This window comes from Oceaniglobus trochenteri (genome assembly GCF_020529025.1).
GTDB lineage: Bacteria > Pseudomonadota > Alphaproteobacteria > Rhodobacterales > Rhodobacteraceae > Oceaniglobus > Oceaniglobus trochenteri.
Window position 1 is genome coordinate 1 of the sequence record NZ_JACNMM010000006.1, and the last position, 57,671, is coordinate 57,671.

Here is a 57,671-nt window from a genome sequence, read left to right on the forward strand (position 1 = left end):
GCTGTCCGTCCCCTCGGTGCTGTCCGTCCCATCGGTGCTGTCCGTTCCGTCGGTGCTGTCCGTACCATCGGTGCCGTCCGTACCATCGGTGCCGTCCGTCCCATCGGTGCTGTCCGTACCATCGGTGCCGTCCGTTCCGTCGGTGCCGTCCGTCCCGTCGGTGCTGTCCGTCCCGTCGGTACTGTCCGTCCCGTCGGTGCCGTCCGTCCCATCGGTGCTGTCCGTCCCGTCGGTGCCGTCCGTCCCATCGGTGCTGTCCGTCCCGTCGGTGCTGTCCGTCCCGTCGGTGCTGTCCGTACCGTCGGTGCTGTCCGTTCCGTCGGTGCTGTCCGTACCATCGGTGCCGTCCGTTCCGTCGGTGCTGTCCGTTCCGTCGGTGCTGTCCGTACCCTCGGTGCCGTCCGTCCCATCGGTGCCGTCCGTACCGTCGGTGCTGTCCGTACCATCGGTGCCGTCCGTTCCATCGGTGCCGTCCGTACCATCGGTACCGTCCGTCCCGTCGGTGCTGTCCGTTCCGTCGGTGCCGTCCGTCCCGTCGGTGCTGTCCGTCCCATCGGTGCTGTCCGTACCATCGGTGCCGTCAGTGCCGTCGGTGCTGTCCGTACCGTCGGTACCGTCCGTCCCGTCGGTGCTGTCCGTCCCGTCGGTGCCGTCCGTACCATCGGTGCTGTCCGTCCCGTCGGTACCGTCCGTCCCGTCGGTGCTGTCCGTCCCGTCGGTGCCGTCCGTACCATCGGTGCTGTCCGTCCCGTCGGTACCGTCCGTCCCGTCGGTGCTGTCCGTCCCATCGGTGCCGTCCGTACCATCGGTGCTGTCGGGATCACCACTGCTGCCACCGCTCATTGCCAGGCCAAGACCCCCGGCCCCGACAAGAGCAGCCATTGCGGCTTGTTGATCCTCCATCGACAGGCCAAGGCCGCCTTCGCCGTCAAGTTCGCCGCGAATGCCGCTGTCCGTCGAATCGCCAAGGATCAGGCTGTGAAGCGAGCCGTTCTCGGCCGGTGTATAGAAATCATTGATCAGGATACGGTCGCCATTCTTCAACTCGACGATCAACGTATCCCCTTGGCGGGAATAGCGGGCAATATCGCTCGAAACCGCATTAATTCTGATGCCGATTGCGGGTCCAGCCTGGATCACCTTTTCTGACATGGATTCTGTCCTCTCATGGCCTAGGAGCGCTCTGTGTGAAATATCGAAAGTCTGGTAGACAAACTTAAGTATGTACTAACCAGACGAAAGGCTGCGAAGTCAACAAACTTTTGCAGTGAACGCCAATGAATGCCCAATCTGCTTTGCGACCTGGGATCGTGCACAAAATGGAAGCAATCTCATTGCGCGCGGGGATATCGGGATAACCTCAGGCACCGAAACTGGCGGCATATGCCAAAGCCCTGTTGCCTCTGCGCATCATAGAAATGGGCGCTGGCTTTCGACTGTCCGGAAAGACACAGGGCGCAGGGCGGCAGGGAATCAGGCGGAAAACAAAAAATGCCCCGGTTTCCCGGGGCATTCTTCATTCTTTTCACGTTTGCCCTTAAAGCGCGGCAATCAGGTCAGATGTCGTCAGCAACAGCGTCAAGCCCGGCCAGAAGATTGCCAGTGCTCAGAGTGTCGAGAGCACTGTCGACCAGCCCACCTTCGCCCAGGATGGGATCCAGCAGGTCGTTCAGCGCACCGCCGGACCCGTCGCCGTCACCCAGCAGACCAGTGCCCAGCAGATCGCCGACAAGGCCGTCCTCACCCGTCACCTCGCCAAGGGCGCCGTCATTGCCTACGAGATCGCCAAGTGAGCCCTCGGAACCGGTCACGTCACCCAGAAGGCCGTCATTGCCGGTCACCGACCCGAGCAGCCCTTCATCGGCGATCACCGGATCAAGCACTCCGGCCCCTTCGCCAATCAGATTGTCCAGCACCGCGTTTTCGCCCAGCAACGTATCGGTCACATTGCCCAGAGCACCGCCGGACCCGTCGCCGTCACCCAGCAGACCGGTGCCCAGCAGATCGCCGACAAGGCCGTCCTCACCCGTCACCTCGCCAAGGGCGCCGTCATTGCCGATGAGATCGCCAAGTGAGCCCTCGGAACCGGTCACGTCACCCAGAAGGCCGTCATTGCCGGTCACCGACCCGAGCAACCCTTCATCGGCGATCACCGGATCAAGCACTCCGGCCCCTTCGCCAATCAGATTGTCCAGCACCGCGTTTTCGCCCAGCAACGTGTCGGTCACATTGCCCAGAGCGCCGCCGGACCCGTCGCCGTCACCCAGCAAACCGGTGCCGAGCAGGCCTCCGAGAAGGCCGTCTTCACCTGTCAATTGCCCCAGAACGCCGTCGTTTCCAACAAGATCGCCCAGCAGTCCTTCGGAACCGGTAACAGCACCAAGCAGACCATTGTTGCCGGTGAGGTCACCAAGGAGTCCACCATCGCCGATGACCGGATCCAGTACGCCCGCGCCTTCCCCGATAAGCCCGTCCAGAACGGGGATTCCGCCGATCAGCCCGCCGTCTTCGCCGCCATCGCCCAGCAGGCCAGACCCGAGAAGATCACCGACAAGGCCGTCTTCGCCTGTCAATTGACCGAGGGCGCCTTCGTTGCCGATCAACTCGCCCAGCAAGCCGTCGGAACCGGTGATGTCACCCAGCAGCCCATCGTTGCCAGTAATGTCCCCAAGCAAGCCACCATCTGCAAGGATCGGATCGAGCAAGCCCTGGTCGCTCATGTCCGTATCGTCGGTGCTGTCTGTGCCGTCGGTGCCATCCGTACCGTCGGTCCCATCCGTTCCATCGGTGCCGTCCGTCCCGTCGGTGCCATCCGTGCCATCGGTCCCGTCCGTGCCGTCGGTGCCGTCCGTCCCATCGGTGCCATCCGTGCCATCGGTGCCATCCGTGCCATCGGTGCCGTCCGTCCCATCGGTGCCGTCCGTACCGTCGGTGCCGTCCGTCCCATCGGTGCCGTCCGTGCCATCGGTGCCGTCCGTCCCATCGGTGCCATCCGTCCCGTCGGTGCTGTCCGTGCCATCCGTCCCATCGGTGCCATCCGTACCGTCAGTGCCATCCGTACCGTCGGTGCTGTCCGTCCCGTCAGTGCCATCGGTTCCATCGGTGCCGTCCGTTCCGTCAGAACCTTCGCCATCAGATCCCCCAGAGGCAGCGAGGGCTCCACCGAGAAGGGTAGCGGCACCGGCGGCAAGGGCCTCATCCGGTATGGCAAGGCCCAGCCCCGCTGCTTCCTCGTCGGTGTCCGTCCCTTCGACGCCGCTGAAGCTGCCGTCTGCGAACATCAGGCGATGGGCTGACCCATCGGCCGCCGGCGCGTAGAAATCGCTGATTGTAATCTTGCTGCCATCATTCAACTGCACCACCAGATCCTGACCGGATTTCTGGTAGCGGGCGATGTCGCCGCGGTTGAAGGCAATGCTCACGTCGGCCGTCGGGCCTGCCTGAAGTCGAATATCAGCCATTGGTCAAATCCTTGCGTTTTGCCGGTCGAAGGCATGTTGGATACTAAAGTACTTTACAGCATCCTTTAGTTTGTATCCAATACATACGAAAGTAAATAACCATGCAAGGTCAGGAAATTCGGCAGTTTGCAGTGAACCTGTACTTCATTCACGCCTTTTGCTAGGACATCCTGCCAGACCAACTTCCGTCGGTTTTGGACCGGCAACAAGGAAACCAGGGGTTTGCGCCGCACTCGCGCGGTGAGTCCCACGTATTTCAGCGGGGAGACATCGGTTGGAAAGAACGCGGCCCGAATCGCCTTTGACTGAGCATGTTTCTCAAACCGACATCCCATCCGAACGGGCCAGAACCGCGATTCGCGGCGACGACGCGGCGACCGTCCGGCCGGTTCTCCAGGCCATTGCCCGGATGATCGCCACGGATCGGCGCGCGGTCGTCCTGGCCACGGAAACGGCCGAGGTACTTTTGGCCAACACCCCGGCCAACCGGCTGGGCCTCACGGCGGACCGGCTGCGCGCCATGCTTGACTGGCCCTCGATCTGCGCGCGGGCAAGGCGCGCGGGAAGCGCGATCGTTTCGCTGGACGTGGATGACCTGGCGCTTGAGGGTGAGCTTGTCCAACTTCCCCTCGGTCGTTCGGCGGGCTATCTCCTGCGGCTGTCGGAAACCGATCAGGAGGCAACCTGGCTGCGCAACCGCGCCCGCGCCTCGACACTCATGCGTGTCTCCCACGATCTCAGAACACCGATCCAATCCCTTCTGGCCAGCGCCGAAGCCCTGCTTGACCCCGAGCGGCGCGACGACGTGGACCTGGGTCAGCTGCGCCGCGCCGCCGATCTCGCGCTCGACCATGTCAGCAATGTTCTCGCTGTGATTCGCGGAGAGCAGGCGGTGGGCGGATTGCAACCGGACGAGACATTTTCACTGGCCGAGGAACTGGACGGGCTGTTGGAAATCATGCGCCCGATTGCGCGGGCCCGTGACGCCAAGCTGCGGTCCACGATACACGCCGATGGGGACAGTCAGGTGACAGGCCCCGTTCGTTTCGTGCGCGCCCTGTTTCAGAACATGATCGACAACTCGGTGAAATATGGCGGGCCGGCTATCGATATCGAACTGACCACCTCGCTTCTGCCCCCAACTCTTGATGTCCAACGCGGCGAGACACAGAAGCTGAGCGTCGTGCTTGAGGTGCGCGATCTGGGCGGCGGCCTGCCGGAGGCACAGAAGCAGCGGTTGCGCCAGGCCCTTGGCCATGCCGGAGCAAACGGCCAGACGGGCGAGAGAACCCGGCCAGCGGGCGGGCTGAATGTTCTCGCCCATGCCCTGATGCAACTTGGCGGGCGGCTTGACGTGCTTGACCGGGGCGAAATGGACAGCCCGACCCAGAAGCCCGGTGAGACCGTCACCGGTACCATTCTGCGCGCCGCCTTCAGCCTTGACCTGGCAAAGGCGCAAACGCCGCTTGACCCGTCAAGCGGCGCAACCGACGGACCCGACGCAAGGACCGACCTGGCGGGTCGGTTGATCCTCCTGGTTGAAGACAGCCCGTCGAGCCGAGATTGGCTAACCCACGTTCTGCGCGAAACCGGTGCGCAGGTGCAGCCCGCGAAAAGCGGCGCCGAGGCCCTGGCACTACTGGCCCGCGCCAGACCGGGCGCCATGTTCGACCTGATCATGACCGATGTGACCCTTCCCAACATGAGCGGGATAGAATTGGCACGGCGCGTGCGAGAGGCAGCACAAACAGGCAAACTGGCCTGGCAGGGGCGGATCGTCGGGTTGACAGCCCATGTGGATGAAAAGATCCGCCGGGCCTGTCTTGAGGCAGGCATGCTCCGGATCCTGGAGAAACCGATCAGGCCTGCAAAACTCTGCGCGGTGCTGCAAGACGTCCTTTCGGCACAGCCCGTTGCCGAAGCGCCCACCGCCCCTGCCCCGACCCGCGCCGAGAACCTCGCAAGGCTCAGCTCCCTGCTGGAGCAGTCCGTGGTCGGCGACCTGATGTCCGAACTGGGGCGCGACGGCGCGGGAAGTTTTCTCAATCGCGCCCTGGCCGAAGCGGAAGGCGCGGCCAGGACCCTTCGCAGTTCGGGAATTGGCGACGACACGTCCCGAATGCTTCATGCCGCCACCGGCGCCTGTGGCCTGACGGGGCTGTCGCAACTGGAAAAATGCCTGCGCCAGCTGGAGGTTGCCGTCGAAAGGGACAAGGGCCGGCTGCCAGAACTTCTGGACCAGACAGATCGGACCGTGACCCAGACAGCCGAAGCCATCCGGGCGTTGCTTTCGTGAGGCCAGAGCCCAAAACCGCCCTACCCTTGCGTCACCCCACGGTGGTGTTACCTGAATTATGTTCAGATCGTGACGAAGAAGATGTATCAAAAACAATCGTGACCTGCGCAAAAGGCTTGTCACACGGGCCGATCCCCCGGCCGGAACCGAAGCGGGCAACGACATTCCCAAAAGTGGAAGCAATCAAATGACGACCAAGGCTGCTGCATCCATACGTATTCTCATTGCGGACGATCACGCGATGGTTCTTGAAATGTTTGCGCATTTCATCAGCAATCTTCCGGACGTGAGCGCGCAAACCGCCCCCGACCTTTCATCCGCACTGGAAGTCATCAAGGAAAGCGGGCCGTTCGACCTGGTCCTCGTGGATCTGAACATGCCCGGCATGAATGGAGTCGAGGGGCTGAGAAAGGCGATCGAGCAGAACGCCGGCAAACCCGTGGCGCTGCTGACCAGCCATCCCTCGCCGCAGGTGGTTGCCGAGGTGCTGCAATCGGGGGGATGCGGTATCGTCCTGAAAACCACGTCGTTGCTCAACTTTGCGAACGAAATCCGGTTCATGGCCGCAGGCGGGCGCTATATCCCCGTCGAGCTGATCGAGAAGCAGCGCATCATCACCAATGAGCCGCAGAAAATTCCCCTGTCTGAGCGCGAGATGGATGTGCTCAGCCATCTTGCCGAGGGCAAGGCGAACCGCCAGATCGGCGAGGCTCTGGGCCTTGCGGAACCGACGATCAAGATGCATGTGAAATCGATCTGCTCGAAACTCGAAGCCAGCAACCGCACACAGGCGGTGATCGTGGCCCGGGACATGAACCTGATCTGATCCCCGACCGTCCACGACCCCGGTTGCATGCCAAAGTCCATTTGAGCCCCGCCCTTTCTTCCTATACCAAAGGAGGTATCCTTGGTCGGGCGCCCTGAACGGCGGCGCCTGACGGGTTGCAACGGGGTAAGGTAAGGGACGAAATGCAAAAGCCAGTAATTGTCTTCACGGGGGCGGTCTATCCGGGGCAGTTCGGTCGTTTGTGCGACTATCTGAGGGAAACCGGGCTTGCCGAAAGCTATTTTCTGACCACGCCCGGGCATCAGGAGCGCAATGCCCATCGCGGCAAGCACATCCTTGGCTTCAAACCCGATGGCGCCGTGATCGGACCGCAAAGTTACTATTACTCGGCCAAGGTAGAACGGTCGGCGCGGATCGGTCGTGGCATTCTCAAGGCTTTGCAGGCTTTCGAGAAGAAAAAGAAGATCGATGTGGTGGTCAGCCACTCGCTCTGGGGGGCACCGCATTTCCTGTATGATGAAATCGACGCCGCCATCGTCAGCTATATCGAGTTTCCAAGCTATTTCGCCCATGGCTGGGATCCCGCCTATCCGCCGGATCAGGCGCAACGCATGGCCGACAAGAACACCGAGATGCTGAACCTGCATCAGGCGATCCGCAGCGACCTGGTGATCTGCCCCAGCCATCACGCCAAACAGATGTTTCCGAAAGCGCTTCGGTCAAACATCGAGGTGCAGCTTGAAGGGTTCGAGTTCGAGGCCGACAAGGATCAGCCGGTCGACGACGCACCGCCCCGGCCCTTCACCATCGGGTTTTCGGCGCGGGATCTTTCCAGTTCCAAGGGCTTTGAAACTTATGTCCGGCTTGTGGACAAGCTGGTTGAAAAAGGTGTCGAGGCCGAGTTCGTGGCGCTGGGTGGTGCCGACGGAACGACCTATGGCTACGAGCAGCAATGGGTCAAACGCAAGTACGACGGAGCAGTCGAAACCTTTCGCGACCATCTGATGAAGGTCTATCCCCGGGCGGCCGAGGTTATCAGGTTTCCCGGCAAACTTCCCTACGATCAATTCGCCCGGCAGATCGCCGGGATCGATCTGTTTCTCTATCCCTTGAAGTTCGGGGTGGCCAATTGGGGGCTTGTCGAAATCCTGGGGCGGGGGGCCTGTGTCCTGGCGCCTGACCGTGGCTACGCGTCCGAGCTTATCCAGAACGACATCAACGGCATGCTGCTGCCGGACGACGACACCGCCTGGATCGATGCCATCCTGGCGCTCAAGGATGATCCGGCCCGTCGCCTTCGCTATGCGACGAAAGCAAAGTTCCTGGCTCGGCTGCAATACAGCCTGCCTTCGGTCGCGCCGCGCTATATGCGATTGTTCCGCCAGGCCGTCGATAACCGGGCAAGGCGGATGTCCGGCGGCGAAACCTATTAGAAACGTGCAGTAAAACCCAGGCCGAAGACCTGGACTTCGTCGCCGGGCTGTTTGCGCAGCGGCTCGGCGACATAAAGGGCCACGGGCGTTTCCCCCACCTCGAAAGTGAGCGAAAGGCCGATGCTGCTGCGATTTTGCCAGCCATCATTGATCTGCCCGTTCAACGTATCGTCCAATCCCCAGGCAGCGCCGGTTTCGAAAAAGATGCCCCCGCGCATACCGCTTCCGAAAATCTCGCCGAAATCCCGCTGCAATTCGACGTAGCTCACAAGAAACTTGTTCCCGCCCAGGGCGTCGCCGCTGTCACGCGGGCCGACCCCGCGTGGCGCGAAGCCGCGAAAGGTATCGGCACCGGGAAAGAAGCGGTCGATGCTGCGCGTGGCATTGCCCGACAACCCGCTGACCATGCCCCCCCGGACGCCGGATTGCAGGCGCAGGGTTTCGCTGATCGGCAGTTGCGCCTGCAACTCGAACCGCGTGTCAGACAGCGGGTCCGAGCCGCCGAGGTTCCAGAAGAACTGATCGAGGGCGATCGAATATCCGGGACGTGCCCAGTCGGCACGCTCGCCCTCCAACCCGGTGCTGCTGGTGAAATCAAGCGAGAACCGCAGGTAGGGCGCGGTGTTCTGGCTGTCCTTCGCCTCTTGCCGGACAAGAGCGCTGGCATTCGCATCGACATTTCCCATCCGTTGCTGGCGCAGGCCAAGACCGGCCTCAAGCCGCAGATCATCGTCCGGCATCCATGCAAGGTAGGGTTCAAACCTGATGCTGCGGTGGGAATAGCTCTGGTCATCGTAATCGGATTCGCGTGCGATCAGGTCCAGCCCAAGGTCAAGACCTTCGCCCCGTATGTCGGTACGATAGAGGTTGGCGTCAAAGCTCCTGACCTCGGTATTGTACATCAGGTGCAACGCGCCATAGGTCGATGGAAAGAGATTGTACTGTTCAAACGACAGCTCTGCCGTCAGCCCGTCCTGGGCCACATATGAGATTGTCCCCTCCACACGTCCGGGGCGCGAATCCGTTTCCGCCACCTCGATGATCAGAAGATCACCCTCGGGGTAAAGCCTGACCGAATCGAATACACCGGTGGACATCAGGCAATCCTCGATCGCCCGCAAATCGATGGAGGAATAATCGACACCCGCCATGGCACCGCAGGTCATGCGGACATCATCCTCGGGGATGAATTCGGCGCCCCTCACCTCGACCGCGCGGAATTCGCGCGCCGCGGCCGCTTGCAGGCCAGCCAGCAGAAGACCGCAGGCCAATGTCGCCGTTCCGGCAAGGGCCGCATAACTTCTAATACCGCAATTCGTCACTACCGGCACGGGTCTTCCTTTTCAGATCTTTCGTGTGTCACAGAGCTATATCGTGTCAGCGCAGCCGTGCATTCAGCAATGGGCGCGTCAGATAGCTGAGGATCGAACGTTTGCCGCTTTCGATATCGACCTGGGCAACCATCCCCGGGCGTATCGGGTATTGCTCTCCGAAACGTTCGAGATAATTGAGCTCCGTGCTGACCATGACGCGATAGAAATCCTGGGTGCCGGTGCGGGTTTCCTCTTCGACCGTATCTTCGGAAATCTGCACCACGGTGCCTTCAAGATCGCCATAGATCGAGAAATCATAGGCGGTGATCTTTACGCTGGTCGGCATGCCGGGGGCAATGAAGGCCACATCGCGCGGCAGAACCTTTGTTTCGATGATCAGTTTGTCATCGATCGGCGTGATCTCCATGATCGACTCGCCAGGTTGAACAACGCCGCCCAGAGTAGTGATGGCGATATTGTTCACCCTGCCCGCCACCGGCGAGCGGATGTTTGTGCGCTGCAATTCGTCCTTCTTCTGCACCAGTTCCTGCTGCAGCGTGCCAAGCTTGGCGCGGCGCTGCGCAAGATCCTTGTAGGCGTCCTGGACATAGGCATTGCGGGTTTCACCGATCTTGCCGTCCAGTTCTGCCTTCTTCTGCTGAAGCTGCAACAGGTCGATCCGGCTGACCGAACCGCGTTCGGCCAGCGGTTCGGTGATGTCGATCTGCTCCTGGATGGTGTCGCGTTCCCCAACCAGCGCCAGAAGCGATGCTTCGAGTTTCGTTCGCCGTGCGTTGAACAGGCGCAGTTCGGCGCGTTCGGTTTCCGAAGGCGTGGGGCCGAAATCAAGCTTCGGATGTTCCAGCACTTCCGCCTCGAGCCGGGCCAATTCTGCCACAAGGGTTTCGATCTGCGCTTCGGTGGCCTTGAAGGCCGATTCTGTGCGCGTCGGGTCAAGCTGGGCCAGAACCTCGCCCTTCTGGACGGTATCGCCTTCCCGCACCATGAGTGCCGAAAGGATGCCGCCCTCAAGGCTCTGGATGGTCTGCATGCGTTGCGCCGGAACGACCCGGCCATCGCCACGCGTAACTTCGTTCACCTCGGCAACCGCGGCCCAGGCGATGGCCGCGACAAGCGAAAGAACCACCGTCTGGATCGTCAGCCGCGCCCGGGCAAGGGTCTGGCGGCGATAGCTGCCGTCGACATGGCTTGGGTCGAAGATGTCGGCATTGCTCATGTCACGACCTTGACCTGGGGTTTGGCCGCGGCACTGTTGGCCCGCGCGGCGTTGAGGATCTTCATCAGGTCGCCGTCACGGGCGATCTTGCCTTCCTTCAGGACCAGCGTGCGCTCCGTCAGGCTCAGCAATTCGCGCTTGTGGGTCGAAATGATGGTGGTCCGGTCCTGCAGCCAGGTCTTCAGGTGGGCGATGACCTTGCTTTCGGTGATGTGATCGAAGGCGGCGGTCGGTTCGTCCAGCAGCACGATCTTCGGGTCCTGAAGCAGTATCCGGGCAAGACCGATGGATTGCCGCTGTCCGCCCGAAACATTGCCGTTGCCCTGGATCTGAAGATCAAGCCCCCGGACATGGCGACGCACGAAATTCCCCAAACCGACGTGATCCAGCGCTTCGAGAAGTTCGTCGTCGGAATGCAGGCTGTGATCCAGCAGCAGATTGTCGCGCAAAGACCCCTGGAACAGGGCAACCGACTGCGGAAGGTATCCGATCTGGCGGCGACGATCCAGCGGATCGATCTGGCCGAGGGCCAGATTGTCGACAAGCACGCTGCCGCTTTCGGGGTCGGTCAGCCCGGCCAGCAGGCGCAGCAGGGTCGATTTTCCCGCGCCATTCCCCCCCAGCAGCGCGATACGCTCGCCCGGCGCAATGCTCAGATCGCGGATATTCACCACCGGCGGCGCCTGAGGATCATGGCGATAGACCATGTTCTCGATCTCGTACTTGCCCGTCAGCGACGAGGCCCGGACGAAATGTCGGTCTGCCGGGCGTTCGACCGGCAGGCCCATGATCTTGTCCAGCCCGTCCATTGCGGCGCGCACCTGTTGCCAGCGCGTCAGCAAACCGGCCACCTGGCCCATGGGCGACATCGCCCGGCTGGTCAGGATCGTGCAGGCAATCAGGCTGCCCACGGTCAGATCGCCGCGGCTGATCAGGTAGACGCCGGCGATGATCACGCCAGCATAGGCGAATTTCTGCACGCTGCTGACCGTCTGGCCCAGAAGGTTGGTCAGGTGGCGCGTCTGCACGGCGGTATTGGCCATGGTGGCCGAAAGCTGTGCATGGGTGCGTTGCAGCCGCATTTCCGCGCGCGAGGCCTTGACGGTTTCAAGGTTCGAGATGGTTTCGAGCAGCAGACCGTTCAACGCCGCGGATTCGCGGACATTCTCGCGCGATGCACGGGCAAGCCTTTTTTGCATCAGAAGACCCGGCAATATGGTCAGGATCACCCCGACCACGGCCACCAGCGCGACCAGCCCGCCGATCCACCAGATCACCGCGATGAAGATCAAGACGAAGGGGATGTCGCAAAGGGCCGTCACCGTTCCGGAGGTGAAGAATTCACGCACCATGGCGAAATCGCGCACCTGGTTGGCAAAAACTCCGGTCGACTTCGGCTGATGCGCAAGGCGCATGTTCGCCACCTTGTCGAACAGCTGTGCGGAAAGTTTCAGGTCAAGGTCGCGCCCCGAAATGTCGATGAGAGAGGCACGCATGACCCGCAGCAGCACCTCAAGCAGAATGGCAAGACCGACACCGCTGGCCAGAATCCAAAGCGTATCGAAGGCGTTGCTGGGCACCACGCGGTCATAGACCTGCATCGAGAAAAGCGCGGTCGCGACGGCAAGGATATTGGCGGCGAACGAGGCCAGCACCACATCGCGGTAGATCCACCAGTTTTTCAGAACCGGCCCGAGAATCCAGTGCCGCCCGTGGGGGTTCGGTTCATCCAGGCGATCGGAAACGATATCGACGGGCTTGGACACCAGGACGCGGCCGTCGCACTGCCTGTGGAGTTCGTCGAGCGACCATTTCACCCGGCCGCCGCCCGATTCGGGCAGTATGACCGTGGCGTAGACCTTGTTGTACTGCTCAAGAACGACGGTGCGCCCGTCTTTCAGGAACAGCAGGACCGGCAGACTGTGCGACGGGAATGAGGTGATCGGATCCCGGCAGACACGGCAGCTCATGTTGATGCGGCGCAGGGCCATGGGTGCCAGGTCGATCGGCATCCTCTTACCGGGCTCGATGGGCAGTCCGTTGGTCAGGCGCGCGGGCGAGGTCGCGACGCCCTGGGCGCGGCAAAGTTCGATAAGCCCAACGACGATGGGATCGGAATGGACCTGGTCAAACATTCATCGAACTCCTTCGAAACCGCGGGCCAGGGTCACTGCGTTCTGGCAAACGGTAGAATCAGTGTCCCGAGCACTCCGAGATCGTGCGCCGCGATGTATTCGGTACGTTTTCGTTCATCATAGGTATCGACCTGGTCGATCTGCGCGTCGTAAAGATCACGACCGGTCGTCAGCACGTCGATCAACTCGCGTTTGCCGGCGGTGAACTGCTCTTCGTAGTTGTCCAGCACCCGCCGCGCCTGAACCAGCTGGGCCTCGCGCGACGTTTCGTTGGCGCGCAGGGTCTGGAGATGTTGCAGCGCCGTCTGGGCCACGTTGCTGAGCTGCCGTTCGACCGCCCGCACCGAGGATTGCGCCGCCTTCAGATCCTGTTGCGCGACCTGGATTCCCCGGCCCCCGAAGCTGCCTGCGTTCAGGTCAACACCGGCAGAGAGGCCGATCGCGGTGCGGCTGCGTCCGCCATTCAGATCCTTGCGCCCCTGCGCCTGAAGCTTGATGGTGGGCAGGCGCGACGCACGCGCCGTATCCACCTTGGCAGCGGCCTCATCCGCCATCGAACGGGCAGAGATGTAATCCGGGGCAATGCGCACCGCAGCAAGAATCCTGTCGCCCTTGGAGTAATGCTGGGCAAAGCCGATTTCGGGCGGGCGCCCCACGCTCGAAACCGGTCTGCCGGTCAGGAACTCGATCTGCATCAGGCTCATGTCGCGGTCCGACTGCAACCGCGAAAGCTGATCGCGGGCGCGCGCGATCTCAAGGCGGGCACGCGCGACTTCACCGTTATCTCCAAGCCCGGCCCGGCCCCGCGCCTCGGATTGTTCGGCCAGCCGGCCGGCATATGTCATGTAATCCTGGGTAAGCCGGATCTTGCGCTCGGCGATCTCGACATCCAGGAAGGTTTCGGCAACCTGCAGCGTCAGCCCCTCGACCGCCATCTTCAGCTCGGACACGGATTGCACTCGTGCTTGCGAGGCCACCTGGATCTTGCTGCGGATCAGCCCCCAGTCATAGAGAACCTGCGAAACGGTCAGTGTGATCCCCGGCCCGCTCGAGTCGGTCGTGCCGCTGTCTGCCGCCACGCTGAGGCTGGGATAATAGGCATCACGCTCTTCCTGAACGCCGATGGTCTTGCTTGCGACCTGCTGGCGCAGGGCCGTGATGTTTGGGTCAAGTTCCGTTGCCAGCCGCACCGCGTCCGGCAGGGAAACCTGCGCCATCGCCGCACCGCCGTACACGGCACCAAAAGCAACACCAATGCAAACCGCCCAATGCTTCAGTCGTGTCCTGGCCAGGACGGTCGGAGCACTTCTCATACTTCAGCCTCGGTCATGAATTCCGTCATCAATTGTCCGACCGGGGCGAAATCGGCGTGGCCGCTATCCTGCCACCCTCCCATCAGCCCGCCCAGTGGATCGTCTTCCTCTGGCGCCGCTGACACCGCATCCGCGTCGCTTTCCGGCGCCATCTCGGCGGGCGCGGTCGCGTCGGCGCCGTTGCCGAACAGGGTTTCGATCTCACTGGCGAGGGTCGTCCCCTCGGCATCGGCACCCACAAGCCCTTCGATCTCACGCGCCAGTTCGGCCTGCGCCGCCCCCGCATCCTGAACGGACGGCTCATTCGGGCTGTCGCCTTCGAGATCTTCACCAACCATCAGGTTCGTGCCACCAAATCCGGTGGCCAACCCCAGACCGCCAAGCAAGAGGGGGTTTGACCAGCCAGACCCGTCGTCCCCGTCGACCACACCTTCATTGTCGGCCTGAGGCTGCACCATTCCATCAGGGGCCTGCGGACCGCCGACACCAGAAGGCAACGACTGGGGGGTCACGATGGACTCACCCGTCCCGGCATCGGAAACTTCGATATCCTCGGGGTTTGGTTCGGGGGCCACCAGGCCGGTAATCACTTCGTTTCCATCGACGGTATTCAGGCGGCTGAAATCGCCCTGGGCATCAATGACGAAAAAATCCTGCAGGCTCAGCTGCTGTCCATCCCGGAACCGAATTTCAAGATCCGGGCCGATCTTTGCGTATTCGACAATCCCTGGCGCACCCATGCCAAGCGTAACGTCCGTTGCACCATCCAGATCAAACCTGGAGCCGACCTGACGCATAGGCGCGCTGTCGGCGTTTGTCAGGCGCGTAAAGAATTCGATCGCCATATGCGCACCTCCAAATGGTAGCTGCACACTCCCGTCAAGAACCGGCAATCGACAGAGGAGGCCTGCATTCAACCAGTCCTACCAAAGTATGTCTATCGATTGCCGCGGGCCAGAGTTGTGCATTTTCCGTCCGTTAGAGTCATCTCTACCTATCCGGGCACCATCTTTCAATTGTATTGTCCAATTTTTCGTCGCCCTCAGGTGGAGTTCTCAATCTGCCCGAAAATGCCGCTTTAATGGAAGATTGGTAAGATCTCCCAATCCGTCCGAAGGTCGTTCAATTGGCCGATCAATCGGCCTGATCATCGGGCGTCGTTCTGAACAAGCCGCTCAAAAGCGAATTCCCTGCATCCGAAATGTCGTCGAACAGGGTACCAAGCGCACCCTCCACCGCGTCTTCGCCTGCCAGGTCGCCCTCTTCGCGAGGCGCAATATCCTCGTCGCTTGACGCCGCCGGCTCAAGGAGCAGGCCAAGCGAGCTTGCAGCACCACTGAGAATATCGCCATCCGCGCCTGTCCCGAGAATATGGTTGAGCAAATCATCAACCTCGGCATCCGGCATCTGGTTCGTGGCATCCGCCCCGATAATTCCCTCTTCGACAAGCGTGCCGCTCAGCAGGTCGCCACCTTCGAGGCCGGCAAAAAGATCGTCCGCGTCATCATGCACTGGCATCTCGACATCGACACCAAAGGTATCGGCGTCGCCAAGCAGACCGTCAAAAACGGGGCTGCCGCTGTCGGTGGCTAGGAAATCCTCGAGATAACCATCATCTTCGCCCTCTTGGGCTTCGGGCTGCTCATCGACGACGACATCATCGGCTTCCGCCGGCGGCGGTGCATTATCGCCGCTCCCGGCTGTCTCCGAAGGCTCATCGTCGGATTCCGTCACGACGGGATCAACTACCGATGCCGCTGCATCAACAGCTGCCGCAACGCCCACGTTCTGCCGGTTCCCCAACACGCCGCCTTCGCCGATCAGCGAGTCCAGTAGGCCGTCTTCGCCCGTCACCGTGTCCAGAACACTGTCCACGAGGCCGTCTTCGCCCACGACGCCGTCTTCGCCCGCAACCGCTTCAACGACGCCGTCTACAAGACCGTCATCGTCCGCGACGGTGTCGAGAGCGCTGTCCACAACGCCACCCTCGCCGAGCACCTCGTCGGTGATGTCGTCCACAAGGCCATCGTCACCGAGCGTCGCGTCAAGCACGCCGTCCTCACCGACAAGGGCGTCTGCCGCGCCATTCTCATCGGCCACCACTTCGACAGGTTCCTCGGGCGTATCAAGATCGTCGTCGGCGCCGCCACCCAGAAGGCCGCCGAGCAAGCCGTCTTCGCCCGCCACCGTGTCCAGAACGCCGCCAACGAGGCCGTCGTCGCCGACCACCGCGTCAAGCAGGCCATCTTCGCCTGTCACCGTGTCAAGGGCGTTGCCCACGACGCCGTCTTCGCCCGCAACCGCTTCAACGACGCCGTCTACAAGACCGTCATCGCCCGCGACGGTGTCGAGAGCGCTGTCCACAACGCCACCCTCGCCAAGCACCTCGTCGGTGATGTCGTCCACAAGACCATCGTCACCAAGCGTCGCGTCAAGCACGCCGTCTTCACCGACAAGGGCGTCTGCCGCGCCATTCTCATCGGCCACCACTTCGACAGGTTCCTCGGGCGTATCAAGATCGTCGTCGGCGCCGCCACCCAGAAGGCCGCCGAGCAAGCCGTCTTCGCCCGCCACCGTGTCCAGAACGCCGCCAACGAGGCCGTCGTCGCCGACCACCGCGTCAAGCAGGCCATCTTCGCCTGTCACCGTGTCAAGGGCGTTGCCCACGACGCCGTCTTCGCCCGCAACCGCTTCAACGACGCCGTCTACAAGACCGTCATCGCCCGCGACGGTGTCGAGAGCGCTGTCCACAACGCCATCCTCGCCAAGCACCTCGTCGGTGATGTCGTCAACAAGACCATCGTCACCGAGCGTCGCGTCAAGCACGCCGTCCTCACCGACAAAGGCGTCTGCCGCGCCATTCTCATCGGTCACCGCTTCGACAAGTTCCTCGGGTGTATCGACATCGTCGTCGGCGCCGCCACCCAGAAGGCCGCCGAGCAGTCCCCCAAGCAGACCGTCCTCGCCCGCCACCGTGTCCAGAACGCTGTCCACGAGGCCATCCTCGCCAAGGACACCGTCGGTGATGTCGTCAACTAGGCCATCGTCACCAAGCGTCGCGTCAAGCACGCCGTCCTCACCGACAAGGGCGTCTGCCGCGCCATTCTCATCGGCCACCGCTTCGACAGGTTCCTCGGGCGTATCAAGATCGTCGTCGGCGCCCCCACCCAGAAGGCCGCCAAGCAAGCCGTCCTCGCCCGTCACCGTGTCCAGAACGTCGCCAACGAGGCCGTCGTCGCCGACCACCGCGTCAAGCAGGCCATCTTCGCCTGTCACCGTGTCAAGGGCGTTGTCCACGAGGCCGTCTTCCCCGGCGACCGTTTCAACGACGCCGTCAACAAGACCACCCTCACCCGCGACGGCGTCGAGAGCGTTGTCCACAACGCCACCCTCGCCGAGCACTTCGTCGGTGATGTCGTCAACAAGACCATCGTCACCAAGCGTCGCGTCAAGCAAGCCGTCCTCGCCGACCACCGTGTCCAGCAGGCCGTCTTCACCCGTCACCGTGCCAAGGGCGTTGCCCACGAGGCCGTCTTCGCCCACGAGTCCGTCTTCCCCGGCAACCGCTTCAACGACGCTGTCAACAAGACCGTCCTCACCCGCGACGGTGTCGAGAGCGCTGTCCACAACGCCACCCTCGCCAAGCACCTCGTCGGTGATGTCGTCCACAAGGCCATCGTCACCAAGCGTCGCGTCAAGCACGCCGTCCTCACCGACAAGGGCGTCTGTCGCGCCATTTTCATCGGCCACCGCTTCGACAGGCTCATCGGGTGTATCAAGATCGTCGTCGGCGCCGCCACCCAGAAGGCCGCCGAGCAAGCCGTCCTCGCCCGCCACCGTGTCCAGAACGCCGCCAACGAGGCCATCTTCGCCAAGGACACCGTCCAGAACGCCATCCTCGCCGATCACCGAGTCCAGCAGACCGTCTTCGCCCGTCACCGTGTCCAGAACGCTGTCTACGAGGCCATCCTCGCCCAGGACACCGTCCAGAACGCCATCCTCGCCGATCACCGAGTCCAGCAGGCCGTCCTCGCCCGCCACCGTGTCCAGAACGCCGCCAACGAGGCCATCTTCGCCAAGGACACCGTCAAGAACGCCATCCTCGCCGATCACCGAGTCCAGCAGGCCGTCCTCGCCCGCCACCGTGTCCAGAACGCCGCCAACGAGGCCATCTTCGCCCAGGACACCGTCCAGAACGCCATCCTCGCCGACCACCGAGTCCAGCAGACCGTCTTCGCCTGTCACCGTATCCAGAACGCTGCTAACGAGGCCATCTTCGCCAAGGACACCGTCCAGAACGCCATCCTCGCCGACCACCGAGTCCAGCAGACCGTCTTCGCCTGTCACCGTATCCAGAACGCTGTCCACGAGGCCGCCTTCGCCAGTCGGCTGCGCCGCCTGGCTTTCGACCCGCACCGCGAGATCATCGGCGGGCGGCGTGGTTTCTGTCGGATCCTCCGGGAGAAGTTCTACAGGAGCCGTAACCCTAGGGGGAGCCGGCCTTGCGACGGGGGCCGCGTCGATGGAAGTGATCACCGGAGCGCGGGCAATTTCCACCGGTGAGAGGTCCGCCGGCTCATTGTCCGGGCCAGAGGGAAACAGACCCTCGTCCGCCATGAGCAGCAAGTCGGGATCGGCCTCATTCGCATCGGCCGGCGCTGTTTCCGACACATCTGGTTCGGCGACAAGATCGGTGACCGGAGCCGCAACCTCCGGCCCGGTTTCTTCTTCGGCGCCCGCAACCTTGCCCGGGCTATCCGCAGCCGATGCGGGCTGATCCGATTTCGCACTTTCCCGCGTATTCCCGGCGCCCTTCTGGGCGGTCACTTTCTCGGGACCCTCGGAAGAGGCCACGAGCGAGGCCTGACCTTCCGCCGTGGCTTTCTGCGTGGCAAGGCCCAAACCGATCGCACCCGCAGCGACCGAAAGGCCGGACTGGCCGAATTCTGATCTGGCGGACGACAATTCCGCCCGCTCGCGCAGGGCAAAAGACAGCACAGAGGCGGAATCGGCATTTATCCGATCAGCCGATGCAACGTGCTTATCCTTGCTGTTGGCCAATAAAGGCACTCCCCTGCACTTTCGTATAAAGAACTGAACCCGACCATCGCCGCTTCATCGCCATCGGGAATTGCGTGTGCAGTAAAGTTACACACGTCAATGCAGGCGGCGCGATCGCGGATTCGCCTCTATCACATCCATTAGTATGTAACCGACACCCCGGTTGGCAAGGGGGATTTTGTATCGACACGTCGGGCTGGCCGGATTGACACGCAATCGCAACGTTCCCACTCCGCGAATCGCCTTGGCGTTCGAGGCCCGCAGAGGCGCGGGCAGGCCCCATTATCTTTTGTATGTCCCGCGTCAAGGCAGGCCCGAGGAAAGCCCGCTTCTTTTGATCGGCCGGCAAACTTGGCCCCGGGCAACGGCACATTGGCCAACCCCGCAGAGGAAAGCATGGGTCGCAATATGGCACCCCGCGGAATGCCCCGCGGGCAACATGGAACATGTCAGAATTGCATGTAAATTATTGGAAAGTAATTACTTTACCCGATACTCTCACAGTATCCGCAGCATCTAATTGCGTTCAATTCAAACGGCTTGCGCAACGGCCTGGCGGCTTCTCCCTGCCTGCGGGTTAGAGCGCCACGGGGGGCAATTCGCGCCCTCAGATTGGATTTCTTTCCGCAACGTCAAAATACATACCAAAGTTTGGACAATACTATGCTAAGGTGATTCCTACATACCATTGATAGCGGGCTGGGGGCCCTGCGGAGAACTCAGACATAAATTCTACGGGAGGTCCTTTTCATGGCAGCAATCGATCATTTCGAAACCGGCGGTTACATGCACCGCAATCTTCCGGACGCCGAGGGCGATCGGAGCGCCGCCCCCCTGATCGCCCTTGTCCTGATCGGCGCGCTTTCGTCATCCGTGGCCGTCATCATCGCGTTGCTGATGGGGGCAGGCCTTGGAACCATCTTACTGGCCTACCTCCTGTCCGGGGCATTCGCCCCTGCCTGTTTTGGCATCCTCCTGGCTCTGCGTTTCCTGGAAAGGGCTATTGCCCGCTGCCTCGGGAACTTCGCGTCGAACTGAGCGGTGAGTCACCGCACCATTGTTCGAGGCCCTGCCCGCATTCGATAGGCGTCGCGGCCCTTCCTGCAAGATCTTCGTGCCAAGGCATTACGGGTTCGATCGTGCCGCGCGGTCGAGATCACCAACTGAAGGCCCGGGGGCGCCGCGTCATGTTGTGGGCAGCGCCATCAGCTCCAGCCGCGTGCCTTCGCCCAGCATGATCCCGTTAAGCGCAATCCGCATTGCCCGCCCGGTGCCTTCGGGGGCGCCGGTGTTTGGGTTTACGTCGAACTTGGGGAAGTTGGACGACGAGATATCCAGCCTTATGCGATGGCCCTTGCAGAACCGGTTCGCGGTGTCGAAGGGAGTGACGGTGATATCGAAGGGCCCTTCACCCGGCTCCACCAGCCGTGGCGCATCATAGCCGTCGCGATACCGCAGGCGGAAGATGCCATCACACAGGATCATGCCATAGCCGCGCGGATAGTCCGGCGACGGCGGATGCACATCCACCAGTTTCGCGGTGAAATCGGTGTCGGGCGCATCGGTGGTGACGCGCAGGTGCACCGTCACCGGCCCGGCGATGACCATGTCATGTTCCAGGGGTTCGGTTTCAAAGGACACCACATCGCGCCGCGCCTTCAGGGGCAGACCGGGCGTGGTGCAGCCGAAGAACCCTTCGGCCTCGACCTGATCCACCGGGCCGCCGGTAAAGATCGGCTCGCCCGAGGTGAGGGCACCGCCCAGCGTCGGCACCGGATCGGCCGGATCGAAGGACCATTCGATATGCGCCCCCTGCCCGGGTGCATCACCCAAGGTCATGTCGGGGCGGGGATGAAGTGTCAGCTTTCGTGCATTTTCCGGCGGCCAGGTGGTGGCGCTGGCCCAGGCACCGCCGTGATCCAGGTGCCCCTCGGCCGTGCGCCGCCCGCTGCCCCCGCCCATGACGAAGTACCAGACCTTGCCGCTTTGCCTGTCTGCGCCACCGCGCAGGGCCGCGTCGAACCACTTCAGCCGCCAGTCAAGCCAGGTGTCGTCCACCTGTCCGTCGAAGGTGGCGGCGGGGCCGAAATCGACGTCGCCGAAGACGCGCGACGACCGGTTGCCATGGGTCCATGGCCCCAGGATCAGCGCCACGGGGCGTTCGGCCCGTAGGGCACGGTAGTTTTCCAGCGTGGTCGGCACGTAGGTGTCGTACCAACTGCTCATCAACGCCACGGGCACCTTGGGGATGGCATCGTAATACCCGGCGGCCCAGATGCCGGTGCGCTGCCAGAAGGCATCGAAGGTGCCGTGCTGCCATTGGTCCAGCAGGTAGGCCTCGTAATCGGGTGCCCAGCGGATAGGCGAACGGTCGCGCGTCCATGGCATATGGGCAAACCAGTCGTGCAGGTTTTCGGCCCTTATCGCCCCGGCGACCAGAGGATCACGCGCCTCGGGGGATTCCAAGGCGTGGTTGTAGGCCCATGTCGCCTGCTTCAGCTCGAACGCGCCGCCCTGCCGGATGCCGCAGGTGAAGGCGTTGGAAAAGCCGCCGGAATCCAGCACCATGCAGGCCAGCGCGGGCGGCGCAAGGCAGGCCGCCGCCATCTGGGTATGGGCATCATAGCTTAACCCCATCATCCCAACCTGCCCGTCGCACCAATCCTGCGCGGCGATCCAGGCGATGGTGTCGAAACCGTCCTCGGCCTCGTTCACGTATTTGGTGAAGCTGCCACCGGATTTGTGGCGGCCCCGGCAATCCTGCCAGACCATGACGTAACCTTCGCGCACCATGCGCATGGCCAGCGCCTCTCGGCTGAGCGGATCGGGTGCCGCGACCGAGCGTTCGGAGCGTGACGTGCCCGTCTTGTCATAGGGCGTGCGTTCCAGGATCGCCGGACGCGCCTCGCCCTTTGTGGGCAGGTACACATCGGTGGCCAGCATCACGCCGTCGCGCATGGGGATCATGATGTCGCGCAACACCACGACATCCGGGGCCAGCGCGATGGCCGGCCCCGTTTCGATTGTATCGCTCACTTGGCGGAACTCACGGCCTGGGGCAGCGTGTCCTCGGACAGGCCACCGTCGATGGTCAGGCCGGTCTTGGCGGCCCAATGCGCCTTCTGCCAGTAAAGCGGCACGACGGGCGTATCGGCGAAGACCATGCGCGTGACATCCTCCAGCATGGCGCGCTGCTTTTCGGGGTCGAACTCCTCCATCGCCTCGGCAAGGGCGGCGTCGAACTCGGGGTTGGAATAGCGTACGCGGTTGAACGCGCCCTTGCCCGCCTCCTTGTCATAGCTGTGCAGAAGCGATTGCAGCAGCGTGGCCGAGGTGGGTGTCGAGGCCCCCAGCGAGAAGACGAAAGCGCCGTAATCGCCCGCCGTCGCCGCCTTGGAATAGACGTTGTAGGGCAGCGCCTCGACCCCGGTCACGGTCAGCCCGCCACGCGCCAGCATCTGGCCGATGGCCTGGGCCAGGTCGCCGTCGCCCGGGAAACGGTCGTTCGACGACGACACGGTGATGCCGAAGCCTTCGGGATAGCCCGCCTCGGCCAGCAGCGCCTTGGCCTGTTCCACGTCGGGGGCGTCGGGGGTCACGTCTTCGGCATGGCCGCCCAGGCCCGGCGCGGCGATCTGGCCTGCCGGAATGCCCGAACCGCCCAGGATGCGGTCAACGATCAGCTGACGGTCGATCATCAGCGAAATCGCCTTGCGCACGCGGGGATCGCGGAAGGGGTTTTCCGACAGGAGGTTGCCGGCCGTGTCGGTGACGCCCGGCGCGGTATCGCCGCGCATGGACAGGCCCAGATAGATCACCCGCCCCGAGGGGGTGGAGATGACGGTATAGTTGTCGTCGGCCTCAAGGCGGGGCACGTCTGCCGGCGGCACACCGTCGATCAGATCGACCGAGCCCGACAGAAGGGCGGCAACCCGTGCCGCATCGTTGCTGATGAAGCGGATCTGCACGTCCTTGAACTCGGGCATTTCGCCCCAGAAGCCGTCATAGGCCTCAAGCTCCATGGTTTCGCCCGGGGTCCAGGCGACATAGCGGTAAGGCCCGGTGCCGATGGCTGCACCGGTCGCGGCATCGGCGAAATCATCGCTGGACTTGCCCTCGGTCGCGGCCTTGGAAATGATGAAGACCCGGCCGATGGATTCCATGAAGGACGGCGCGGGGGTGTTGGTGGTGATGCGCAGGGTGGTGTCGTCGACCTTTTCCAGCGAGGCCACATTCGACACCATGTCGGTGAAGGGCGCGGGGCTGTTGGGCACCTCGTCGGTACGCTCGATGGAATAGATCACGTCCTCGACCGTGAGGGGCGATCCGTCATGGAAGGTCACGCCCTCGCGCAGCTTGATCTCCCATGTCAGCGGGTCGATGTTTGTCCAGCTTTCGGCAAGGTTCGGCTTCATCTGAAGGTTCTGGTCGAACTCGGCCAGGCGGCCGAAGATCATGTCGCCGGTCATCTGGTTGTTGCCGGTGCGGCTGAACTGCGGGTCGATGGAACTGGGTTCGTTCGAACGCCCGATGGTCAGGTCAGCGGCCAGGGCCGGAAGGGCCGTGGTGGCCAGCAGCCCGGCCAGCAGTACGGATTTCATATGCAGCATGTTTCAGTCTCCCTTTGGTTCTTGTTGTTCCGGCGACAGGCCGCGCCCGTCGTTCAGATGGCAGGCCACGTCCAGCCCCGGCGCGAGCGTGGTCAGCGCGGGGCGTTCCACGCGGCAGCGGTCGAAGGCATGGGGGCAGCGCGGGTGAAAATGACACCCCGGCGGCGGGTTGAGCGGCGAGGGAATTTCGCCCTTGATCGCCGAGAACCGCCGCGCACGACGGTCGATGCGCGGAATTTCATCCAGCAGCGCCACGGTATAGGGGTGGCGGGGGGCCTCGAACACGGTGTCGGCTTCGGCCACCTCGACCACGCGGCCCAGGTACATGATCACCACCCGGTCGGCGATATGGCGCACCACGCCCAGGTCGTGACTGATGAACATCAGCGTCAGGCCGAAGTCGCGGCGCAGGTCCATGAACAGATTGATCACCTGCGCCTGGATCGACACGTCCAGCGCGGCGATGCTTTCGTCGCAGATCAGGAAATCGGGCTTCACGGCCAAGGCGCGGGCAATGCCGATGCGCTGGCGCTGCCCGCCGGAAAACTGGTGCGGGAACCGGTCGGCCATGGCCGGGTCAAGGCCCACGGTCTTCAGCAACTCGGCCACCAGCGCGGGCACCTCCGTGCGGGGGGTCAGCCCGTGAACGCGGGGCGCCTCGCCGATGATTTCGCCCACCCTCTTGCGCGGGTTCAGCGACGACATTGGATCCTGAAAGATGATCTGGGTCGCCAACCGCGCCCGTTTCGCGGCGGCACCGCGCAGCGTGGCGATGTCTTCGCCATTGCGGCGCACTGTGCCATCGCTGGCGGGCAGCATCCCGGCCATGATCCGCCCCAGGGTGGATTTGCCACAGCCGGATTCACCGACGACGCCCAGAACCTCGCCCCGGCGGACCTGCACGCTGACACCATCCAGCGCCCGCACCGTGGGCGGGGGCGATGCCGCCCCCAGGCGGATGGCCAGCTTTTCGGCAAAGTCCGGCGCGGTGCGGAAGTTCTTCGAAACCTTCTCGGCGCTGGCGACGATATCGTTCATGCCTGCCCTCCCAGGGGATGGAAACAGCGCCAGCGCCGGTCGCCCTGCGCGGTTTCGCCGGGTTCCTGACCGCAGACTTCGGTGGCGTGATCGCAGCGCGGCGCAAATGCGCATCCGGCGGGTCGGTTCAGCGGTGACGGCGCCGTGCCCCGGATCTGGCGCAGGGGCTGTCCGCGGTCGTTGGCCAGCGGCGTGCTTGCGACCAGACCGGCGGTATATGGGTGGCGGGGGCGGTCGAGCACGTCGTCTGTCGCGCCCTCTTCCACGATCCGCCCCGCGTACATCACCGCGATCCGGTCGGCCAGGCCCGCCACCACGCCCAGGTCGTGGGAAATCCAGATCAGCGCCATGCCCATGTCGGCCACCAGCCCCTGCACCACCGACAGGATCTGCGCCTGGATTGTCACGTCCAGCGCCGTGGTGGGTTCGTCGGCGATGATAAGGTCGGGTTCGTGCAGCAGCGCCATGGCGATGGCCACCCGTTGGCGCATTCCGCCGGAAAATTCGTGGGGATAGGCGGCAAGCCGTTCCTCGGGGCGGGGAATGCCCACGCGGCCCAGGGCATCGCGGGCCCGTGCCCGTGCCTCGGCCTTCGACACCTTGCGATGGGCCTGCACGGTTTCCACCATCTGCGTGCCGATGGAGAGGACCGGATTGAGGGTCATCATCGGGTCCTGGAAGATCATGGCGATCCTGTCACCCCGCAGGGCGCGGAATTCGCGCGGCGAAAGGCTGGCCAGGTCGCGCCCCTTGAACAGGATGCGCCCCTCGGCCACCCGGCCCGGCGGATCGAGAAGGCCCAGCACCGAAAACCCGGTGATCGACTTGCCCGAGCCGGATTCCCCCACCAGCCCCACGATCTGCCCCGGCTCCAGCGTCAGGCTTACGCCATCCACGGCGCGGATCGTTCCGGCGGCGGTGTCGAACACGGTATGCAGGTTGTCGATGTGCAGCAGGCTCATTGGCTCAGCCTCGGGTTCAGGACGATGCGCAGACGGTCGCCCACGATGTTGATGGCAAAGACAAGAACCAGCAGCAGAAGGCCGGGATAGACGCTCATCCAGTAGGTGCCGGCCAGAAGCACCTGGTAACCGTTGGCAATCAGCAGCCCCAGCGAGGGTTCGGTGATCGGCAGGCCGATGCCAAGGAACGACAGCGTCGCCTCGGCGGCGATGGCATTGGCCACCTGGATCGTGCCGATCACGATCAGCGGCGGCAGGCAGTTGGGCAGCAGATGCCCGAACAGGATGCGCGGCGACGACAGGCCCAGGCAGCGCGCCGCCTCGACATAATCCTTGGCGGCCTCGACCATGGCGGTGGCCCTTACGGCGCGGGCGAAATAGGCCCATTGCACGAAGACCAGCGCCAGGATCACCTTGCCCGTGCCCTGCCCGAAAACGACAAGGATCATCAGCGCCACAAGGATCGTGGGAAAGCCCAGCATCAGGTCGACAAAGCGCATGATCGTCGCATCGACCCGCCCGCCCGCATAGGCCGCCAGCAGGCCCAGCGAGGTGCCCACCGCCAACGCCAGAACTCCCGCCGTGACCCCGACCGCAAGCGAGGTGCGCAGGCCATATAGCATGGCCGACAGCATGTCGCGCCCCTGGGTGTCGGTGCCAAGAAGGTAAAGCTGGCCGTTATAACCGCGCGACAGCGGCGGCAGCTTGCCGTCGAACAGGTCGATCTGCATCAGATCATAGGGGTTCTGGGGCGCAAGGATGGGGGCGAAGATCGCCGCCAGCACCAGCAAAAGGCAGATGGCCAAGGCCAGCGCGGCCTTGGGGCTGGCCACCACACCGCGAATGGAGCGTGCCAGAAGGCCCTGGGGCGCCAGCGCGATCATGCGGCACGCGCCCGCACGCGCGGGTCCAGCAGGGAATAAAGGACATCGACGATCAGGTTGATGACGATGAACATTGCCACGATCACCAGGATGTAGGCCACGACGATGGGCCGATCCAGCGCGCCGATGCTGTCGATGATCAGCTTGCCGACCCCCGGCCAGGCAAAGATCGTTTCCGTCACCACGGCAAAGGCAATCAGCGATCCGAACTCGACCCCGATCACCGTGACGATGGGGATCAGGATGTTCTTCATCACATGCACCAGAAGGATGCGCGTCTCGCTCAACCCTCGTGCGCGGGCGAATTTCACGAAATCCAGCGGCATGGTTTCCTGCACGCCGGTGCGGGTCAGCCGGATGACCAGCGCCAGTTGCCCCAGCGCCAGATTGGTTGCGGGCAGGATCAGATGCGCCACCCCGTCCCATGTGGCAAAGCTGGTGCGCATGCCCAGAACCGTGCCGGTTTCCCCCCGCCCCGTCGAGGGCAGCCAGCCAAGAGCCACGGAAAACACCATGATCAGCATCATCCCCTGCCAGAAGTTCGGCATCGAGAACCCCAGGATCGAGCCTGTCATGATGGTTTCATCCACCCCCGACTGCGGCTTGGTCCCCGCCCAAAGGCCCAGGGGAATGCCAAGGATCAGCGAGATCATCAGCGCCGTGAAGGCCAGTTCCAGCGTGGCGGGCAGGCGTTCGAGGATCACGTCGACGGCGGGGCGGTTGTAGACGAAAGATCGGCCGAAATCGCCCTGCACCGCGTTGCCAAGGAAGGTGAAGAACTGCACCGGCAGGGGCTTGTCGAGCCCCAGCGATTGGGCGACGGCCTCGCGCTCGGCCATGGTGGCATCGCCGGGCAGCAGGATTTCAAGCGGATCACCGATGGCATAGACCCCGATGAAAACGATCACCGCCGTGGCCAGCAGCACAAGCGCGGCCTGGAAGATGCGGCGAATCACGAAAGCGGTCATTCAGGCGGCCCCACGGCAGGAAGTTGACCTAGGGTGGCGTGGCTTGGCCGTTTATGCAATATGATGATAGTTGATCCTGCAACTATGCACGATCCGCATAACCACCGGAGCATCCGCCATGCGCCTTGACCTGCTGGAAACCTACGCAACGGTGCTTGCCACCGGTTCGACCCAGGCCGCAGCACAGCGGTTGGGCCTGACGCAACCCGCCGTCAGCCGCCGTCTGGCGCAGTTCGAAGCCTCGGTCGGGCTGCGCCTGTTCCGCCGCGAGAAGGCGCGCCTTGTGCCCACCCGCGAAGGGCGGATGTTGCAGGAACAATTGCAGGGCCTGCTTGAGAATGCCCGCCGCCTGACGGCCCGCGCGGAAGAACTGCGCAGCGGGAATTCCCCCGAGATCGCCCTGCGCGTCGCCTTCCCGGCCAGCCTTGCCCTGCGGATGGTGCCGCAGATCGTGGCGCGCTTTCTGGCCAGCCACGACCGGGTGCGCATCGAGGTGCATACCGGCCCCTACGACACGATCGAACGCATGCTGATGGATGCCCGGGCCGAGATTGGCTTTCTGCGTGTGCCCGTCACCCAGGCGGGGTTGCGGCTGACGCCTGTCATCGGGTCCGACACGGTTTGCGTGATGCCGCGCGGCCACCCCCTTGCCGCCAAGCAGCGGATCGGAGTGCAGGATCTGCGCGGCGTGCCGATGATCCTTCTGGCGCGAATGCGCGCCCCCCGGCGCACCATCGACGATCTGTTCGCGGCGCAGGGCATAAGGCCCGATGTCCGGGTCGAGGCGCATTCCGTTTCCTCGGCCTGCGGGTTGGCGGCCGAGGGCGTTGGCGTGACCCTGGTGAACCGGTTGATGGCGATGGATTTTGCCGGAATGGCGGTGGAATTTCGCCCCTTCCATCCGACAATCCGGAACGATTTCGCCTTTGCGACCGCCGACCGCACGCCTCCGGGCGCGACGGCCGAAGCCTTCATCGCCCAGGCCTCGGGTTTCTTTCGCGCCCTGCCCCACGGCAACATCTGACGGAGCCGAAAACGAAAAGCCCCGGCGCAGATCACCTGCGCCGGGGCCGTTGATGCAAAGTCTGGCGAAATGCGCCGTTACTGGCTGACGCCCAGCACGTTGAAGCTGCCGTTCTGGCTGAAGTTCGTCATGTTGGCCGAACCGTTCTGAACCACCGCAACCTGGTTGGCATCGCCACCCGTGATCGAACCGACGATCGCGTTGTCCGACCCGGTCTGAAGGAAGGCGAAGGCGTTGCCGTTCGATTCCATGAACGTATCGCCAACCGTCAGCTGGATCGAGTTTCCGGTGCCGGTCTGGAACATGTCGCCCGGGTTCAGGGTGCCCGAAACCGTCAGGGCATCGGCGCCGGTGAAGCCAAGACCGGTGTTGTTGTCATCGCCATAGAGGGTGGCGGTGATCGTGTTGGCGGCCCCGAAGCCCAGGATCCCGTTGTGGGTCTGGTCAATATTCAGGGTGTTGTTGTCGCCCTCGCCGCCATTGGCACCGGCAATGGTGACGTTGGCGGTGTTCTTGCCGGACTGGTTCACGTCGATATCGTTGCGGTCGCCGCCGATAGTGACGTTGGCATTGCCGTTGCGGCCAGCCTGGGTGATGTCGACGGTGTTGTCGTCGCCTTCGTTGAAGGCGCCATCGATGCTGACCGTTGCGACGTTGTTGGACAGGAAGCCCGACTGGTCAAGGTTCACGATGTTGCCGTCACCGACAACCCCGAGTGTGCCGGTGTTGCCGCCATCCTGATTGGCCACGATGGTGTTGTTGTGGCCTTCATTGGCGCTGGTGTTGTCAGCCCCGCCGCTGATGTTCACGGTCAGGGTGTTGCCCCAGTTCTGGTTCGCGGTGACCGAGTTGTCATCGCCGGCGATGTCGACGGTGGCGGTGTTGGTCATGCCACCCAGGTTGAACTGGATGATCGCCACGTCGTTGTCGTCGCCTTCCGGTGTGCCGCCGATGGTCACGTCCGCCACGTTGCTGCCGGTCTGTGTCACGTCCACATCCGACCGGTCACCGGTGATGTCGATGTCCGAGGTGTTGGCACCGATCTGTGTCACGTCCACGGCGTTGTTGTCGCCCTGGCCGTTGTTGCCGTCGATCAGAACGTTCGAGTCGTTGCTGCCGAGCACGGACAGCTGGTTCACGTTCACGACGTTATCGTTGCCCGCGACTTCGTTGGCCGAGGTATTGCCGTCGGTGCCCGCCTGGGTGGTGGTGAGGCTGTTCATGTCGCCGACAACGCTGTCGGTGGCGTTGTTGTCGTTGTTGAACTGGGTGATGGCGGAATTGTTCGAACTGCCGACCACCGCAGACCCGGCCGAGTTGCCGTTGCCGCCGGAGAAAGTAAGCGGATCGGCGGCCTGGAGGACAGTGGTGACGTTGTTGTCGCCCACCTGCGATGCCGCGGCTTCGTTGCCATCGCCGATCGAATCGATGTCGGCATTGTTGCCGTCGCCGTCCTGTTCGGTGGCAAAGAGGTTGCGGTTGCCGGTCGCGTCATAGTTCAGAACGTTGCCGTTGCCCGACTGTGTGGCCGAGGATTGCTCCAGCCCGGTCGAACCCGCCGCACCGCCAAGCGCGAAGAGGCCGGTTTCGCGGTCCACCGGACCGGCGCCGTTGTCGTCGCCCGACTGGTTCAGGTTCATGCTGTTGCTGCTGCCGTCCTGAACAAGGCCGGTGCCGATCGGCCCGCCGCGCTGGCCCAGGATGTTGCGGCTGCCGGTCTGCGTGATGTCCATGGTGTTGGCGCCGCCCGAGGCATCGCTGTTGGTCTGGCTGGTGTTGGCCACGAAGTTGCCGTTGCCGCCGTTCTGGTCGACCGTCAGCGCGTTCTGCGTGGTCGTCCCACCGGTCGCGCCGTTCTGCTGCACTTCGCCGACGCGGTTGTTGTTGGTGGTCTGGTTGATGGTGGCCGTATTGCGGTCGCCGATCTGGTCCAGGCCATCCCGACGGAAGCCGACCCAGTTCCGGTCGCCGGTCTGATTCACGTCCAGAAGGTTGCTGTCACCCTCCTGGCGCATCGCATCCTGAAGCGCATCGCCCGGCACCGATGTGCCGGCGATGTTTTCATCCCCGGTCTGGTCCACGTCGGCATCGTTGGCATTGCCGATCTGGCGCAGCGCCGACTGGTTCTCGTCACCGTTCTGGACAATCAGCGCGGTGTTCGAGGTGCCGCTTTGCAGCGTGACTGCGGCGTTGTCATCGGCGGCCGCGGCACCCGCGGCAAGAAGGGCAATCGTCGATGCAGTTGCAAAATACCTGATCTTCATGGTCCTAATTCCCTTTTTTGGTGGTTAATTCTGTCGGATCAGCGCGTCGTTCAGCCGGCCTGACTGGGTCAGGCTGGCAATGTTGTCGTTTCCGGTCTGGATAAGCGTCGCGATGTTCAGGTCGCCCGTCTGCGATGAAGCAGCCTGGTTGCCGCTGCCGGTGATGATGGCATTCAGTCGGTTGTCGTCACCGTCCTGCCGGGCGGCGAAAAGGTTGTCGCTGCCGGTGACCTGGAAATCCATCTCGTTGCGCAGGCCCCATTGGACAAAGAAGCCGGGGGTCATGCTCAGCCCCATATCGGTCAGGAAGCTGGCGCGCCCGTTGTTCCGGTCACCGGTAATGGACAGGGCGAAGAGGTTGTCGCCAAGCTGTTCGAGATTTCCGAAGTTGTCATCGCCCAGGATCGAGCTGCGCGCCTCGTTGGTGCCGCCGTTTCCGCTCAGGTAATCCTGCACCACGCGCAGGGTGTTGCGGTCACCCTCGATGCGGGCCTCGGCAAACCCGTCGCCCTGCTGGAAGACGTAGACGCGGTTGTCGTCGCTCTGGCCGATCAGGTCGACCACGGCGGTGTTGGTCACGATCTGGTCGATGCCCACTTCGTTGCCGTCGCCTTCGATCACCGCCATCTGGATGTTGTTCTCGGTGCCGTCCTGGCGCAGGCCCAGCTGGTTACCGTTGCCATTCACCACCAGCCGTCCGACATCGTTCATCCGGCCGCCCTGGCGGATGCCGAAACGGTTGTCGTCGCCGATGATGTCCAGCACCACCTTGTTGCCATAGATGCCCGGATCGACGGTATCGGCCTCTTGCAGGACCGAACTGTCGGCGACCAGAGGCTCGCCCGCAAAGCCCGAAAGCGCCAGCCGCCCGTTGTTGGAGCCGAGGATGTTCACCTCGATCTCGTTCGGGCCTTCGCGCCCGGTGTCGTTCGAGCGTTGTTCGATCCGGTCGATGATGTTGTCGCGTCCGGTCTGCACGATCACCGCGCTTTGCGCCGCCTCGCCCGATTCCTGGATCTGGCGGACCGCGTTCACGATGTTGCGGTCGCCGGTCTGCTGGGTGATCGCCAGCGCGTTGGCCCCGTTGGTGACAAGCCCCAGAGATTGCTGGGTCACGCTGCCGATGGTGTTGCCGTTGGAATCCTGGATGATGTCGATGGTGTTGAAGATCGACGTGGTGTTCCGGCGCCCCAGCTGCGACAGACCCGGCGCGGCAAGCCCGACGGTGTTGTCCAACCCGCGCTGGAAAATGCCGAGCGCGTTGTAGATGCCATCCTGCGTCATCGGGATCAGGTCGGAACCCGCAAGGTTGCGCTGTCCCGACTGGGTGATGATGGCTGAGTTGTCGGCGCCAAGCTGATCGATCAGCACGTCGTTGTCGCGGTTGCTTTGGGCCTGCGCATGACCGGCTCCGAGGGCCAGAAGGGCAAGGACAGAGGCGGCGCTTGAACGGAAACTCATGACATCACCGGATTGGGAAATTGAGGTATGGACCGGGCGAAGATTGCTTCGCCCGGCCCCGCGATACGGTCAGATCAGTTCTGAACGATACCGGCGTTGTTGGCGCCGCCAGTCTGGTTGAACGAGGCGAAGTTGCCATTGCTCAGCTGGGCCACGGCAGCCTGGTTGCCCGAAATGGCACCGGTGCTGTCCTGACGGCCAACGGTTTCGTTGCTGTCGCCCATCTGGTAGATCGAGAAGCCGTTGTTGTCGCCGATAACGTCCAGCGTCGCGATGTTCAGGTCACCGATCTGGCGGATTTCACCCGAGACAAGACCGTTGGCCGAGGCAACGGTGTCGGCATCCCCCGCGAAGGAGAAGGGCGAGCCGTTGAAGTTGCCCGTGATCGTCAGGTTGGTGGTGTTGGTGTCGCCCTGCTGGAACACACCGGCGTTGTTGCTGTTACCGGTCACCGCGCCCAGGTTCAGCGTGTTGAAGTTGCCGTCCTGGTAAACGCCGATCTGGTTGCTGTCGCCAGCCAGCGAAATGCCCACCGCGCTGTTGGAGTTGCCCAGTTGGGTGATCCCGAAGCCGTTGTCATCGCCGCTCATCGAGATGTTGGCATTGTTGTTCATGCCATCCTGAATGATCGCGCTGTTGGTTGCGCCGACGTTTCCGGCTGCATTGACCAGCTTGCCGGTTCCGTTGCCGCTGCCGTTCAGCACGCCGTTGTCTTCGCCGGTCTGCGAAACCACGGCGATGTTGCCGCTGCCGTCCTGATCGACCAGCGCGATCTGGTTGCCTTCACCCGACTGGTCAAGATCGGCCGAGTTGGCGGTGCCGTTCTGGAACACGCCACCATCGACGCGCGCGCCGCGGTCAGAGGTGCTGCCGCCAACGGTCTGGCTGCCGATGACGTTGGCGCCAAAGCCGCCCGGGCCGCCATTGGTGGAACGATCCTGCACGATGGTCAGGACGTTGGAATCGGCAGCATTCGCACCGGTTCCGGTGTTGATCTGCTCGATGACGGCGATGACGTTGCCAAAGCGGGTCTCGTTGCCGGTGCCCACGCCCGGCGCCGTAGCGGTCTGGGTCACGGTGGCCGAGTTGGTGGTGGCTGTCGCGCCGGCAGCGCCGGTCTGCTGCAGCACGTTCAGGAAGTTGGAGGTGGACGACTGGGTGATGTCGGCCACATTGCGGTCACCGATCTGGTCGATGCCGGGGTTGCCGTTCTTGCTGGTGGCGCCGGCCTGGTTGCCATTGCCGGACTGATCCAGGTCGAAGTCGTTGTTGTCACCGGTCTGGGTGATGACGCCACCGGAACGACCGGCATTGTTGTTGTCGCCTGTCTGTTCGATCAGCGCGCTGTTCGATGCACCTGTCTGCGACAGATACGCGTCGTTTCCATCGGCAAGGGCAGGAACCATCGACAGGGTCAGCGCTGTCGAGGCGGCGAGGGTAATTCTGGTCAATTTCATGCTCTTCTCCCAAAGCGTTAAAGCAGGTGCTGCACACCTGATGGCGGCTTCAGACAAGGTTGGCTTTGTGGATCAGGGTATCGTTCGGCCAAAAGCCGGTTCAAATCCTGACATCAATCCGTTCTGAATTCGGTTTACCAGGAGGGCGACAAGCAGCGATGCCCCCGAGAAATCAATAAGCCGACAATCCACCCCGTCTAAAAACTCTTCCTGACAATTACCAAAGCGTCGTGTTCAAGGCAAACAATTTACAAAATATTGCCTTAATTGGAACGCATGTAACCGGAAGGCGAAACGATCCGCTGGTATTGCAGTGATTTTTTCCTTTTCCGGAAGATACCAAATTCCGCAATTCAACCTAAGGTAGAATTAATTAATTGCAATTCCCTGTAAGTTGCGCGGCGGCAACAAAAACAAACCTGAATACCTTGGGTCATTCCAAAAGTTGCGAATCAGTGCTAATCCTCGGACACGGATTTTTTACCCGCAGTTCCGGCCGACAAGCCGCCCAGGAAGACGCGGGGCAAGAGGGACAGGATGAAGACTATATATAACGTATGCTGTCGGCGGATCGCGCTGGCCTCGGCTTTGGGGGTTTTGGCCCTTCCGGCACTGGCACAGGATCTGGTCTATACGCCGATCAATCCGTCCTTCGGCGGAAACAGCCTGAACTCCAGTCACCTTCTTTCCATTGCCAACGCACAACGCGATGCCACCGCCCGCGACGCCGATGATGGCAGCGGCAATGGCGACGGCACCGGCGGCGGTGGCGAAACGCCGGGCGTTTCCGATGCCGATCTATTCGTCCGCCAATTGGAAGGGCGGCTTCTGTCGGCGCTTGCCGGTCAGGTCACTTCGGCAATCTTCGGGGATACGCCCCAGGATTCCGGTATCGTGACCTTCGGAACGACAACGGTTTCCTTTGACCGCTCCATTGACAGCATCCGGCTGGTCATCGCAGATTCGCTCGACGGGACAGTGACCGAGATCATCGTGCCTCAGCTGGTGACGGGCGGCTCTTGAGTGCGCCTGCCAATCGGGCCCGCGGGCCAGGAAATTCGAAGTCGAGGAACGAATAGATGATCAAGCGTACCTTCAATACCATGGCGGCGGTCGGGCTGATGGTCGGGCTTGGCGCCTGCACCACGCTGACCGATCTGTCCGAAGGCCCCTACCCCGCGGAATTCAGCCAGATCACGCCGCAGAACCGCGCCTTGCGCGAAGTTCCGGCACCGGCCCGTCGCATCACCGTGTCGGTCTATGATTTCCCCGACCTGACAGGCCAGTACAAGGAGCCGGCGAACGTGCAATCGCTGTCGCGTGCGGTCAGCCAGGGTGGCGCGCCGATGCTGATCAAGGCACTTCAGGATGCCGGAGAGCGGCGCTGGTTCACGGTTCTTGACCGTTCGAACCTCGAATCCCTGATCCGCGAACGCCAGATCGTCACCGAGATGCGCCGCATCTACCGGGGCGAGCAGAACGTGAACCCCGATGCCCTTGCCCCGCTGGATCATTCCGGAATCATCCTTCAGGGCGGCATCATCGGCTATGACAGCAACACGATGACCGGTGGCTATGGCGCGCGCTATCTTGGCGTGGGCGGCGACCGGAAGTGGAAGCTTGATATCGTCACCGTGTCCCTGCGCGCCGTTTCAACCAACACGGGCGAGGTTCTGGCCAGCGTCGTGGTGCGCAAGCCGATTGCCTCGATCTCGGATCGCGGCTCGATCTTCCGCTATGTCGCGCTGGACGAACTGCTTGAGGCCGAAGCCGGTGTCGCCGCCAACGAGCCAAAGCAGCTGGCGGTGGAACAGGCCATCGAAAAGGCCGTCATGGCCCTGATCGCCGAGGGGGCCGAACTGGGCATCTGGGATTTCGCCCATCCCGCTTCGGGCAGCGTGTTCATCAGCAACTATCGCGCGCAGAAGTATCGCGGCAACCCGCCGGGCACGGCCCAGCCTGTCGTCCTGCCGCAAACCGCCAATGCCGCGCGCACGGTCAAGACCCGCCCGGCCCGGCGCGAAACCCCGCGGCGCGTGACCCAGAAGGTGATCGAGCGGCGCCTGCCGCCTGCCCCGCAACCGGCGGAACCCGCGCCACCGCCGCCGCCCGCGGCGGAAACCGGCGAAACGGTCGGATGACATGATCCGGGGGTGGCCAGCAGCCACCCCTTTTCATTTTCGCTATCGCCACATTGTTTCCTCATCCCGTCCCCAACTGACCTTAAAGGCTCCGTATTGGGGCCGGATTTGAATGCGACCCTAGCCTTGTAGCAGAAAAAACTATAAGTTGAGGGCGCCATGACACAATACAACCTTAAATTGAATTACGCCGCCCGCCTAATTGGCGCCCTGGCCATTTTCACCTCGCTTTCCGGCGCGGCCGCCGCGGATCCGGAAAACAATGCGAACATCCTGGAAATCATCAATACCGGCCAGATGAATATCCTTTCCATCGCTCAATCCCCCGGCGCCGGACACAGTGCGCGCGTTACGATTTCCGGGCGCGGCAATGGTGCCCCGACCGAAGAATTTTCGGCAACGCCACGCTGGTTTCTGCCCATCGCCCCCGGAACGATTGAACAGACTGGCGAATCGCAGTTCGCCTCGCTTGAGGTTTCGGGCCTAGGAAACCTGTTTGCCATTCGCCAGAGCGGCGGATCGAACCATGTTTCCGGCGCCATTTCCGGCATCGCGAACCAGGCTGCCGTCATCCAGGCGGGTTTCAACAATCGCGCCGTCTTTACCCAGCAGGGCACCAACAACTTTGTGGCTATCAATCAGAGCATGTGATACCTTTCCGATACTTATTTGATTAAAGAGGTGTATCCATGTCATTTCCGTCGATGCGCTTTTCTGCCGCGCTCGCAGGCTTCGCTCTGATAGCCTCGCAAGGGATGGCAGATGGGAACCGGCTTTTCATTTCCCAGGACAACAGCCTTGCGCCTGCCGTGGGTAACACTCTTTTCGTCGATCAATCGCTGGCCTCGGGTTCGGTGATCAGCGGCGCCATCGGAAGCGAGACTTCGGCAACCCAGCAGGGCGATGGTAACACCGCCGAGATTACGATCGCCAATGTCGGCGGCCAAGTCGCGCTGAACCAGGTGGCCACGGGCAACGGGCCGGGCAACAGTGCCGCGGTCGATCTGTCGGGTCTTCTGGCTACCGGCATTCTGACGCAGACCGGTCTGGGCAACAATGGCACGCTGACCGTATCGGGCGCGAATGCCACCGGCCTGCTTGAACAGTTCGGCGACAACAACGATGGCAGCGTCAACGTGACCGGCCGCAATGCCCGCGCTCAACTTACGCAGGATGGCGACAACAACTCGACCGGTCTGACCGTGACCGGTGCGGATGCGAACGTGACGCTGACCCAGACCGGCAACAATATCGTTTCGACGCCTTCGGTCATCACCAACGGCGGCACGGTCATCATCAACCAGACCACGCTGAACCCGTGATCGGCCCCTCGATGCTGCGTGCCCTCCTGTTGGGAGCCCTCGTTGCGCTGTCCCCGGCGGCACAGGCGCAGGACACGGTTCTGGCCCTTCCCGAAATCGATATCGAGCCTCAAGACGGCATGCTGTCGATCTCGGGCCGGGTGACCGGTCTGGCCGAGGGAACGGTGACGGCAAGGCTGGCCATCGCCAAATCCGGCGCCGGGGGCACTGTGAACACCTCGCAGGGTGGCGAGATCGCGGTCAGCGCCGGCAGTTCCGACATCGTCGCCTCGACCCGGCTGTCGGCTGGCCCGGATGTCACGCTTGAGGTGACGTTGACACTTTGGGACGGAGAGGTTTCCATCGGATCGACAACGGTCACGCTCGGCCAGGCCAAGTGATCCAACAAGTAACCGGGAACCGCCGTATGAAGCGTTCAGTGCTATCCGCCCTCGCCCTTGCCCTAACCACCCTTCTGCCCCAGGGCGCCGCCGCCCAGACCGAACAGGATTTCATCAATGCCTTCGGGGGCGAATGGTACGTTTTCGAACCGTCCCAGCGGCAGGACGGTGACGTCTGCGCGATCACCCTTTCCAAGGAACGCAAGGACGATCTTCTGCCTGCCGTGACAAAGGGCTGCGCGGCACCGCTGTCGACAGCCGATAGCTGGTTGATCAACCAGGGCCAGATCGTTCTTTCCGCAGGAGAGGATGTGCTGGCGGTGATGGGCGGAAACCAGTTCCGCATCACCGGTGAACTGAGTGGCTCAAGCACGAGCCTTGTGATCGAACGCGCCCAGGGCGACGGAAACAGCGCCCGGATCGCCGCGGCCCTGCGCAAGCACAAGTGTTATTACCTGGGGTTCGGTCAGGACTGTGCCGAAAAATCCGATCTTTCCATTCCCGAGATGGCGGGCGAACCGCCGGTCGCGACCATCCGCACGCTGGCCAATCTGAACGCCCGCGCCCAGCCGCGCCGCGACGCGGCAACCATCGGCAATATCGCCCAGGGCACCGAAGTGCGGGTCAACCAGTGCCTGACCGCATCCGACGGCCCCTGGTGCCGCGCGCGGATCGGTGAGAACGTGATCTGGCTGGCCATGACCGCCCTGCGCCAGGATGAATGGCCGATCGTCACCTATCGCGCCGTCGCACCGGGCGAATAACCCCCTGGCGGGAATTTAACCGACAGGTTTGATACATCTGGGGGGCCGGTTTGCCCCCCTTTCCGTTTTTATGGTTCAGGCCTTGCGGATCACGATCAGGCTGTCGAGATCGCGGTCGGGCAGGAGCATGAGCCGGTCTTCGCGATCCTGGGTGAAACGGCGCTGGTCGGCGCCGCTTTCGGGGTCGATGATCCGCACCTCGATCCGGTCACAGTCCATGCCTGACAGGTCCAGCGTCACGATGTTGCGTACCGGCACATAGGCCAGCACCCATTCACCGCCCGTATCGCGCGCCACGCGGATATGGGCCGCCGGGTCAAGGTTGGTCTGACCGGCAAACTCCAGCCCGATCGCCATGCGGTCGGGCCAGGCAGCTTCCTGTCGGAAAGGGACGAACAACTCCTGCGCCGGCTCCAGCCTTCCCTGTCCCAGATCGGCCAACAGATCCTTCAGCAGCACAAGCTGCGACGAACCTGGCGCCGACAGGGCCTCGCGCCAATCGGGAAGCCCGCCTTCGTCCCAGGCATGGGGGCGGTCGCCGTCGCGCAGGACCTGGCGAATGGAATCGTGGCCATAGGTGAACCCCGCCGCCCCCGCCAGAACCGTGCGATAATAGGACTTGCGCACGTCATAGGCGGTGAACTGCGGCAGGAAGGCGCGGGCGCCCTTCGTGAAGGTGTGATGGGGCGTGCGCTGGCCGAAGACGAACATGCGCGCCGCCTCATAGTTCGGCTCCATGTCGATCACCGGCTTCCTGGGCGAGGTGCGGAACAACCGTTCGACATAGGTGTAACCGGGCACGTTGGGCTTGTAATGGCTGGTTTGCAGGGCGTTGAAATCCAGCCAGGCCTCGCTGTGGAAGATCTCGGACGACCCCAGCCCGTTGGGATAAAAGGTCACCAGCCGCTTGCCGCTGGCCCCGGCGCGGATGCCTTCGGCCATGGCGCGGATCGTGGCGGCCTGCTCCTGCTCCAGGATCGGGCTGTCGCCGCCCAGAACCCAGATCACGTTGTCGCAATCACCCAGGGCATCCGACAGGAAGCGGCAGTATTCGCGCCCCTTTTCGGCATCCATGATCACCGGCCCGGCCGAGTTGGAATGCGCGTTCCACTTGTCGCCCCAGGTGGGCAGCAGTGCCATGATCAGCCCGTGTTCGGCCGCCGCGCGGGTCATCGCCACCACATTGTCGATCCAGGCGGGGTTCATCCGCACGGCATACATGTCTTCTACGCTGGCAAAGGGGCGGTCGCCCGCGACGTTGGCGGTGTTGGGTTCGAACAGGTCGCGGAAGACGCAGGCCTGCACGGCGGTGAACCCCTTTTCGGCGCGGTCCGTGAACAGGGTGCGCGTGTCGGCTTCGTCAAGGTCGCAGAACAGGGTCCAGGCCGTGTCGGACAGGTAGAAGAACGGGCGTCCGTCTTCGTATTCAAGCCGGTGCCCATCGGCGGCGACGCGGGTGGCGAGGGTCGGTTCGTTCATGGAAACTCCTGAAGTGTCAGTTGGCGCTCATGCTGGGGATGAACAGCACGAGTTCGGGGATGAAGGTGACCAGCACGAGAACGACGATCATCACGCCGACGATGGGAATGATCTCTTTGATGATCTTGTGCAGCGGCACGCCCGACACCGCCGAGGTGATGAACAGCAGCCCCCCCACCGGCGGCGTCGAAAGCCCGATCATCATGTTCAGGATCAGCACGACCCCGAAATGCACCAGGTCGATGCCAAAGGCGTTGGCCATGGGAATGACCAGCGGCACGAAGACGATCAGCAGCACCATGGTGTCGATGATCATGCCCAGGGCCAGGAAGGCCAGGTTGACCAGCAACAGCAACATCAGCTTGGAGGATGAGAAATCCAGCAGCAGCGCCGTCAGGTGCTGGGACACCTGTTCGTAAGAGATGATGAAGGAAAAGGCGAAGGCGGCACCGATCTTGACCGCGACGATGGCCGTCATTTCCGCCGATTCCACCAGCACGACCCAAAGCCGCCGCAGCCCCATGTTGCGATAGATCACCATGCCGACAAAGACGGCCCAGACGGCGGCGATCGCTCCGCCTTCGGTTGGGGTGAACACGCCACCGTAGATGCCGGTCAGCAGGATCACCGGGGTGATCAGCGCGGGCAGCGCCTTCAGCGTCATCAGGACCCATTGCACGACCGTGATCTTCACGGTTTCCTTGGGATAGTTGCGGCGGTGGGCGATGTAGACGACGTAGGCCATCAGGAACAGCGCCAGCAGAACGCCGGGCACGATACCCCCAAGGAAAAGCGACCCGACCGAGGCCCCCGACAGCGTGGCATAGAGGATCATCGGAATGCTGGGCGGAAAGATCGGCCCGATGGTGGCCGAGGCGGCGGTGATGGCGCAGGCGAACCCGTCATCATAGCCACGCTTCTGCATGGCGCGGATCTCCATCAGGCCCAGCCCGGCAGCATCGGCTGTGGCCGCGCCCGACATCCCCGAAAAAATCAGCGAGGCGACGACGTTCACATGCCCCATGCCGCCCTTGAACCGCCCGACCAGCGTAAGCGCCCAGTTGAAGATCAGGTCGGTCACGCCGCCTTCGTTCATCACCCTTGCGGCAAAGATGAACAGCGGAATCGCGATCATCACGAACTTGACGTGAAGCTGACTGACGAACTGGGTCGTGACCATTTCGATGGTGGTCGCGGGGCCGGGTTCGATCATGAAATAGAAGACGCAGGCGGCCATCATGCCGATGGCAATGGGCATGCGGATACAGAAGGTGACGACGAAAACCGCCACGAATACGATGAATGCGATGCTCACAATCCGCGCTCCATTTCTACGTTGTCCGTGTGATCGCCCGGCAGGTGGCGCGGGGGATAGGGTGGGCCGGCGCGCAATTCACGCAGGTCGCGCAGGATGCGGGCGGCAAAGCGCAGGATCAGTGCGGCCAGAAGAACCATGAAGGGCGCGTAGACCAGGCTCATCTTGATGGGCAGCACGAAGGACGAGCGGAAGTTCATGTAGCTGATGTACTGGATCGACGGCACCACAAGGGCCAGCAGCGCCACCAGAAGGATGGTGTGGCCGATCACGTCGGAAATGCGCTTGCCACGGACCGACAGGCGTTCGTGGATCATGTCGAACCGGATCAGCCGTTCGTCACGCTCGGCATAGCCGACGCCGAAACAGACCAGCCAGAGGAAGAAGAAACCGACCATTTCCTCGGGCCAGGCAAGCGAGCGGAAGAAATAGCGGCAGATGATCTGAAGCAGGAATACCGTCACGATACCCAGCAGAAGCGCCGCGGGAAGGTGTTTTTCGATGAGGTCGAGCGCAAAGCGCCCCGCCTTCAGCCATCGGTGTTTCGCGGTGTCATCCATCGCGGTGCGTTCCTGTGAAAATGGGGAAAGGTCCGCGCGCCACGGAATGGGCGCGCGGTGGGGAAATCGGGCCGGATCAGTCGGCCATGTCGCGGATGGCCTGGAGAATCTCCATGTCCCATTGCGCGGTGATTTCGGGGTGGCTTTCGTAATAGGCGCGGGCGTGCTCGATGAAGGCTTCCTTGTCGGGCTCGACGATTTCGATTCCCATCGCCTTGAATTCATCCAGCAGCGATTGTTCGCCCTGCTTGATCAGGTCGCTGGCATAGGCGTGCGCCTCGTCGGCGGCCTGCTGAACCCAGCCCTTTTCCTCGTCACTCAGCGACTGCCAGACCTGTTCGTTGATGGCATAGTGCAGGTTCCAGACCAGGTGATCGGTCAGGACGAGCTGCTTGGTCTGCTCGACGAAACCCATGGCCTTGCTGACGGTCAGCCCGTTGTCCTGACCATCGACGGTGCCGGTCTGCATCGCCAGGTAGGTTTCGTTGAAGGCCACCGGCGTCGGATCGGCGCCCAATGCCTCGCCCAGGGCGATCCAGGACGGATAGTTCGCCATCCGCAGCTTCACGCCTTTCAGATCCTCGGGGGTCATGACCGTGCGGTCCACGTTCTTGCTCAGCGAAAGCTGGCGGGTGCCGTAATAGACCATGCCGTTCAGGATGCGGACATTGGCCTTTTGCGCGATCTCGTCGAAGATCTTCTTGGCCACGTCGCTGTTCCAGAAGCGTTCTGCATGTTCGACGCTTTCGAAGATATAGGCCGAGATGAACATGCCCGAATAGGGCACCTGCTCGGAAAAGCTGGACATGCCGGTATCGGCAAGCTGCACCTGGCCGCGCGCCAGGGCATCGCCGCCCGCGCCCTGGGAAAACAGCTGACCGCTGTCATAGACGGTCATCTTCAGCTTGCCGTCCGAAAGTTCGCCCAACCGCTCGGAGAACAGCCGTGCGCCCTTGGCGATCGGATCTTCCGGCACCATGATGGTCGAGAATGTCAGCTCGCGCTCCTGCGCGGCCAATGGTGCCGCGCTCAGCATCGCACCGACCGCAAGCGCCGTCATCGTTTTCAGGAATGTGTGTTTCATGTCGTTCCTCCGCATTTCGGCCCCCTGTGAAGGGCCACGCCCGGGCCGTGGCTGGCGTGGCGCCGCTCTGTTCAGTCCTGCGCGCCCAGGAAGGTCGCGTCGTCCAGCGCCTGGACCATGGCCAGCAGCGCGCCGGAATAGCTGTATTGGCGCATCCCCATGCACATGCCGGTGGCCGAATGGGTGAAGGTCGAGATCAGCTTGCCGCTGTTCAGTCCCCGGGGCATGGCCGGTTCGGCCGAGATATTGGCGAAATGCACCTCGATCACCGGGCGTTCGCTGTCCTGCAGCGCGTGGCGGATCGCCTCGCCGATGGTGGTGGCTCCGGCGGGATTGATGATATAGCCATCGACCCGATGCGCGCTTTCGTGGATGAATTCCAGGATCGCGCCCTGATAGTTCGACGCGAAGGTTTCGATCTCGACCCCCAGGTCGTTGCCGAAACCGGTGACGAAATCCTGCAGATCCTTGAGCGAGGCGATGGTGCCGTAAACCTGCTTCGACCGGTTGCCCAGCGATGTCATGTTCGGCCCGTCGATGACGGCGATCTTGTGTTTCCGGTTGCCGGACCGGGTGATGTTGAACGTATGGCTCATTCGCGTTTTCCTTCTTTCATTTCCTGAGACGGATGGTGCCCATGCCGCCGTCGACCTCGATCGTGGTGCCGGTGGTCGAACGTGCGGCGGGGCTGGCAAGATAGACGACCGCATGGCCGATTTCGGCGGGGTCCAGCATCTTGCCCGTGGGCTGGCGGGCGTCGAGACTGGCGCGCAATGCGGCGGGGTGGTCGGCGCGGGCGATGATCTGGCCCATGAAGGGCGTGTCCACCGTGGCGGGGGCGATGGCGTTCACGCGGATGCCCTCGCCCACCAGATCGGCCGAAAGGGCCAGCATCAGCCCTTGCACCGCCCCCTTCGAGGCGGAGTAGAGCGCGCGTTCGGGAATGCCGTTCAGCGCCGAACAGGACGACATGACAATGACCGAAGCAGCGTTAGAGCAGCGCAACCAGGGCAGGGCCGCGCGCATCACCCGCATCTGCCCGAAGACGTTGATGTCGAAGACCCGGCGCCAGTCGTCCTCGGTTCCGTCCTCGATCCCGCCGACAAAGCTGACCCCGGCATTGTTCACCAGAACGTCAAGGCGCCCATGCGTCCCGCAAAACCCGTCGATGGCAGCGCTTACCGCGCCCTGATCGGTCACATCGGCCTTCAGGGCATGGGCGCCTTCGGGCAGATCCGTCAGGTCGCGGTCGAGGATGCCCACCACGGCGCCTTGGGCCAGCAGGGCCTCGGCGCTGGCGCGCCCGATGCCCGAACCGCCGCCGGTGACGATGGCGACACGTCCTGTCAGTGAATTGCTCATGTCATCCCCTCGATGAAGGCGGTGATTTCGGTGGCGACGGCCTGGGGCTGTTCCAGAAGCCCCATGTGCCCCGCGCCATCGACATTGGCCCGTTGCACCGCAACCCCGGCCCCTTCAAGGGTGGCTGCGATGTGATCCAGAACGGCGGGGGGCGTCGAAAGATCGTCGCCGAAGGACAGCACCAGCGTCGCTGGCCAGGGGCGTGTCACCGCGCCGTAACCGGCAAAGGTGGCAAAGGCCCGCCAGGCGGCGTCGAACCCCTCGGGCGTCAGGCGGTGCAATGCGGCGCGCGCGCGGGCGATGGCCGCCTCGTCGGTCGAGGCGCCGAACCAGCGCTGCACGGTCTCTGCCTCGATCCCGGCGATGCCGCCATGGGCCACGGCACAGGCGCGGCTGGCAAACAGCGCACTGCCCTCGGACGGGGTGGCGGCCAGGGTCAGGCTGGCGAAGCGCCCGGGCAGGCGGGCGGCAAGATCGGCCGCGACCGCGCCGCCCATGGAGAACCCCGCCAGATGCACCGGCCCGTCCAGTTGCGCAACAGCAGCCTCGGCATCCTCCACCAGTTGCGCCCAATCCCGCACCGGTTGGCCCGCTGCCGCGCCATGTCCGCGCTGATCGTAGGAGACGACCCGCCATCCCGCCCCCAGCGCATCGGCCAGCCCGGCGTGGAATTCAGCCGATTGGCCCAGCGGGTGCAGGCACAGCAGCGTCCGGCCCGCGCCCTTGTCGAACCAGCGGGTCTGCATGCCGTTGATGTCGGCCCTCACTGGCCCCGTTCCTTCAGAACACCGGCCTTGCGCATGGCGTCAACCTCGGCCGAGGCGGCGCCAAGCCAGTCGGAGAGCACGCTTTCGGCATCGCCTCCCAGGGCGGGGGGATACCCGGCCGGGGCGGGCACGCCCTGCCCCATGCGGATCGGGCTGCCCACCACGTCGACCCCTTCGGCCAGTTCCACGATCATGCCGCGCCCGGACTGGCGGGCATCGTCCAGGGCCTCGGGCACCGTGCGGATCAGGGCGTTGGGCACGTCGTGTTCAGTCAGAAGGTCGGCCCATTCCTCGCCGTTGCGGGCCAGGAAGGCGGGCTCCAGTTCAGCCCAGAGCGCGACGCGGTTGGCAAGGCGCGATGGACCGTCGGCAAAGCGCGGATCATCGACAAGATCGGACCGCCCCAGGGCGGCGCAAAGCCCCTTCCACATCTTTTCGGTGTTCGCGGTCACGGCAATGTCGCGCCCGTCGCCCGCGGTGAAGGTGCGGTAGGTCGGGATCGAATCGTGCCCCGCCCCCTGCCGCCCCGGCTTTGCCCCGCCGATCAGCGCATAGGCCGATTGATAGGACAGCATGGAAAGCTGGCAATCCAGCATGGCCACGTCGATGTGCCGCCCCTGCCCGGTGATCCCGCGCTGCACCAGCGCGGCATTGATCGCCACCGCGGCGTAAAGGCCGGCCACCGTATCGCCCGCCGGAATGCCCAGCCGAACCGATTTGCCCTCGGGTTCGCCGGTCAGGGACATGACCCCCGACAGGGCCTGGACGATCATGTCATAGGCCGGGCGGTTGGCCCAGGGCCCCTCAAGCCCGAAGCCGGTGATCGAGGCCCAGATCAGGCCCGGGTGCTGCTTGCGCAGGGCCGCGATGTCCAGCCCAAGGCGGGCGGGCACATCGGGGCGGAAATTCTCGACCACCACATCGACGGTGCCGATCAGGCGCCGCACAAGGGCGATGCCCTCGGGGTGCTTCATGTCCACGGACACCGACCGTTTCGACCGGTTGCTGGCCAGGAAATAGGCGCTGTCCCTGTCCACGAAATAGGGCGGGATGTGGCGGCTGCTGTCGCCCGAGGGCGGCTCCAGCTTCACCACGTCGGCCCCGAGATCGGCCAGGATCTGGGTGCAGAACGGCCCAGACAGGAAGGTGGTCAGATCGAGAACCCTCAGCCCCGAAAGCGGGGCCTGACCGGTTTGGCTTGCCTGTTGCGTCATGGCATGCGCCCCCCAAGTTGCAATGTCAGCTCTTTTGCCGCCACCGCGATCTCCTGCCCCAGTTCGGCGGGCGCCACGTCGGGCGCCCTGTCGCGCGGCATGGTCATGCAGACCGTGCCAAGAATGCCCTGGGGGCCAAAGACCGGCGCCGCGATCCCCAGTGCATCAGGAAGCTTTTCGCCGTGGGAGACGGCAAAGCCCTGTTGGCGGATCTGCGCCAGTTCAGCCAGAAGCGTTTCGCGGTCGGGCGTGGATTGCCCTGTGGCGGGCGATGCGCCCTCTTCATACAGGATCTTCACGATATCCTCTTCGGGCAGGTAGGCCAGCGCCGCCTTGCCCGATGCCCCCCAGACCATGCTGAGCGGCGTGTTCATCTCGATCCGGTACAAAAGCCGCTTCTGCCCGTCGGCGCGGGCGGCAAAGCTGATGCGCCGCTCGCGTGCCATGTAAAGCGCGAAGAGGATCGTTTCGTCGTACCGCTGGGCAATCTTGCCGATGGCGCGCAGCGCGATGGTCGAGGGGCTGACCTGTGCGGTGATGCGTGCCGCGACGCGATAGAACTGCGGGCCCACCGAATAGGTCGAAGTTTGCGGATCGTGGGTGGCGAAACCGCCATCCACCAGCAGGTTGAGCAGCCGATGCACCGTGGACGGCGCAAGCCCCAGCTTGTCAGCGGCATGGCGCACCGATACCGGGCCGTCGGAATCGGCCAGGAAGACCAGCATGTTCAGCACCCTTTGGGCGGTGCCGGTCGGGGATTTGGTGTCGTCGCCGTCGTTCATGCCACGGCCTCAAGCAGGTGAATCGTGCAGGCGCCGTGATCCATGCCGGAAATGCCGCCGCCGGTCACATGGGTCAGCGCGGTGCGCGCGCTGTCGATCTGGCGTGCGCCGGCCTGGCCGGTCAGGTGCCAGAACGCCTCGACCGCCTGCGCCACGCCCGATGCGCCCACCGGATGCCCCTTGGCCAGAAGCCCGCCCGAGGGATTGACCACCACCTTGCCCCCATAGGTGGTGGCGCCGTCCCGCAACAGGGCGGCCGATTCCCCTTCGGGGCACAGGCCCAACGCCTCGTAATAGACCAGTTCGGCGATGGTGAAGGCGTCGTGCAGTTCGACCATGTCCAGGGATTCGGGGCCGAAACCCGCCGCCTCGTAGGCATCCTTTGCGCCGTGCACGGTGATTTCCGGGCGCAGCATGTGACGAAAGCCGGTGGTCGCCTTGCCCGAATGCAGGACCGAGGCCGCAACCCGCGCACCGGCAACGCCCATCCGGCGGCGCCGCGCCTCGCTGACCAAAACCACCGCCGCCGCGCCGTCGCCCGTGGGGCAGCATTGCAGCAGGGTCAGCGGCTCGGCAATGGGCCGCGAGGCCAGAACCTCCTCGGCGCTGACAGGCTTGCGGAACTGGGCAAAGGGGTTGGCCACGCCATGGCGGCGGGCCTTGACGCTGACCTGCGCCAGAATGTCCGGGGTTTCGCCCCTTTCGTGCAGGTAACGCCGGGCGCGCATGGCATAAAGCGCGGGCATCACCATGCCGCGTTGCACCTCGGGGTCTTCCTCGACCAGGGGCAGGGTGCCGCCGCCGAACTGGGTCAGCTTGTCGACCCCGATCACGAGGGCGGCGTCGGTGCGCCCCTCTTCGATGTCGCGGGCGGCCAGATGCAGCGCCGTCGCACCGCCGGAGCAGGCATTGTCGACGTTGACCACCGGCACGCCGCCGATGCCCAGATCCTTGACGATGCGCTGACCGGTCAGCATGCCACCGAAGGCATGACCACAGGTGACCGACCCGATATCGGCAGGCGCAAGACCGGCCGAGGACAGCGCCCGCAGGACGGCGGGCACGGCAAGGCCCGGATAGCTTGAGGCGCGATGCTTGCCCATGGGAATCATGCCCGCGCCGATGATGACCGCCTGTGTCATGCCCGCGCCTCCGCCCACCAGTCATCGCCATCGGCGCGCAGAGTCACCGGCATGTCGCAGGCCAGCGATTCGCCCCGGACCACCGCCAGAACGCGCAGCCCCTCGGGAAAGTCGATGTAGCCCAGCGAATAGGGCACTTCGCGCGTGGCGGAAACGTGAATCGTCGAGAAGGAATAAAGGGTTGCGTCGGGGCCGAAATGTTCGGGCGCCATGTCGCGCGCGCCGGTTTCGGGGCAGACGGGCCGCGCCGGAAAGGCCGCGACGCCCGAGGATTGCGACCGCGCCCCCACAAGGCGGACGATGCCGTCCCGCACCTCGATCTGCGCCCCGTCTTCTTCCAGATCCGGGAACGGAAGGATGGTCGCGTCGGCGGCTTCGCCTGCCGGTATCGCGGAAATGTCGTTCATCGGGCCCTCCAGTCATTGTTCCGTTCATTGGAACACCATTCCATTATTGTTGACGCCACCATCGCGGTCAAGCTAAAGATTGATCCAAGGGTGCCGCGGTCACTGCCGCTCGCCCCACTTAACGGGAGGAAGACATGAAGACTTATCTGGCAGCAGTTGCCACAACCCTTGCCCTTGCGGCCCCCGCGATGGCCGACAAGGTCACGCTGAACATGGCGGGTTTCTATCCGCGCACCCTGACCCAGCTGGGCGAGGCCGGCGCACGGCTGGAAAGCACCGTCAACGCCATCGGTGGCGATGCCTTGGGAATCAAGCTGTTCGAACCCGGCGCCCTGGTGCCTTCGCTTGAGATTTTCGATGCCGTCGCCAGCGGCTCGATCGACATGGGGTCTTCGGTTTCGGGCCTCTGGGCCTCGAAGAACTCGGCGCTGAACATCTTTTCGTCGGTGCCCTTCGGCCCCGAAGCGGGCGAATACCTGGCCTGGATGTGGCACGGGGGCGGACAGGAGCTTCTGAACGAGATCTATCACCCCCTTGGCGTGCACGGGATGGTCTGCGGCATGGTCGCCCCCGAGGCCTCGGGGTGGTTCCGTGAAGAGATCACCTCGACCGCCGATCTGGCCGGGTTGAAGATGCGTTTCTTCGGCCCCGGTGCGCAGGTCATGCAGAAGATGGGCGTGGACACGCAGCTTCTGGCCGGGGGTGACATCTATCCCGCGCTGGAGCGTGGCACCATCGACGCGACCGAATTCTCGATGCCCGCCGTCGATCAGGGCGCCGGATTGTACAACATCGCCAAGCACTATTACTTCCCCGGCTGGCACCAGCAGGCCACGGTTCAGGAAATCCTGGTCAACAAGGCCCGCTGGGACGGCATGACCGAGGAGCAGCAGGCCATCCTGCAAACCGCCTGCGAGGCGACGACGGCCTGGCAATTCTCGGAAGGCGAGGCGATCCAGTTCAAGGCGCTGCAGGAAATGCAGGCCGAGGGCGTGACCCTGCATCGCTGGTCCGACGAGATCCTGGACGAATATCGCACCGCCTGGGAGGAAGTGGCCGCCGAGGAAGCCGCCGCCAACCCCGATTTCGACCGGGTGTGGAACGCGCTTCAGGCCTTCCGCAAGGATTACGCGGTCTGGAAGGAACTGGGCTATCTCGACTAGTCCGACCTGGGCCGGTGCCTGCAAGGCGCCGGCCCGATTCGTTTTTCACAAGGGTCCGCACATGCGCGCTTTTCTCACGGTTTCCCGCGGCATCGACCGCCTTCTCGGCTGGTCTGCCGTCATCGGCGGCTGGTGCATCGTCGGGCTGATCCTGGTTGTCTTCTATGATGTCGTGACCCGTTACCTGGGCGTGCCCAAGGTGTTCGGGCTGAATTCCACGAAACTTCAGGAAAGCGAATACTGGCTGCACAGCTATGCAATCGTGCTGGTGGTGGGGGCGGCCTATGTCCGCCAGACCCATGTGCGCATCGACCTTCTGCGCGAAAACCTGTCGCTGCGCCTGCGCTACTGGATCGAGGCGGTGGGCTGCGCCGTCATGCTGGTGCCCTATTCGATCCTGGGCGCCTGGCTGTCCTGGCCCTATGCGCTGCGGGCCTGGTCCACCGGCGAAACCTCGAAATCGCAGATCGGGCTCAGCGATATCTGGCTGCTGAAGGGGGGGCTGATCGTGATGTTCGTCCTTCTGGGGCTGGCCGGACTGTCGGTGTTCATCAAGGCGGTCGCGGGGATCGCCGGGCAACTTCCCGCCTCGATGCAGGCCGAAACCCTGGGCGGAGAGAACTGATGTCGGAAATGCTGCCCCTTTTCATGTTCGGCGCGCTGGCCGTGCTGCTGTTTTCCGGCTTTCCGGTCGCCTGGGTGCTGGGCGGAGTCGGGCTGGCCTTCGGGTTCATCGGGATGTGGACGGGGGATTTCCTGTTCATCCAGTTCTCGACCCTGCCCTCGCGCATCTTCGGCGGCATCATGGAAAGCCTGATCCTGACGGCGATTCCGATGTTCACCTTCATGGGCATGATGCTGGAACGTTCGGGTGTGGCGCGCGACATGCTGAACTGCCTGACGGTTCTGCTGCGCCGCGTGCCCGGGGGCCTGGCCCTTGCCGTGACGCTGATGGGCACGGTGCTGGCCGCCACCACGGGCATCATCGGCGCTTCGGTGGTGATGATGACGCTGCTGGCCCTGCCGGTGATGATGGAGCGCAACTATGACACCGGCCTGGCCACCGGCACCATCGCCGCCTCGGGGTGCCTGGGCATCCTGATTCCGCCCTCGATCATGCTGGTCATCATGGCTGACCTTCTGTCGCGTTCGGTGGGCACGCTGTTCATGGCGGCGGTGGTGCCGGGCGTCATGCTGGCCGGGCTTTACGTTGTCTATATCGTCGTGCGCTGCGCCATTAACCCCAAGCTGGCCCCGCCCCTGCCCCGCGACGTGGGACCGACGGGGGCCGGGCCGATTGCGGTGATGGTGGTGCGCAGCTTCGTGCCGCCGGTCATCCTGATCGTTTTGGTGCTGGGGTCGATCGTCGGCGGCTTTGCCACCCCGACCGAGGCGGCGGGCATCGGCGCCCTTGGCGCGACGCTGCTGGCCTTCGTCAACCTCGTGATCCTGCCCTGGCTGGGGGTGAAGGATTTCACCCTCGACACCGCGCCGCAGCCCGAAACCCCGCAGGTCAGCCCGCTGAAAGGGTTCTGGCAGTCGTTCCGGCAGGTGGTGGACAACACGGCCCAGACCAACGCGATGATCTTCGGCATCTTCATCGGCGCGACGCTGTTCAGCTATATCTTCCGCGCCCTTGGCGGCGACGACCTGATCATCGGCATGGTCGATGCGCTGGGGCTGGGCGACTGGGGGCTGCTTCTGGTCATCATGGCGCTGATCTTCGTGCTGGGGTTCTTCTTCGACTGGATCGAGATCACCCTGATCGTGCTGCCGGTCTTTGCGCCCATCTTCGCGCAGATGACCTTTGATGGCCATGTCGACAAGTTCGAGGTCACCTATTGGCTGGCGATCATGATCGCGATCAACCTTCAAACCTCGTTCCTGACGCCGCCCTTCGGCTTTGCGCTGTTCTATCTGAAGGCCGTGGCGCCCAAGGGTGTGCGGTTGCAGGATATCTATCGCGGGATCATCCCTTTCGTGATCCTGCAACTGATCGCGCTGGCGCTGGTCATCGCCTTCCCGCAGATCGCGCTTTGGCTGCCGCGGGAACTGATCCACTGACGGGTTCGGCAGCGCCGTGGCGGCGCTGCCGGTCGCTTGCCGAAAACCGGGCCGCCTCAGCTCATCAGGAGGTTGGGCAGGAACAGCACGATTGCGGGGAACAGGCTGATCAACAGCAAGACCGCAAAGAGCGCCGCCAGCAGGGGCAGCGATTCGCGCACGAACGACCCGATATCGCAGCGGATGATCGTGCTGGTGGTATAGATCAGCGTGCCCACCGGCGGCGTCACGGCGGCAATCGTCAGGTTGACCACCATCACGATGCCGAAATGCACCGGGTCGATCCCGACCGAGGCCGCAAGCGGCGCCAAGAGCGGCGTCAGGATGATCAGCGCGGCGGTGCCCTCCACCAGCATCCCCACGAGGACAAGGAACAGGTTGATCGCCAGAAGCAGCAGCACCGGGTTTTCGGTGAACGACAAAAGGGCCTGCCCCGCGATGGTGGGGATCCTCTCCCACGACATGTAGAAACCGAAGGCCTGCGCGGCGCAGATGATCAGCATGATCACCGCTGTGCTGAGTGTCGCATCCGACAGGATGGCGGGCAGATCGGCCAGTTTCATTTCGCGATAGACGACAAAGCCCACGAAAAGCGCATAGATCACGGCGATGGCCCCGGCCTCGGTCGGGGTCAGGATGCCGAAACGGATGCCGCCGATGATGCCCACCGGCAGGCCAAGCGCCCAGAGGCTGGACCAGAGCGCGGCACCCCGTTCGCGGGCGGTGGCCGGCGCCTCGCGCGCGGGCAGGTATCCGCGCCGCCGCGACACCAGCGTGACGACAACCATCAGCGCGGCCCCCATCAGCAGGCCGGGAATGACGCCGCCCAGAAACAGCCGCCCGATCGAGACATCGGCCAGGAAGCCATAGATCACCATGCCGATGCCCGGCGGAATGATCGGCGCAATGACCGATGACGTGGCGGTGACGGCACCCGAAAAGGCCCGGCCATAGCCCTTGGCCTCCATTTCGGGCACCAGGATCTTGGCCTGCATCGCCGCATCGGCGTTCGACGATCCCGACATGCCGCCCATCAGCACGCTGAGGATCACGTTCACCTGCGCCAGCCCGCCCACCATGTGGCCCACAAGGCTGTCGGCCAGGGCCATCATGCGGCGGGTCATGCCCGAATGGTTCATCAGGATGCCGGCAAGGATGAACAGCGGCACGGCCAGGATCGGAAAGGACTGGGTCACGCTGACCATGCGCTGGATGAAGATTTCCTGCGGCACGCCCTGGGCGGTGAAAAAGAAGGTCAGCGCGGCGATCCCGATGGCAAAGGCCACATGGGTGTTCAGCGCCATCAGCACCAGCATCACCAGCACCGGAAGAAATGTCATCATGGGGCGCCCCGCGTGGTGTCAGGTTTCAGGATCACCGCGATCTGATGCACGACCATCGACGCGACCGAAGCCGCCACCGCGCCATAGACCCAGGTGAAGGGAATCCGCAGGATGGGCGAAGGCCGCGCGGCCGAACTGATCGAAAGCTGCACCGCGTAATAAAGCGTGTAGCCGAGAAAGCCGAGGATCAGGAGGTTCACCGCAAAACCGGTCAGCCGGTGCAGGCGCGGTGGCATCAGGTTGGTCAGCAGGTCGATACGCACATGCATGTCGCGGCGAAAGGCGGCCGCGGCACCGAAGAAGACCGCCCATGTAAAGGCAAGGGTCGAAAGTTCGACCGTCCATGTCGCCGCCGACGACATGACGTGGCGGCTGATCACGCCAAAGCCCACGCTGCCCACGACAACGATCAGCGCGAGGGCGGCCAGCACCTCCTCCCAGCGAAGAAGAAGGTAGCGAAGCCCGCCTTTTCGGCGGGCCTCACCCTGGATCTTGTTCGATCCGTCCATGTCAGTCGAGGATTTCACGCACGGTCTTGTAAAGATCGGGCGTCCAGTCGGGGAAGGCCGCGTAGACCGATTGCGTCTTTTCGCGCATGCTGTCGCGGTCGACATCGGTCACGAAGGTCACGCCCTGGCTTTCCAGCTGTTCGATCAGCTTGGCCTGCTTGGATTGCACGAGGTCGGTCATGAAATCGCCCGCGTCGATCGAGGCCTGAAGCAGGATGTCCTGAAGATCCTCGGGCATCCCGGCGTAGAGATCCTTGTTCATCATCAGGCCGATCCAGGAATAGAAATGACCGGTCATCGAAATGGTCTTGGCGTTTTCCTGAAGGCTGGCCCCGATGATCGAACCAAGGGGCGCTTCGGCCGCATCCACGACACCGGTGGCAAGGGCGCCGTAAACCTCGGACCAGGCGATCTGTTCGCCACGGGCGCCGAGGGCACCGAAGGTTTCAATCCACATGACGTTGGGCGGCACGCGGATGGTCAGCCCGTCGAAATCATCGGCCGTCTTCACCGGCTGGTTCGAGATCACGTTGCGATCGCCGAAGAACCAGTTGAGCGACAGAAGCTCGAATTCGCTTTCCTGGCGCACGCGGTCGGTCATGCCCGAAAACCAGTCCGAGGCGAGGATCTTGGAAAAATCGCCCGGTTCATCCAGAAGGTAGGGCCCGTTCAGCACGCCGAAATCGGCAACGTAGTCCGAAAGATAACCGGGGTCGGCCAGGATGATCAGCGGCGCGCCAAGGCGGACCTGTTCGAACATCTCCTGGTTGGTGCCAAGCTGCCCGCCGGGGAAGACGCTGACCGTGATGCGTCCGTCGCTGCGTTCTTCGACCAGCTTGGCGAAATGCTCCAGCCCCTCCTGGATCGGTTCGCTGGCCGAGGTTACGTGAGGCAGACGGAACGCGTAGTCCTGTGCGAAGGCGGCATTGCCTGCCGTGACGGCACAGCCAAGCGCGACCATGCCCCCCAGATTGCGAAGATAGCTCATGTTCAAATCCTCCCTGTTGGTTCCCGGCCAACCACGACCGGACGTTTCCCTGCCTGCCCTTGCAGGCGCGGCGGCTTCCGTGACGTTGCGTCTAGTGGGACACATAATCGCCCAATATGCAAAACAATTTTTATTTGTAAAAAATTCCGTGCTAAGCTCGCGTTATGCGTGTGGCCATGGCGAATTGCCCGGTGTGGTCCGCGATGCTAGGAAACGACGGACCGGACGCCACCGAAACCAGCACGGGATTCTGCCTTGAACCAAGCGCGCAGCACAGAGGCCAAGCCCAGGAAGGCCGGGGCACGGGCCGAGTACAGCTCTCCGGCGGTCGACAAGGCCGTGGACATCATCGAATTCCTGGCCTCACAGGGCGAAAGCGTCTCGATCACGGCCATCGCCGACGGGCTTGAGCGGTCGGTCGGTGAAATCTATCGCATCGTCCTGGCACTGGAACAGCGGCGGGTGGTCAGCCGCGATGAATCCAACGACAGGTTCCGCCTGTCGCTGCGCCTGTTCGAACTGGCCAACCGCTTTCCCCCGGTGGAACGTCTGGTTCAGGTCGCGCGGGTGGAAATGGACGCGCTGGCGCGCCGGGCGCGGCAATCCTGTCACCTGGCCGTGGCCGAAGTGCGCGAGATCACGGTTGTCGCCACCCGCGAAAGCCCGCTGCCCATGCGTTACAGCGTGCGGATGGGATCAAGTTTCGACATGTTCGAAACCAGTTCGGGTGTCGTGATCGCTGCATTTTCATCCGAGGTCGAACGCCAGCAGCGGCTGAAGTTCGTCAAGCCGGCGGCGCGCGCAGCCCTTGAGGAGCGGTTCGAACGGGTGCGCGCCCAGGGCTATGAGATGCGCGAAAGCCTGACGGTTTCGGGGCTCAGCAATATCTCGGTTCCGGTGCATTCCCAGCAGGGCAAGATCCTTGCGGCGCTGACCGTGCCCTATCTTGAACAGACCAAGGCAACGCTTGAGCCGGAGGGCGTGCTGGCCCTGCAGATCGCGGCAAGCGCCCGCATGACCAAGGGCCTTGGCTGACGCGCACCGCGATACGGCCCGGTTCAGATGGTGATGCCACCGTCCACGTTGATCGCCTGTCCGTTTACGAAGCTGGAATCGTCGCTGCACAGGAAGGCGCAAAGTGCCGCCACTTCCTCGGGCTTGCCGAAACGTCCGGCGGGCTGGCGCTCGATGAAGAACCGATAGGCTTCGTCCTGGCTGCCCATCTTCTCGGCCAGTTCGTCGATCCTCTCGCGCAGGCTGGGGCTGTCCACGGTGCCGGGGCAGACCGCGTTGCAGCGGATCTTGTCGCCGATATGGTCGGCCGCCACCGCCTTGATCAGCCCGATCACCCCGCCCTTGGCGGCGCCGTATGCCACCCGCTTGGGATATCCCTTGATGGAACTCGCGACCGAGGCGATGGCGACGATGCTGCCGCCCTTCGCCTTCATCTGCGGCACCGTGGCGCCGATCACGTTATAGGCCGAGGTCAGCGTGATGTTCAGCGAGCGTTGCCAATCGGCGGGCGCGCATTCCTCAATGGTGCCCTGATGAACGTATCCCACCGCGTGCACCAGGCAATCGACCTGGCCCAGTCCGGCGAAATAGGCATGTACCGCGTCGTGGTCGGTGGCGTCCAGCGTCGTGGTCTGCGCCCCTTCAAGGCTTTCCAGAAGCTTGCCGTTCAGGTCCGAGGCATGGACCGTCGCGCCATCGGCGATGAGGCGTTCGGCCACCATGCGCCCGATCCCCTGACCGGCCGCCGTGACCACCGCCGTCTTCCCGTCCAGCCGCCGTGGGTTCGTCATCTCTCTCGCTCCTGTCTATGTCATCCGTTGTACAACCCGGCCAGATCGACGTGGCTGATGTGCCAACGGCCCAGGTTGGCCGTCACCAGGTTGCCGTCTTTTAGCGCGATGTTGGTGGGATGTGCCAGAACCGTCGCCATCCGGTCTTCCACCAGAAGTTCCAGCCCGGCACCTTCGGACCAGCGCCAGATGCGCGAGGGTTCGTAGTTCGAGATCAGGATGTCGCCGTTGTCCATGACCATCACGCCATCGGGTACGGTCTCAAGGCCGTCAGTGACCACCTGCGCGGCCCCCGGTGCGCCGTCGTTGCCGATGGGCACGAAGGACAGGCGCGATTTCATGCTTTCGACAACGTAAAGCCCGCTGCCGTCGGGTTTCATGGCCATGCCGTTTGCAAAGCACAGCGGTTCGGTTGTCCAGCGGGCGCCCTCTCCGGTGGCAAGATCGTAGCGATAGACCGATCCGTCGGGTTCGATGGAATTCGACACATAGAGATGGCCGCGCGCATCATCCACCACGGCGTAATTCGGCACGTCGATGCCCCCCGAGGCGAAGCTGTCGAAGGCGCCGGTTCTTGCGTCATAGCGGAAAACGGCGGCATGTTTCATGTCACAGGCAAAGCAGTTTCCGGCCCCGTCAAAGGCGATGCCCAGAAGGAAGCCGCCGGTGCTGCCCATCAGTTCGATCCCCGAACCATCGGGTGCGATGCGCACCAGTTCGCCACGTTCAGTTCCGGCCCAGACCGATCCGTCGGGGTGAACCGCCACGCCCTCGGGATGGGCCAGGCGGGGTTCGGAGAAGGTGCCGTCGAAGAAGACAGATGCGGCACTGTCGGGAAGCAGGGGTTTCACGTCTCATCCTCCGTTTCGCTCAGTCCGACCACCTTCAGCGTGGCCGCCCGGTCGCGCGCCAGCACATCGTCCAGAAGGGCGGCGCGGTCTTTCGAGCCGACAAACTCCAACCGCCGCAACCCGATCGGGTCAACATGGTTGCGCAGCAGGAACAGGTCTTCGGCACTGGGCGGTTCGACTTCGCGGCAGTTCGGGTGGAACAGGGTCTTGAACCCGGTCGCCTCGGTGATCTGGTCGCGGCTGACGCCCGGCATGATCTCGGTCACCACCAGTTGCCCGGCGCCCTCATCATGGCGGAAGACGCAGAGGTTGGTGAAGACCAGCGTATCGCCGGGGCGATACCCCGCCGCCTGTCGCGCCTTGGCGTCGCGGATGCCACGGGCAGCGCTGACCACCTCGACCGTTTCCACCAGCGCCTGCGCGCTGTGGCGCGGGACGTAGACCACGAAATCCCGGTGCATGTTGGCCACATCGGCCATGCCCCCCTGCCCCGGCAGGCGCAGCTTGCCGCCCGAAGGCTTGCTG

49 protein-coding genes (1 of these 49 running past the window's edge) are annotated in these 57,671 nt (G+C 63.4%); 15 read left to right on the forward strand and 34 right to left on the reverse strand.

Annotated elements, in window-relative coordinates; all coding sequences use genetic code 11:
• Positions 1–1,152: BapA prefix-like domain-containing protein (locus H7828_RS22720; protein WP_245398679.1), on the reverse strand; the 1,152-nt coding region annotated here is incomplete at its 3' end.
• A gap of 404 nt (positions 1,153–1,556) precedes the next feature.
• Positions 1,557–3,461, reverse strand: a complete 1,905-nt coding sequence (locus tag H7828_RS22725; RefSeq protein ID WP_245398680.1) for a BapA/Bap/LapF family prefix-like domain-containing protein — start codon at positions 3,459–3,461, stop codon at positions 1,557–1,559.
• A gap of 409 nt (positions 3,462–3,870) precedes the next feature.
• On the opposite strand from H7828_RS22725, the gene H7828_RS11225 reads away from it, so the two are divergent.
• The 3 genes from H7828_RS11225 to H7828_RS11235 all read left to right on the forward strand — a co-directional run bounded on the left by H7828_RS11225 (position 3,871) and on the right by H7828_RS11235 (position 7,977).
• Complete coding sequence (locus H7828_RS11225) at positions 3,871–5,757, forward strand: response regulator (protein ID WP_226781126.1); 1,887 nt, start codon at positions 3,871–3,873, stop codon at positions 5,755–5,757.
• Between the two features lie 187 nt (positions 5,758–5,944).
• Positions 5,945–6,583 (forward strand): response regulator transcription factor, encoded by a 639-nt coding sequence (locus H7828_RS11230; RefSeq protein WP_226781127.1) that lies wholly within the window; start codon positions 5,945–5,947, stop codon positions 6,581–6,583.
• Positions 6,584–6,726: 143 nt separating this feature from the next.
• Entirely contained in the window at positions 6,727–7,977 is a 1,251-nt protein-coding gene (locus H7828_RS11235) for a glycosyltransferase (protein ID WP_226781128.1), read from the forward strand.
• Here H7828_RS11235 and H7828_RS11240 read toward each other — a convergent pair.
• The 6 genes from H7828_RS11240 to H7828_RS11265 form a co-directional block, all read right to left on the reverse strand.
• Complete coding sequence (locus tag H7828_RS11240; RefSeq protein WP_226781129.1) at positions 7,974–9,308, reverse strand: BamA/TamA family outer membrane protein; 1,335 nt, start codon at positions 9,306–9,308, stop codon at positions 7,974–7,976. The two genes, H7828_RS11235 and H7828_RS11240, sit on opposite strands and share 4 nt — an antisense overlap.
• A gap of 46 nt (positions 9,309–9,354) precedes the next feature.
• On the reverse strand, positions 9,355–10,527 hold the full coding sequence (locus H7828_RS11245) for a beta-barrel domain-containing protein (protein ID WP_226781130.1): 1,173 nt from the start codon (positions 10,525–10,527) through the stop codon (positions 9,355–9,357).
• Positions 10,524–12,662, reverse strand: coding sequence for a type I secretion system permease/ATPase (locus H7828_RS11250; RefSeq protein ID WP_226781131.1), 2,139 nt, complete (start codon positions 12,660–12,662; stop codon positions 10,524–10,526). Before H7828_RS11250 ends, H7828_RS11245 begins: the two co-directional genes overlap by 4 nt.
• A gap of 32 nt (positions 12,663–12,694) precedes the next feature.
• On the reverse strand, positions 12,695–13,879 hold the full coding sequence (locus H7828_RS11255) for a TolC family protein (RefSeq protein ID WP_226781132.1): 1,185 nt from the start codon (positions 13,877–13,879) through the stop codon (positions 12,695–12,697).
• Between the two features lie 92 nt (positions 13,880–13,971).
• Entirely contained in the window at positions 13,972–14,820 is an 849-nt protein-coding gene (locus tag H7828_RS11260) for a hypothetical protein (protein WP_226781133.1), read from the reverse strand.
• Between the two features lie 289 nt (positions 14,821–15,109).
• Positions 15,110–18,343 carry an autotransporter outer membrane beta-barrel domain-containing protein gene (locus H7828_RS11265; RefSeq protein WP_226781134.1) on the reverse strand — a complete coding sequence of 1,078 codons (3,234 nt, stop codon included), beginning with the start codon at positions 18,341–18,343 and terminating at the stop codon, positions 15,110–15,112.
• 1,443 nt (positions 18,344–19,786) lie between these two features.
• Between H7828_RS11265 and H7828_RS11270 the strand changes: the two genes are divergently transcribed.
• Complete coding sequence (locus tag H7828_RS11270) at positions 19,787–20,074, forward strand: hypothetical protein (protein WP_226781135.1); 288 nt, start codon at positions 19,787–19,789, stop codon at positions 20,072–20,074.
• 147 nt (positions 20,075–20,221) lie between these two features.
• On the opposite strand, the gene H7828_RS11275 is transcribed toward H7828_RS11270, so the two are convergent.
• Genes H7828_RS11275 through H7828_RS11300 form a run of 6 tightly spaced genes read right to left on the reverse strand, consistent with a single transcriptional unit; the run spans position 20,222 to position 27,498 of the window.
• Positions 20,222–22,072 carry a CocE/NonD family hydrolase gene (locus H7828_RS11275; protein ID WP_226781136.1) on the reverse strand — a complete coding sequence of 617 codons (1,851 nt, stop codon included), beginning with the start codon at positions 22,070–22,072 and terminating at the stop codon, positions 20,222–20,224.
• The gene (locus tag H7828_RS11280) at positions 22,069–23,646 is read right to left on the reverse strand and encodes an ABC transporter substrate-binding protein (protein WP_226781137.1); all 1,578 of its coding nucleotides are present in this window, start codon (positions 23,644–23,646) and stop codon (positions 22,069–22,071) included. Before H7828_RS11280 ends, H7828_RS11275 begins: the two co-directional genes overlap by 4 nt.
• A 3-nt stretch (positions 23,647–23,649) precedes the next feature.
• A complete protein-coding gene (locus H7828_RS11285; protein WP_226781138.1) occupies positions 23,650–24,684 on the reverse strand; it encodes an ABC transporter ATP-binding protein in 1,035 nt (344 codons plus the stop codon).
• Positions 24,681–25,646, reverse strand: coding sequence for an ABC transporter ATP-binding protein (locus tag H7828_RS11290; protein WP_226781139.1), 966 nt, complete (start codon positions 25,644–25,646; stop codon positions 24,681–24,683). Before H7828_RS11290 ends, H7828_RS11285 begins: the two co-directional genes overlap by 4 nt.
• Positions 25,643–26,530 carry an ABC transporter permease gene (locus H7828_RS11295; RefSeq protein WP_226781140.1) on the reverse strand — a complete coding sequence of 296 codons (888 nt, stop codon included), beginning with the start codon at positions 26,528–26,530 and terminating at the stop codon, positions 25,643–25,645. The genes H7828_RS11290 and H7828_RS11295 overlap by 4 nt, the downstream gene beginning before the upstream one ends.
• Positions 26,527–27,498: an ABC transporter permease gene (locus tag H7828_RS11300; RefSeq protein WP_226781141.1), complete on the reverse strand. Its 972-nt coding sequence runs from the start codon at positions 27,496–27,498 to the stop codon at positions 26,527–26,529. The genes H7828_RS11295 and H7828_RS11300 overlap by 4 nt, the downstream gene beginning before the upstream one ends.
• A 118-nt stretch (positions 27,499–27,616) precedes the next feature.
• On the opposite strand from H7828_RS11300, the gene H7828_RS11305 reads away from it, so the two are divergent.
• On the forward strand, positions 27,617–28,522 hold the full coding sequence (locus tag H7828_RS11305; protein WP_226781142.1) for a LysR family transcriptional regulator: 906 nt from the start codon (positions 27,617–27,619) through the stop codon (positions 28,520–28,522).
• A gap of 77 nt (positions 28,523–28,599) precedes the next feature.
• Here the strand turns inward: H7828_RS11305 and H7828_RS11310 are convergent, their stop codons facing one another.
• From H7828_RS11310 to H7828_RS11320, 3 genes are all read right to left on the reverse strand, one after another.
• On the reverse strand, positions 28,600–30,786 hold the full coding sequence (locus H7828_RS11310) for a hypothetical protein (protein WP_226781143.1): 2,187 nt from the start codon (positions 30,784–30,786) through the stop codon (positions 28,600–28,602).
• A gap of 24 nt (positions 30,787–30,810) precedes the next feature.
• The gene (locus H7828_RS11315; RefSeq protein ID WP_226781144.1) at positions 30,811–32,247 is read right to left on the reverse strand and encodes a hypothetical protein; all 1,437 of its coding nucleotides are present in this window, start codon (positions 32,245–32,247) and stop codon (positions 30,811–30,813) included.
• A gap of 74 nt (positions 32,248–32,321) precedes the next feature.
• Positions 32,322–33,704, reverse strand: a complete 1,383-nt coding sequence (locus tag H7828_RS11320; protein WP_226781145.1) for a beta strand repeat-containing protein — start codon at positions 33,702–33,704, stop codon at positions 32,322–32,324.
• A gap of 537 nt (positions 33,705–34,241) precedes the next feature.
• On the opposite strand from H7828_RS11320, the gene H7828_RS11325 reads away from it, so the two are divergent.
• The 6 genes from H7828_RS11325 (at position 34,242) to H7828_RS11350 (ending at position 38,311) form a co-directional block, all read left to right on the forward strand.
• Positions 34,242–34,727, forward strand: coding sequence for a curli assembly protein CsgF (locus H7828_RS11325; protein WP_226781146.1), 486 nt, complete (start codon positions 34,242–34,244; stop codon positions 34,725–34,727).
• Between the two features lie 56 nt (positions 34,728–34,783).
• On the forward strand, positions 34,784–35,845 hold the full coding sequence (locus H7828_RS11330; RefSeq protein ID WP_226781147.1) for a CsgG/HfaB family protein: 1,062 nt from the start codon (positions 34,784–34,786) through the stop codon (positions 35,843–35,845).
• 159 nt (positions 35,846–36,004) lie between these two features.
• Entirely contained in the window at positions 36,005–36,496 is a 492-nt protein-coding gene (locus H7828_RS11335; protein WP_226781148.1) for a hypothetical protein, read from the forward strand.
• Positions 36,497–36,654: 158 nt separating this feature from the next.
• Complete coding sequence (locus H7828_RS11340; protein ID WP_226781149.1) at positions 36,655–37,167, forward strand: hypothetical protein; 513 nt, start codon at positions 36,655–36,657, stop codon at positions 37,165–37,167.
• Positions 37,168–37,178: 11 nt separating this feature from the next.
• Positions 37,179–37,547 (forward strand): curli-like amyloid fiber formation chaperone CsgH, encoded by a 369-nt coding sequence (csgH, locus tag H7828_RS11345; RefSeq protein ID WP_226781150.1) that lies wholly within the window; start codon positions 37,179–37,181, stop codon positions 37,545–37,547.
• Positions 37,548–37,573: 26 nt separating this feature from the next.
• Positions 37,574–38,311, forward strand: a complete 738-nt coding sequence (locus tag H7828_RS11350; RefSeq protein WP_226781151.1) for a hypothetical protein — start codon at positions 37,574–37,576, stop codon at positions 38,309–38,311.
• 75 nt (positions 38,312–38,386) lie between these two features.
• Here the strand turns inward: H7828_RS11350 and H7828_RS11355 are convergent, their stop codons facing one another.
• From H7828_RS11355 to H7828_RS11405, 11 genes are all read right to left on the reverse strand, one after another.
• The gene (locus H7828_RS11355) at positions 38,387–39,790 is read right to left on the reverse strand and encodes a glycoside hydrolase family 140 protein (protein ID WP_226781152.1); all 1,404 of its coding nucleotides are present in this window, start codon (positions 39,788–39,790) and stop codon (positions 38,387–38,389) included.
• A 16-nt stretch (positions 39,791–39,806) separates the two neighbouring features.
• Positions 39,807–41,105 (reverse strand): TRAP transporter large permease, encoded by a 1,299-nt coding sequence (locus H7828_RS11360; RefSeq protein ID WP_226781153.1) that lies wholly within the window; start codon positions 41,103–41,105, stop codon positions 39,807–39,809.
• The gene (locus tag H7828_RS11365; protein ID WP_226781154.1) at positions 41,102–41,665 is read right to left on the reverse strand and encodes a TRAP transporter small permease; all 564 of its coding nucleotides are present in this window, start codon (positions 41,663–41,665) and stop codon (positions 41,102–41,104) included. Before H7828_RS11365 ends, H7828_RS11360 begins: the two co-directional genes overlap by 4 nt.
• Positions 41,666–41,741: 76 nt before the next feature.
• Complete coding sequence (gene dctP / locus H7828_RS11370) at positions 41,742–42,749, reverse strand: TRAP transporter substrate-binding protein DctP (RefSeq protein ID WP_226781155.1); 1,008 nt, start codon at positions 42,747–42,749, stop codon at positions 41,742–41,744.
• Positions 42,750–42,820: 71 nt separating this feature from the next.
• On the reverse strand, positions 42,821–43,345 hold the full coding sequence (locus H7828_RS11375; RefSeq protein WP_226781156.1) for a type II 3-dehydroquinate dehydratase: 525 nt from the start codon (positions 43,343–43,345) through the stop codon (positions 42,821–42,823).
• A 16-nt stretch (positions 43,346–43,361) separates the two neighbouring features.
• Positions 43,362–44,111 (reverse strand): SDR family NAD(P)-dependent oxidoreductase, encoded by a 750-nt coding sequence (locus tag H7828_RS11380; RefSeq protein ID WP_226781157.1) that lies wholly within the window; start codon positions 44,109–44,111, stop codon positions 43,362–43,364.
• Complete coding sequence (locus H7828_RS11385; RefSeq protein WP_226781158.1) at positions 44,108–44,878, reverse strand: alpha/beta fold hydrolase; 771 nt, start codon at positions 44,876–44,878, stop codon at positions 44,108–44,110. The genes H7828_RS11380 and H7828_RS11385 overlap by 4 nt, the downstream gene beginning before the upstream one ends.
• A complete protein-coding gene (locus H7828_RS11390; protein ID WP_226781159.1) occupies positions 44,875–46,092 on the reverse strand; it encodes a CaiB/BaiF CoA transferase family protein in 1,218 nt (405 codons plus the stop codon). Before H7828_RS11390 ends, H7828_RS11385 begins: the two co-directional genes overlap by 4 nt.
• The gene (locus tag H7828_RS11395; RefSeq protein ID WP_226781160.1) at positions 46,089–46,874 is read right to left on the reverse strand and encodes an IclR family transcriptional regulator; all 786 of its coding nucleotides are present in this window, start codon (positions 46,872–46,874) and stop codon (positions 46,089–46,091) included. The genes H7828_RS11390 and H7828_RS11395 overlap by 4 nt, the downstream gene beginning before the upstream one ends.
• Positions 46,871–48,016: a thiolase family protein gene (locus H7828_RS11400; RefSeq protein ID WP_226781161.1), complete on the reverse strand. Its 1,146-nt coding sequence runs from the start codon at positions 48,014–48,016 to the stop codon at positions 46,871–46,873. The genes H7828_RS11395 and H7828_RS11400 overlap by 4 nt, the downstream gene beginning before the upstream one ends.
• Complete coding sequence (locus H7828_RS11405) at positions 48,013–48,423, reverse strand: Zn-ribbon domain-containing OB-fold protein (RefSeq protein WP_226781162.1); 411 nt, start codon at positions 48,421–48,423, stop codon at positions 48,013–48,015. Before H7828_RS11405 ends, H7828_RS11400 begins: the two co-directional genes overlap by 4 nt.
• A gap of 134 nt (positions 48,424–48,557) precedes the next feature.
• Here H7828_RS11405 and H7828_RS11410 point away from each other — a divergent pair, with 134 nt between their 5' ends.
• The 3 genes from H7828_RS11410 (at position 48,558) to H7828_RS11420 (ending at position 51,650) form a co-directional block, all read left to right on the forward strand.
• A complete protein-coding gene (locus H7828_RS11410) occupies positions 48,558–49,586 on the forward strand; it encodes a TRAP transporter substrate-binding protein (protein WP_226781163.1) in 1,029 nt (342 codons plus the stop codon).
• A 61-nt stretch (positions 49,587–49,647) separates the two neighbouring features.
• Positions 49,648–50,211, forward strand: coding sequence for a TRAP transporter small permease subunit (locus H7828_RS11415; RefSeq protein WP_226781164.1), 564 nt, complete (start codon positions 49,648–49,650; stop codon positions 50,209–50,211).
• Positions 50,211–51,650 (forward strand): TRAP transporter large permease, encoded by a 1,440-nt coding sequence (locus H7828_RS11420; protein WP_226781165.1) that lies wholly within the window; start codon positions 50,211–50,213, stop codon positions 51,648–51,650. Before H7828_RS11415 ends, H7828_RS11420 begins: the two co-directional genes overlap by 1 nt.
• Positions 51,651–51,706: 56 nt before the next feature.
• Here the strand turns inward: H7828_RS11420 and H7828_RS11425 are convergent, their stop codons facing one another.
• Genes H7828_RS11425 through H7828_RS11435 form a run of 3 tightly spaced genes read right to left on the reverse strand, consistent with a single transcriptional unit; the run spans position 51,707 to position 54,490 of the window.
• Complete coding sequence (locus H7828_RS11425; protein ID WP_226781166.1) at positions 51,707–52,993, reverse strand: TRAP transporter large permease; 1,287 nt, start codon at positions 52,991–52,993, stop codon at positions 51,707–51,709.
• On the reverse strand, positions 52,990–53,520 hold the full coding sequence (locus H7828_RS11430) for a TRAP transporter small permease (protein WP_226781167.1): 531 nt from the start codon (positions 53,518–53,520) through the stop codon (positions 52,990–52,992). Before H7828_RS11430 ends, H7828_RS11425 begins: the two co-directional genes overlap by 4 nt.
• Positions 53,504–54,490, reverse strand: a complete 987-nt coding sequence (locus H7828_RS11435) for a C4-dicarboxylate TRAP transporter substrate-binding protein (RefSeq protein ID WP_226781168.1) — start codon at positions 54,488–54,490, stop codon at positions 53,504–53,506. The genes H7828_RS11430 and H7828_RS11435 overlap by 17 nt, the downstream gene beginning before the upstream one ends.
• 255 nt (positions 54,491–54,745) lie before the next feature.
• On the opposite strand from H7828_RS11435, the gene H7828_RS11440 reads away from it, so the two are divergent.
• The gene (locus H7828_RS11440) at positions 54,746–55,525 is read left to right on the forward strand and encodes an IclR family transcriptional regulator (protein WP_226781169.1); all 780 of its coding nucleotides are present in this window, start codon (positions 54,746–54,748) and stop codon (positions 55,523–55,525) included.
• Between the two features lie 23 nt (positions 55,526–55,548).
• On the opposite strand, the gene H7828_RS11445 is transcribed toward H7828_RS11440, so the two are convergent.
• The 3 genes in view from H7828_RS11445 to H7828_RS11455 are tightly spaced (at most 20 nt apart) and all read right to left on the reverse strand, a layout consistent with a single transcriptional unit that may run on beyond the window.
• Positions 55,549–56,295: an SDR family oxidoreductase gene (locus H7828_RS11445; RefSeq protein WP_226781170.1), complete on the reverse strand. Its 747-nt coding sequence runs from the start codon at positions 56,293–56,295 to the stop codon at positions 55,549–55,551.
• 20 nt (positions 56,296–56,315) lie between these two features.
• Positions 56,316–57,146 carry an SMP-30/gluconolactonase/LRE family protein gene (locus H7828_RS11450; protein WP_226781171.1) on the reverse strand — a complete coding sequence of 277 codons (831 nt, stop codon included), beginning with the start codon at positions 57,144–57,146 and terminating at the stop codon, positions 56,316–56,318.
• On the reverse strand, positions 57,143–57,671 hold the 3' end of the coding sequence (locus H7828_RS11455; RefSeq protein ID WP_226781172.1) for a CoA-transferase. Its footprint extends 1,247 nt past the window's final position; 529 of the gene's 1,776 nt are visible here — the last part of the coding sequence; the start codon falls outside the window, past its right edge — the gene reads right to left on this strand; the stop codon is at positions 57,143–57,145. The genes H7828_RS11450 and H7828_RS11455 overlap by 4 nt, the downstream gene beginning before the upstream one ends.

Coding starts and splice junctions, on each gene's coding strand:
- H7828_RS11365 (WP_226781154.1), bottom strand. CDS start 41,665: ATGGATGACACCGCGAAACACCGATGGCTGAAGGCGGGGCGCTTTGCG.
- H7828_RS11250 (WP_226781131.1), bottom strand. CDS start 12,662: ATGTTTGACCAGGTCCATTCCGATCCCATCGTCGTTGGGCTTATCGAA.
- H7828_RS11255 (WP_226781132.1), bottom strand. CDS start 13,879: ATGGCGCAGGTTTCCCTGCCGGACGCGGTGCGGCTGGCAACGGAACTT.
- H7828_RS11410 (WP_226781163.1), top strand. CDS start 48,558: ATGAAGACTTATCTGGCAGCAGTTGCCACAACCCTTGCCCTTGCGGCC.
- H7828_RS11335 (WP_226781148.1), top strand. CDS start 36,005: ATGACACAATACAACCTTAAATTGAATTACGCCGCCCGCCTAATTGGC.
- H7828_RS11285 (WP_226781138.1), bottom strand. CDS start 24,684: ATGAACGATATCGTCGCCAGCGCCGAGAAGGTTTCGAAGAACTTCCGC.
- H7828_RS11325 (WP_226781146.1), top strand. CDS start 34,242: ATGAAGACTATATATAACGTATGCTGTCGGCGGATCGCGCTGGCCTCG.
- H7828_RS11305 (WP_226781142.1), top strand. CDS start 27,617: ATGCGCCTTGACCTGCTGGAAACCTACGCAACGGTGCTTGCCACCGGT.
- H7828_RS11330 (WP_226781147.1), top strand. CDS start 34,784: ATGATCAAGCGTACCTTCAATACCATGGCGGCGGTCGGGCTGATGGTC.
- H7828_RS11245 (WP_226781130.1), bottom strand. CDS start 10,527: ATGAGCAATGCCGACATCTTCGACCCAAGCCATGTCGACGGCAGCTAT.
- csgH (WP_226781150.1), top strand. CDS start 37,179: ATGCTGCGTGCCCTCCTGTTGGGAGCCCTCGTTGCGCTGTCCCCGGCG.
- H7828_RS11320 (WP_226781145.1), bottom strand. CDS start 33,704: ATGAAATTGACCAGAATTACCCTCGCCGCCTCGACAGCGCTGACCCTG.
- H7828_RS11395 (WP_226781160.1), bottom strand. CDS start 46,874: ATGAACGACGGCGACGACACCAAATCCCCGACCGGCACCGCCCAAAGG.
- H7828_RS11380 (WP_226781157.1), bottom strand. CDS start 44,111: ATGAGCAATTCACTGACAGGACGTGTCGCCATCGTCACCGGCGGCGGT.
- H7828_RS11315 (WP_226781144.1), bottom strand. CDS start 32,247: ATGAGTTTCCGTTCAAGCGCCGCCTCTGTCCTTGCCCTTCTGGCCCTC.
- H7828_RS11350 (WP_226781151.1), top strand. CDS start 37,574: ATGAAGCGTTCAGTGCTATCCGCCCTCGCCCTTGCCCTAACCACCCTT.
- H7828_RS11415 (WP_226781164.1), top strand. CDS start 49,648: ATGCGCGCTTTTCTCACGGTTTCCCGCGGCATCGACCGCCTTCTCGGC.
- H7828_RS11290 (WP_226781139.1), bottom strand. CDS start 25,646: ATGAGCCTGCTGCACATCGACAACCTGCATACCGTGTTCGACACCGCC.
- H7828_RS11400 (WP_226781161.1), bottom strand. CDS start 48,016: ATGACACAGGCGGTCATCATCGGCGCGGGCATGATTCCCATGGGCAAG.
- H7828_RS11270 (WP_226781135.1), top strand. CDS start 19,787: ATGGCAGCAATCGATCATTTCGAAACCGGCGGTTACATGCACCGCAAT.
- H7828_RS11355 (WP_226781152.1), bottom strand. CDS start 39,790: ATGAACGAACCGACCCTCGCCACCCGCGTCGCCGCCGATGGGCACCGG.
- H7828_RS11435 (WP_226781168.1), bottom strand. CDS start 54,490: ATGAGCTATCTTCGCAATCTGGGGGGCATGGTCGCGCTTGGCTGTGCC.
- H7828_RS11310 (WP_226781143.1), bottom strand. CDS start 30,786: ATGAAGATCAGGTATTTTGCAACTGCATCGACGATTGCCCTTCTTGCC.
- H7828_RS11230 (WP_226781127.1), top strand. CDS start 5,945: ATGACGACCAAGGCTGCTGCATCCATACGTATTCTCATTGCGGACGAT.
- H7828_RS11375 (WP_226781156.1), bottom strand. CDS start 43,345: ATGAGCCATACGTTCAACATCACCCGGTCCGGCAACCGGAAACACAAG.
- H7828_RS11405 (WP_226781162.1), bottom strand. CDS start 48,423: ATGAACGACATTTCCGCGATACCGGCAGGCGAAGCCGCCGACGCGACC.
- H7828_RS11390 (WP_226781159.1), bottom strand. CDS start 46,092: ATGACGCAACAGGCAAGCCAAACCGGTCAGGCCCCGCTTTCGGGGCTG.
- H7828_RS11425 (WP_226781166.1), bottom strand. CDS start 52,993: ATGATGACATTTCTTCCGGTGCTGGTGATGCTGGTGCTGATGGCGCTG.
- H7828_RS22725 (WP_245398680.1), bottom strand. CDS start 3,461: ATGGCTGATATTCGACTTCAGGCAGGCCCGACGGCCGACGTGAGCATT.
- H7828_RS11235 (WP_226781128.1), top strand. CDS start 6,727: ATGCAAAAGCCAGTAATTGTCTTCACGGGGGCGGTCTATCCGGGGCAG.
- H7828_RS11300 (WP_226781141.1), bottom strand. CDS start 27,498: ATGACCGCTTTCGTGATTCGCCGCATCTTCCAGGCCGCGCTTGTGCTG.
- dctP (WP_226781155.1), bottom strand. CDS start 42,749: ATGAAACACACATTCCTGAAAACGATGACGGCGCTTGCGGTCGGTGCG.
- H7828_RS11420 (WP_226781165.1), top strand. CDS start 50,211: ATGTCGGAAATGCTGCCCCTTTTCATGTTCGGCGCGCTGGCCGTGCTG.
- H7828_RS11445 (WP_226781170.1), bottom strand. CDS start 56,295: ATGACGAACCCACGGCGGCTGGACGGGAAGACGGCGGTGGTCACGGCG.
- H7828_RS11260 (WP_226781133.1), bottom strand. CDS start 14,820: ATGGCGATCGAATTCTTTACGCGCCTGACAAACGCCGACAGCGCGCCT.
- H7828_RS11225 (WP_226781126.1), top strand. CDS start 3,871: ATGATCGCCACGGATCGGCGCGCGGTCGTCCTGGCCACGGAAACGGCC.
- H7828_RS11295 (WP_226781140.1), bottom strand. CDS start 26,530: ATGATCGCGCTGGCGCCCCAGGGCCTTCTGGCACGCTCCATTCGCGGT.
- H7828_RS11280 (WP_226781137.1), bottom strand. CDS start 23,646: ATGCTGCATATGAAATCCGTACTGCTGGCCGGGCTGCTGGCCACCACG.